Raw genomic sequence first — 57,671 nt, 5'->3', positions numbered from 1 at the left:
ATATCACCAGCCCTTGCAACCGCCCCTCTGCCTCACGTGCACTGGCGAGAAAGGTGAGGTCATCCGGTTTTCGCGCGCTCTCGTTTGCCAGCACTCGTAGCACGCTGGGCGCATCTTGCTCCGGGGCTGACCACTGCCGCGGTGTTGCATGGGCAGGTGTGTTGGCCGCCTCGTCAAAACATGCCAGGCGCGCCACATTGGACATGATTCGGGGGCAATCCCGAACCGGGCTCGCCAACGCCGGCGGCAAGCAAAACATCAACGAAAGGAGAGCACCACAGGAATAGCGGGCAGTCATCGAAATTACATTCCTTTGCAATAACACATACATCCCACGTGACAAGTCGAACTTTCCTACAAGTTTAACTTACCGCAGCCAATATCATTCGAAGCGTCAGCCAAAATGAAACTTCGCAAAGCCTAATACATGGCAAACCCACCCTACAAATAAATATTTTTTAACACCTTGCCGCTCGACTCAGCACGGACTCAAGGCGCATGGTTTAAATACGAAAGTGATCCTGCAAGGTTACCCGCTTATATAAAACACTCACTGCCATAACACCCCACAGGAAAACACAAACAATCAAGGATATGAGTCCATGAGCAGACCCTCCGGCTCCGTTGCTCCGAAAGAGCGCATCAACATCAAATATGTACCGGCCACCCGTGACGAAAAGTCTGAAGTGGAGTTGCCTCACAAGATGCTTGTGCTCGGCGACTTCGGCCTGGATGACGACCGTGCCCTTGAAGACCGTGCTGTCATGCGCATCGATAAACACACATTCAACAACGTGTTGAACGACGCCGGCGTGCGCCTGGAGTTGTCCGTGCCGTCAATGCTCGGCGCAACCCCGGATGCAGAGCTTGCAGTAGCGCTGCAGTTCAGGTCGATCAACGACTTCGGGCCCGACCGCATCGCTCAGCAGGTACCCGAGCTGAACAAGCTACTGCAACTGCGTGAGGCGCTGGTTGCCTTGAAGGGCCCGCTGGGCAACGTGCCAGCCTTTCGCAAGCAACTGCAGCATCTGCTGAATGATGAGCAGGCCCGTAAACAGCTCGCCAAAGAGCTCGACTTGGTGCTGGAAGCGCCAAAAGAACACTGAGACATCGGAGCGTCTACATGCCAAAGCCAAACAGCACCATTCCCCATGCGGGTGCAACTAGCGACACCGTTAATAGCGCTGTCCTGCTCGACCAGATTATGGCAGAGACCAAACTGATCCCCGCCCAGGAGGGTTATCAGATTGCCCGCCAGGGTGTCGCTGCCTTTATCGCTGAAGTCCTCAAGACCCATGATCCGGATCCATTGATCAACAAACATCGCGTCGATCAGATGATTGCAGAGCTGGACCGAGTTCTCAGCAAACAGATGGACGCCATCGTGCACCAGCCAGCGTTCCAGCAACTGGAGACTTCATGGCGCAGCCTCAAACTTTTGGTCGACCGTACGGACTTTCGCGAGAACATCAAGCTGGAGGTCTTGCATGTCAATAAAGCGGATTTGCTGGACGATTTCGAAAACGCCGCAGATATCACCTGCAGCGGTATGTACAAACACGTTTACACCGCAGGTTATGGTCAGTTTGGGGGCGAACCGGTTGCCGCCATGGTCGGCAATTACAGCTTCGGCCCGTCATCCCCGGATATCAAGCTGCTGAGCTACATGGCCTCCGTCGGCGCCATGTCACACGCACCGTTCCTCGCTGCCCCATCACCGGAATTCTTCAACCTTGCCAGCTTTGAAGAGTTGCCCAACCTCAAGGAGATCAAAGATATCTTTGCCGGCCCACGGCATGCCAAGTGGCGCGCTTTCCGAGAAAGCGAAGATGCCCGCCACGTCGCCCTGGCCGGGCCACGCTTCATGCTCCGCTCAGCCTACCACCCTCAGGAAATGGCGATCGAGAGTTTCAACTACGCAGAAGACATCGCCGGGAGGCACGACAATTATCTGTGGGGCAACTCCGCCTTCCTGCTGGCCGGTTGTATCAATGACAGCTTTGCCCGTTACCGCTGGTGCCCGAACATCATCGGCCCTCAATCGGGTGGGGCCGTCGAAGATTTGCCAGTGCACCTTTACGAATCGCTGGGCCAGCTGCAGGCCAAGATTCCTACCGAGGTACTGATTTCCGATCGCAAGGAATTCGAACTGGCCGAAGAAGGCTTCATCGCCCTGACCCTGCGCAAGGACAGCGATAACGCGGCGTTCTTCTCAGCCAACTCGGTACAGAAACCCAGGACCTTCCCCAAAACCCCCGAAGGTTTGCAGGCACAGACCAACTACAAGCTTGGCACCCAGTTGCCCTACCTGTTCATCGTCAACCGACTGGCCCACTACATCAAGGTGCTACAGCGTGAGCAAATCGGCAGCTGGAAGGAGCGACGTGACCTTGAGTGCGAGCTCAACACCTGGATCAAGCAATACGTTGCCGACCAGGACAATCCGTCTGCCGAGGTACGCAGCCGTCGTCCCTTGCGGGCGGCCAAGATAGAAGTTTCGGACGTTGCCGGCGATCCGGGCTGGTACCAGGTCTCGCTCGCCGTGCGCCCGCACTTCAAATACATGGGGGCGAACATCGAGATCTCTTTGGTCGGGCGGCTCGACACACAATGAGTGGGCTTTTCGAACGCTTGGTGGCGGACACGACCGTCAGCCAGAAGCCCTCTCGGCAAGAGCACGCATCGCACAAGTTCGCGGCCATCAAGCGCCACCTCGAAACGCTGCTCAATGCACGTAAAGGGTGCTCGCAAAGCAGCCCTGAACTGGGCCTGGCTGATTTCAACGGGCATGACGCAAGCAACGGCGACCTGCTCGAACAGGTGAGCACTGATATTCGCCGCACTCTCCAGCGCTTTGAACCCCGCATTCAGGTGCGTGCGCTGAAAGCGGTACCCGATTGCCACGCGCTGCACGAACTGCACTTCAGGCTGGACTGCCAGGTGCAGGTGAACCACCACGCGGAGCAGCTGCAACTGGAACTGCTGGTGAACGGGCACAACCGCCATACCCGAGTGAGGTGATACATGTCTCTGAAGGACCGTTTCAGCGAAGAACTGCGTTACCTGCACGAGCTGGGTAACGACTTCGCCAAGGACAATCCGCGGCTTGCCCGCTTTCTTGGCGACCGTGCCAGCGACCCCGACGTCGAACGCCTGATAGAAGCCTTTGCGTTCCTGACGGCGAGGTTGCGGCTCAAGCTGGAAGACGACCTGCCAGAGCTGACCCACCCCATGCTGCAGTTGCTATGGCCCAACTACCTTCGACCGTTGCCCAGCATGACGATCATCCAGTTCGCGCCGCGCAAGCAATCACTCAGCCAGTCACAGCAGATCGCCAAGGGTTCAAGGCTGTTCTCAAAACCGGTGGATGGTGTCGCCTGCGAGTTTCGCACCTGCACGGCGGTAACCATTCACCCGTTCGAAATCGCAGCGGTTGGCGCCACCCAAACCCTCGACCGCTCAGTAGTTCGCATCGGCCTTCAAACCATGGTCGAACGACCGCTGAATGCCTTGGGCTGTTCCAGCCTCGACATTCACCTGAGTGGTGACCAGCGCAGCGCTAGGACGCTGTACCTGTGGCTCTCGCAATACCTCAAACATATCAGCGTAACCATCAATGGCGAGGTTCGCCGGCTGCCGGCCAGCAGCATTGCTTTCCCAGGGTTCAGCCCTGAGGAAGCCCTGTTGCCTTACCCGCAGAACGTCTTTGATGGCTACCGGATCCTGCAGGAATACTTCGTTTTCCCACAGCGGTTTCACTTCTTCACCCTCACGGGCCTGCACAAACTGTGGCCCGCAGCGCGAAGCCAGCAGGTGGGGATCGAGTTCCATTTCACCCGCCAGTTGCCGGACTCACTGCGTGTTGGCAAAGCAGATTTCAAGCTGTTCTGCACGCCGGCAATCAACCTGTTCAAACACAGCGCCGAGCCGATCGACCTTTCCTGTGAAGTTGCCCAGGTGGAGCTGAAGCCTAAAGGTGCAGAACGGTACGCTTATGAAATATTCAGTGTCGATGAGGTCATCAGCAGCCGCACCACGCCAGACGGCAGCACCGGTGAGCAGCTGAGAACCTTCCGTCCCTTCGAATCGTTCGCCCACGAAATTGAACACCTGCAAGGCCGGACGGCGTTGTATTACCGCTACACGCTCCAAGCGTCGTTGTGCGGTGATGGCGTCACACCCCGCATTGCCTTCGTGCGCGCCGATGCCAACGCCTATATCGGAGAACTGGAAACCGCCTCCATCGACCTCACCTGCAGCAACCGCGACCTGCCGCTGGCGTTGAGCATCGATGACATCAATGTGCTCACCGAAGCCACACCTCCCCTGGCGACCTACACCAACATCTGCGCCCCAACTCGCCCGTGCCGCCCGGTACTGGATGGCCAGTTGCAGTGGGCGCTGATTTCCAACATGTCGCTCAACTACTTGTCGCTGCTGTCGGTCGACGCCCTGAAAGCGGTCATTCGTGCCTATGACTTCGTCGCCTTGCACGACATTCAGCAAGCACGCACCACAGCCAAGCAGCTTGATGGCATTCGCGAAATCCACACAGCCCCCTTGGACTGGCTGATCAAGGGGCAGCCCGTTCGCGGGCTGCACACCCAACTGAAGCTGGACCAGTCGGCGTTCCTCTGTGAAGGCGACCTGTACCTGTTCAGCTGCGTCCTCGCTCACTTCTTTGCCTTGTACGCCAGCATCAACTCCTTCCACCAGCTGGAAGTGATCAACACCACCAACAACGAGCACTACACATGGCCAATACAAACCGGCAAACAACCGCTGATCTAGCCGACACGTTGCTCGCCGGAGCCCACCAGTACAACTTCTTTCAGTTGCTGGAACGTTTACATGGGCTGCACGGTGATGACCTTGAACCACGCTGGCCAAGCGAAGCAGCCCGGTTGCGCGTGCGCCTTGCCAGCGACCCACGGCTGACCTTTCCTGTTTCGGACGTGTACAAGGCCGAACGCATGGGTGGTGAAGAAGGCCGCTATCGCGTATGCACCACGTTCATGGGGTTACATGGCACTGACTCGCCCTTGCCCACTTACTATCTTGAACAAGCAGCCTACGAACATGCTCAGGGCATCGGTGTACGTCCGGCTTTCTTCGACTTCTTCAACCACTACCTGCTCAGTTTGTTGCACCGCATATGGCGCAAATACCGCTACTACATCCGCTTCCAGCCGGGAGCCAGCGATGGCTTCTCACAGTACATCTTTGCCCTGCTCGGCCTGAACGACAAACAACTGCGAGGGGACACGGCACTGCCTTGGAGCCGACTGCTCAGCTTCGCCGGTGTCATTGCCAGCCGCAGCCGCGCACCGGGTACCGTCGCCGGCATCATAGCCCACTGCTTCGACCTTGGGCGGGTCCAGATCCGTGAGTTTGAAACGCGTACCGTCCCCACTGCTGAAAAGCAGCTCGTAAGCCTTGGCCATTGCAACGGCGAACTGGGCAGCACGTTCATGCTCGGCAGCCGCACACGTACCCGCAGCAGCAAGTTCACCCTCGTCATCAGCGAACTGGACCAAGCGCAATTGCGCGACTTGCTCCCCAGTGGCATCAACTTTGGTCGCTTGCGCGCGCTGATCGACTTTCTCCTACGCGACGGCCTGGCCTACGACCTGGAACTGCGCCTCAAGCAAGACGAGCTCTCGCCTTTCTGCCTGCACCGGAGCCAAGGCGCCTACCTGGGCTGGACCAGCTTCATGGGCGACCGTGACGGCCAGATAACCCCAGTGGCAAGTTTTCGGGGGCGCTCATGAGTACGTTGACCTTGAATATCAGCAACCTCGACTGCTTGGAGCCCGACGTCGTTGCCCGGCACCAGTTCGATAGCGCGGGCGGCACCATTGGCAGCGCGGCGGTCACCTGGCAGATCAATGACCGTGAGCGGACCATTGCCCCGATCCACTGCGAAATTCGGTGGATAGAGGGCGGCTTCTGCGTGATCGATCACTGCAACCGCACCTATCTCAACAGCAGCATCCTCAGCCTGGGATTCCGGTCGGCAAGGCGGCTTGTCGAGGGTGACCAGCTACACGTCGGTGCCTGTCGGTTACAGGTGCGGCTAGCACGAGCCGATACACGTTCATTGCCCGACCTGTTCGCCCCCGGGCCAAGGCTGATCGACCGGTTGATAGCCGATGTCCCGGCCGAGACTTGCCCGGCCAAACCGCCGGCCACGCAGGTCGCCGTAGATATCTGCTCGATCTTCGGGACGCCCACGGACAAAGACCCGCTGGTGGCACTGGATGCGAAATCGGCTGCTGTATGGACACCAGAGAACTCGCTGCCAGGCCTGATTCCAGGAGATCGCTCATGACGCGGCTACGCGCCACAGTCGCACTTCTGGTCCTGGTGATCGGCCTTTCGGGTTGCACATCCCTGAGCAGAATGAGCCAAGTGGTGATGGATCATTCAGTACCCATCGGCCCACCGGAGGACCACCCGACCGAGGTGGCCTTCAGCATCAATGCCAGCCCTACGCTCAACGTCAACCCGAACAGCCTGAACGTTGCGCCCGAGCATGAAGCTGCCCTGGAACCCAGCCCTTACGCTGTCAGCTTGAGCGCAACCGACCCCGTTGCACTGACCGAAAAGGTCGGGACGTTATTCGAGTACCTTCAACAGCAGTTTCCTGCCCTTTCGCCTGTTGTCATGGACCTGGACGAAGGCAGCGATCCACCTCGTTCGCCCTTGGAAGAAAGCACGCCTGGCAGTTACGACGATCCAATGGTGATGCTGACATTGCCGCACACGACGACCGTGGCCACACCGTCACTGGCTACGCCGATGGCCATCAAGATCCTGCAATTGCGCGACGACTCGCTGCTACGTAACAGCGTGTACCAGTTGCTGGACCAAGACCCCGCCAAAGCCCTGCGCAGCACCTACGTTCGCGATGATGATTACCTGTTGCGCCCAGGCCAGTTCAAGTTCATCCCCTTTGCACCCATTGAGCCAGAGACGCGCTTCATCGCGGTGATCGGCGATTACCGAAGCCACGAAAACGCGACCTGGCGACAAGTGCTGCGCGTTCCATCACGCGGTCGGAAAGTCGTTCTTTCGGTGCTGCTCAACGACGCCCAGTTGTTGCTCAAGGAGGAAGGCTGATGCCTTTCCAATCCTGCGCCTTTCCCTGCTCACGCTGACACGGAGTGCTCATGAGTACGCGTAACCCTGTGCTATGGCCTGAAGGCCTGTACGTAAAACCGCAGCATTTCCAGCATTCGATTCGGGCCAGTGAAGCGGCCCTGCATCAGCGCCTGGCAAGCCTCAATAATGCCTTTTACGGTTTCAGCGAACTCCAGTTGAATGAGGAGTACCTGAGCCTGGGCAAAATCGCCATCACGCGGGCACGGGGTGTCATGCCCGACGGCACCCCGTTCGATATCCCCGCAGACCTCACGCCACCGCCACCGCTGGAAATCGACGATGACGGTTCAAATAACAGTGAGGTCTATCTCTGCCTGCCCTTGCGTACCGACGGCGGCCGAGAGGTCAGCTGGCCTGAGGATGCCGCCAATTTCCGCTACCTTGCCCGAGCGCAGGAAATCAAGGATACCCACAGCGCAGACGGCGACCTGGTAACAATCGACCTGGCTGCCCCCAACCTGCAACTCAAACGCCAAGCAGACGATAGCAGTGCCTATACCCGCCTGGCCCTGACGCGCATTCTGGCACGTCGCCCGGATGGCAGCCTGCAACTGGATGAAGCGTTCTATCCCACCTGCGTGTCGGTGCGAGCCGTGCCGGCACTGCAGCGCTTTCTCGATGAAATCACCCATACCCTGCGGGAACGGGCGCGCAACCTCGCTGCCCGCATTGGCGGTGCCGGCCAGTCCGGCATCGCCGACATTCGCGATTTCAACCTGCTACAAGCCATGAACCGCTGGTGGCCCTGTTTCCAGCACCTGGCCAGACAACCCCAGACACACCCCGAACAGCTCTACCTGTGCATGAGCCAGGCTTGCGGCGAGTTCGTGACGTTCACTGACGAGGGCCGTCTGCCGCACGAGTACCCGGCATATCACCACACGGCGCTGCGCACTTCGTTCAAGCCCCTGGAGGATACATTGCGCCGGGCACTCAGCACGGTGCTGCAACCCCGCGCCGTGTCGTTGCCATTGATAACACGCGACTACGGCGTGATGACGACCGCGCTAGAGGACCGCCGACTGATCGAGGTCGCTGACTTCATCGTCGCCGTCCGTGCCAACCTGCCCCCTCAAGTGCTGCGCCAGATGTTCGTGCAGAAAGTCAAAATCACTTCCCTCGAATCGCTGGAAGAACTGGTGCCGCTGCAACTCCCAGGCATCCCGTTGAACCCACTACCGGTGGCACCACGCGAACTGCCCTTCCATGCAGGCTTCAGCTACTTCGAGCTGGATCGACGCGATCCGGCATGGGCATGCATGAGTACGGCGAACGGCTTCGGTATCCACATCGCAGGGGACTTCCCGAATCTTGAGCTGCAATTCTGGGCAATCAGGAGTGAATGAGATGAACAGCGTAATCCTTGATGCCGTGAAGGGTGAAGGTGCTCGGCTTCATTCGGAGCTCAAGACACCCTTGCCCAGTTCCCCTTCCGCTTCTACAGCATCTGAAGCTTCCAATCACAAGCCCCAGCCCGGGCCAGTTGATCAAGGCTACCCGGCTGATCCGGACTTCAGGCTACGGGGCGGCTACGACAATTTGATGCTGGATGCAGCTGCCCCGCTGTTCGGGCTGGTCATGCGTTTGCGCACGCTGGATGCATTGCCAAACATCAAAGAGGTGCACCGGAAAGTACGCAACCAGATTGAGAACATTCAGGAAGAAATGCGCCAACATGGCTACGACTCCGCCCATGCGATGGCGTACTCATATGCCCTGTGCCTGTACATCGATGAAGCGGTGATGGACAGGCCTTGGGGCAAGAACAGTTGCTGGAGCCAGGAGCCGCTGCTGAGTATCTTCCACGACGAAACCTGGGGCGGGGAAAAGCTCTTCACGGTGTTGTCCCGCCTGACACAGGAGCCTGCACGCTACCAGGACGTACTGGAATTCATGTACTTCGCGCTGTGCCTGGGCCTGAAGGGTAAATACGCCATTGCGCCGAAAGGCGAAGAAACACTGAAAGCACTTACCCACCAACTTCACGGGATCATCCGGGAACTGCGCGGGCCTGCCCCGGAGTACGTCTGCGACCCCTACGCCAACGTCGCCCCGCGAAACTTCCGGATGACCCGGATATGGCCATGGTGGAGCCCGTTAGTGATATCTGGCGTGGCCATGGCCATGGCTTACGGTATCTACAGCTATCGCCTGCACCTGATCACCACCCAGGTCCTGGGGTCGCTGAGCAGCATGTTGCAGCCGTAAGAAAATAGCACACCGAGTAGTCACGAATTAGCGAGGTGTTCATCTCGCTACAAGCCCATCGTACCCGATGGCCATGCCTCGATAAAAAGGCATGCACAACCACTGAAACCAGGAGCTTATCATGGCGTCGCCCGCTTATTTGAAAATCACAGGAACAGCAGGAGGCAACATCAGCGAGGGAGCAAGCACGGTGGAATCGATAGGTAATATTTACCAATCCGATTTCGAAAATGAAATCATGCTGCAAAAGATTGAGCACGAAATCAATACGCCTATCGACCCTCAAAATGGCCAACCTTCGGGAAAACGTGTACACGGGCCATACAAAGTCACGTTCACCACCAACAAGTCCAAACCCATCCTGCTGGAATCCATCTGCAAGGCAGAGCTTTTACCGGAAGTTACAATCAAACAGTTCCGCGCCACCAATGAAAACCCTAACCAACACTATTACACCACGACACTGACCGATGCGACCATTATCAAACTGAGGACCCATCAACCCCACGCACAAGAAGACACGCTAACCCCCCGACACCAGGAGGTGGAGCTCTGGTTCTCCTACCGAAAGATCACTGAAACCCATGTAAAGAGCAGTACGGAAGGGTCCGACGACTGGCAGAAGGCTTGAAACGCCAATTCCCCAAGGCATCGCGTGTTCCGGGCAGCTTGCTGTCCGGGCACTTGAAGAACCTCAGACGGCGGACAAGGAATTATCATGCCTAGCCAATCCGGTCTGTACTACAGCTTTCGACCGCTCGTTACCCCATTGGAATTTGAGGTGGCCTCGTTCCAATTGAAAGAGGGCATCAGCAGCAACTTTCAACTGGAACTCGAGCTGGTCAGCCACGAATACGATGTGGACTTCGGGGCACTACTCGACCAGCCTGCGTTATTTACCATCTCCCGTGGGCAGCAGGCGCTGCGTCATGTTCACGGCTTGATCAGCACCTTCAGGCAAGGCGACAGCGGCCCTCGTCGCACACGCTACAGCGCCGTCATCGAGCCACGACTGGCACGGGCCAACCTGCGTTCGAACTGGCGTATCTTCCAGCACAAGACCGTCCCGGAGATTGTCGAGTTGTTATTGATGCGTCAGGGCATCAGCCAATACCAGATTGGCAAAGGGCTCGACCATCACGTGCGTGAGTTCTGCGTCCAGGCGGGAGAAACCGATTTTGATTTCTTTGCCCGGCTGCTGGCAGAAGAAGGTTTTGTCTACCGCTTTGAACACTCAGAGAAGCAACACACCCTCATCATTAGCGACCGGTTACTGGCATTCGGAAACATCCCGCCTCAGCCATCGTTCGCCCACTACACGGATGAGGACCCTGCCAGGGCCTGCAGCGTGTTATATCGGGCCTGTAGCGGTGGCGACCAGGCAACCCCTTGCTTGCGACGCCTTCACTACAGCGAACAGGTGCGTACTGCATGCCAGGTGCAACGCGACTACACCTTCATCAACCCGGCGTACCGCCAGGAACACAGGGCAACAGGTCATTACCTGGAACATCAGGCTGGCGACTACGAACGCTTCGATTACCCCGGCCGCTACAAGCGCGATGCCGTCGGCAAGGCGTTCACCGAAAACCGCATCACAGCCCTGCGCCACGATGTCCACGTTGCCCAAGTAGAAGGGGACGATGTACGCCTGCAGCCCGGCCTCGGTTTTACCCTTACAGGCCACCCGCGCGCAGCTTTCAACGTACATTGGCGCGTCACTGCAGTCACCCATGAAGGCAGCCAGCACACCTGCCTGCAAGAAGATGCGGCCGGCGTCGAGCAAGGCACCCGCTACGGCCAAGTCGCAGAGCTTGTTCCCGGTAGAACGGAATGGCGCCCTGCACCGCTGGGTAGACCTCGCGTCGACGGGCCCCACATGGCAACAGTCGTCGGCCCGCGGGGTGAAGAGATCTATTGCGATGAATGGGGCCGGGTCAAGGTCAGCTTCCCTTGGGATCGCGAAAGCCAGGGCAACGAATTCAGCTCCTGCTGGGTGCGAGTATCGCAAGGCTGGGCCGGCGGCAGTTGGGGTGCGATGGCCATTCCCCGTATCGGCCAGGACGTGATCATCCACTACGTCAACGGCGACCCTGATCAGCCGATGATCACCGGGCGCACCTACTGCGGGGACCAGCTACCGCCTTACGACCTGCCGCAGCACAAGACGCGCATGACGATCAAAAGCCAGACCCACAAAGGTGATGGCTTCAATGAGCTGCGTTTTGAAGATGAACTGGGTCAGGAAGAGGTCTTCATCCACGCGCAGAAAGACCAGAACATCGTGGTCAGGCACGATGAGACTACCCAGATCGGCAATGACCGCAAGGAACAGGTCAACAACGACGTGTCGACTCTGATTGGCCATGACCGTACCGAGACGGTGGCCAATGATGAGCGTGTCAGCATAGGGCATGACGCTGCCCTGGAGATTGGTCGAAACCAGTCGATCAAGATCGCCAAGGACCGTATTGAAACCATCGGCAATCACCGCCACGACCAGATCACAGCAAACCACCACACCTCTATTGGCGGCAACCTCGAGCAGCAGGTCGAAGGCGACGCAGAACTCGAGGCCCGCGGCGCGATCCGCAGGCGTTCACGCCGCTACGAGTTGCACACAGCAGAGGCGGTAATCATCCAGGGCCCTGGCGGTTCTATCCAGATCGATGAGACAGGCATCACCCTCGATGGCCCGACAATCCGCATCAACGGCCAGTTGCTCCAAACGCCTGCCGGGGCAAGCAGCCTCTTTTCCCTCAGTGGCGCGCCGGTCAATGGCAGGCCCCTGGATCGTCAGTGCGGGCGCCGCGCGGATGGGTCCTGCCCCCTGCCCGACTGCCGCTGCTTCAGAGGGGCAAGTCGATGACAATAGTCCCCTCGCACACCTTGCCTGGCCCGCATTTCGGCCAAAACGCGCGCTTTCTGCTGCTGCTGACCCGCACACTCGAGTACTGGGCCTATAGGCCAGTATCGCAAATACTCGAAAAGGGCGAACTGGTCCCGGCCTATGCCCCTTCGGTGGTTGAGCTTATCCATGCAGTCAGCCGTAACACCCCGCATGCGTGGCTGTGGCGGCGCAGTGCCCTGGACGAACGACACGACTTCGGGCCGTTGTTGGTAGACGTGTCAGGCGCCCCCGAACTGCTTGCCCATGCAATCTCTACCTGGATACCCGTTGGCGCGGCCATCGCGCTGGATGCCGATATCGGCCTTGCCAGGTTGGCAGACCATTTCACCAGCCTTGTACAGGTCGCGCTTCCAGGTCAGGGGCTGGCCACGTTTCAGTTCCAACCGGACCACCTTTCAGCGTGGCTGGATGCGCTGGATGAAGACCATCGCGCTACCTGGCTCGGGCCCGTGACTTCGCTCGCCTGGCGAGTCAACTGGGGGCCGGTCTGCGAGTGGAAGACGCTTGAGCGCAGCCCGGCCCCTGCCCGGCCCTTCTCGCACGCCCCGTTGTGCCTGAGCACGCGTGAACTTGAGCGCCTGCAAGCAGGCATGCACGAACATTTCGTGCGCACGCTGGCCCACGAGGTATCGGCCCTGCCACAGCACCACAGCCAGCCATTGGCCGATATCAGACACTGGATTGAAACCCTGCTGCCGCAACTGAAAGCCCTGAATTTTCGCGACGAGGAAGTGGCCGGCCAGTTCATCAGGCTGATTGCCAGGCACATGTGGCTAATGCGCAACGATGAGGCGGGGGAGATCTACGCCAACCTTGAAGCGTCACCTCAAGATCGCCTTCGCAAACTGCACGCGTTGATCGAAAGGCAGGAGCCCGCCCATGAATGACAACTCCGTCAGCAGCGCCACCTCCGGCCCAGCCTGCAGCGCACGCATCCCTATACTGCCGGTGCGCTACGCCATCGTACCGCGCAGTGGCGACATGCCCGCCTTCCGCTATGCCGATGCCGGTTTCAACCTGGAACAAGGCTTCGGCCCGCTGCAACACTCCGCCTACACCTTGCGCGCGCTACGCCCAGGCTATGTCTACGTGTTCATGAGAGGCGCCTTGGGCGAAAGGCTGGTCATTCACGAGTACGCGGGCGCGGGCCTTTACAAGGAACTGCTTTACAGCGGGCTGGAAGACTACCACCTGCGTGAACGCTACCTGACCAGCCGCTCCATGGGCTGGGTGTGGGCCGATACCTGCCCCGATACGGCCAGGGAAGTGTGGGTCGGCTACAGCTCGCACCTGTGGACCAACGCCATGACCGCCCGTATCACCGGCTCGCCAACCCTGCGCAAACGGCACATGCGCCAGCTGGACATGGCCGAGCTGATCGCCGGCAACCAGGCCCCGTCAACCCAGCCCCATGTGTTGCCGGTCAGTGCCCTGCAAAGCTGGGTCGAAGACTACAAGCCCAGCGGGCAACGCATGCCCCTGACCTGGAGCAGTGACCCGATCAGCGAAACTTTGCCCATCGGCAACCTCGTCGCTATCGGCCGGCACTACCCCTACCCTCAGCCGAAGGTACCGGTAGTGGTGGCGCTCGCTGATGCCGAAGGCATGGCCTTGGACCTGAGCCTGACGGTATCTGCCTACCAGCATCAACTGCGCGACCTGATGCCCGCCGAGCCGCTGGAGCACATGGCACCTGCTCAAGCGCCAGAACAGGAAGGGGTGCCGGCCTGCTACAAGCTGGATGTCGAGCAACTGAGCAGGCAAAGCCGCGATTTCCACCACCGCAACCTGGTGGCCACGCTGCTGAACAAGACCCTTGAAAGCCTGTACCCCGCCGATGCGCCCTCTGCGGACCTGGCCGAGTTCCGGCTTGGCACGCAACGCCGGGGCCCTGCCCTGTCGCCCTCCGAGTCACGGTTTCAGGCCCTCACCCACGAAGACTACTCCCCCAACGGCGCGCGCCTGGCGCAGCGCCTCGACCTCGCCAAGTACCGGCACTTTCTCAGCGAACGCGATGAACTGGAGCGCCGCCTCGGCGCCCTGCGCAACCAGGCCTTGCAGGCCAGCAACGACCATGACGCCTGGCTCGGGACGGCTGAACCCCAGCATGTCGATAACCCCTACAGCCTGGCCGCTGCCCTGGCCTGTTACGACCGCGACGAAATGGCTTCCGCCCGTGGGCTGGAAATTTCGTTGGCGCTGCTGATCCAGCCGATGGGCCAGCCTGCACCCGGTACCGAAGAACAGGATCGGCGACTCGAACGCCTGGAACGGTGGCTGGATCAGCACGACAGCCCGCTGTACACCGCCCTGGCACCCTTCAACCCGTTCAAGGACAAGGCGGATGCGATCGGCAGCCTGTTCGGTGCCAGCGACAACGTGATCGAAGGGCTGGCCGGCCGTTTCCCGGCCATGGCCGGCATTACCGACCTCACCGCCCAGTCGGTCAATACCGTGGTGCTCAAACGCCTGCGTGGGCAAACCCGCTGGGATGCCAGCCGCGGCCTGCGGCAGCAGGTGCTGCTGGCGGCGCGTGAGGCCAATGCCGAGAAAGCGCTTGGGCTGCTGGCGGCGCGCTACCGCATCACCGGGCAGGCCATCGCGGAAAACCCGTTCAGCCAGGAGGTGGAAAAGTACCTGAAAAGCGGCATGGCGCAGGTTGAAGAAATGAAAGCGCTGCGTATCTCGGGTAGCCGGAAGGTGTCGATCGAACTGACCACCACCGTGCGCGTGAAACCCAACTTCCTTGGGTTGCTGACCTCCGGCGTTGGCGGTGGTTTGAACGCGGGGATGCTGTGGTTCAACGTGATCTCGCTCAGGACAGCGTACAACAGCCTGCAGCAGAGCGATGCACCGGAATACACCATGGGGTTTGCTTCCTCGATTTTTGGGGTGATCGGTGCGGCATCGGCGACGCTGGTCAGCGCACGCGCAACGCAGAAGGCCGTGATGTTGAGGTTGAGTTCCACAGCGCCAGGCATGGCTTTTGGCAACGGGGTTATCAAGTTTTTGAGCAGTAATCTTTATGCGCGGTTAGCAGGATATCCGGCAATAGCGTTTAGCCTTCTTTCTGACTTCACCAAGGCGTGGCGCCAAAACGACAACGGAAATCAAACTGCCGCCATATACACGCTGACTGGAGGAATAACCATGGCTGTTGGTTCTGCTGTCGTTCTTGAGGCTGGTCTTGCAGCTGCCGGCGCAACATCCGTTGTGCCTTTTGCCGGTTGGGCTGCGGCCGCGCTTGTACTTGTAGGAGTGGCAATCATCGGAGGAGGTCTCTATCTTCAAGCAAAGGCTCATGAGCGTCTTCACAGCCCAATTGAGCTCTGGGCAGCACGCAGCATCTTCGGCAATCACATCAACGATGGAGAGGCCCGTTCTGAAATCGCATTAGTCCATGATGAAAAACTGCCTGGATACGCCACACTGCAGGCAGAGATCAAAGCTTGGCACAATGAGCACTACGGGCCAAAACCACTTACAGCTGAGCAGGCAAACTCACTCGGCGCAGGCGAAATCGCGTCTAAACCCATCGCAGAATTCACAGTGCTACTGCCAGGTTTTGTATTAGGGCTAAGTAGCTGGTCAGGTAGCTTGCACACATGTTGTGACACCCAAAAAATGGATGTGCTCCACGTATCCTCCAATGCAAAACTTGTAGCTGCGGGTTTGATTCTGCAAATTAAGAACAGGTTACCCAGTCAACGTAGTGTCTCTCTGCATTTAGCCTACAGTGCCAATCAAGGGCTGGCCGAGGACAGTGAAATCCAAACTGTATTCCACCTTGAGGACTGATCATGTCAACCACTTGGCTATTCAACACATCATCCTTTTCCGGCCATAACCCTGCCATTGGCGGGCAGTTCTTAAGAGCATCAAAAAATACGCTATGCCTACGAAATCCTTGGGTGTCATATTCCGTACTCATGGGAAAATTATACGGCGCAATGATCATCGCACTGATGATAGGCTTTTATCCAGTTCTACTATCTGAAAGAGCTTGGAATCCATCTACCTTCAACCCTGCTTTAATCACTGCTACTGTTGTCGGACCTCTGACTTTCCTTCCATTTCTGGCTTATCGAATATACCTCATTAAAGGCCTATCAAGCTTCTGCCTCAACCGGTCAAACCGTAAAATCTACTATAAACGTCTGAGCAAGACATTGGTCTTTGATTGGGACAATACTGGCGGCGGCATTTTCAAACGCACAGAATCCGGCGGCTCATCATTCAGCACCAGCTACGCCCTCGCCTTCGCCCCTCGCCGGGCTGACGGGAGCCTCCACCAAAAAGATTGCCTTTGGGTAGACAGCAACGAACCCACCGAACCCGGCGTCAAGCACGTCGCCGAAGTCTGGGAATACCTGCGCCACTTCATGGACCATGGCCCGGACAAACTGCCACCGCCCGGCGAACCCAACTGGTGGCACCGGCCGCTTCACGCCATCTGCCTGACCCCGGCAGAAGCCTGGCGCCACTACGCCCCCTGGCGAACGGGCGAACCTGGTGAAATGCAGGGCAAGAAGAACTGGCAACTGCCGTTCTGGGCCGTGCTGTTCCCCTACAACCTTACGCTTGCCATTTGCTGGTACGGCGTCTGCCGGCTGTTCAACGTGCGTCCGGCTTCTCCGCCGCCTGAAGCCTTTGAAGTAGTACCTGAGCCAGCCCGCAGAAGAAAGCGCAAATGAACCAGTCGGGCTGGTGCGGGCAACCGCATCAGCCGCGGCGCCGTGATCGAAAAAAGGGCTGGCAGCAGATTCCCCTTGGAAACCTGATGTAATCAATAGTGTAGGCGTTTACTTACACGAACCGCTTAAAACCAAACACTCCCACCAGAGACCGATTCATCACGTTCAATCTAAAAAATCTCTCAAATTATTTCTCTACTTGCATTGCCGATCTGCGGGCGCTAACACTTATCCCGTCAAGGAATGGAGAAAAGCCCATGTCCCGCCTAGCTGAATTCCGTGCCCTCGAGTGGTTGCTTGCCACAAAAAAGTCCGAGCTCCAGTTCATAAAAGTCAACCGGCAGCTCATGCGCGAACTCGAATTCGAAAGCAAACTTAACGAGCTGCTTGCCGAATACAAGTTCAGCCTGGGGCATGTATTGAGCATTTTCGAACATGAAAACCAAAGCACGCTCAACGCTATCGATCAACAACCCCTACCTCTTCCTGCGCCACCACGCTATAGAACACGACAAAGCAAATATTATAAGAACCCGCACACTGGCGAAGTCGTAGCAGCCAAAAATACCCTGAACAACACCGTGCGTTCGTGGGTTGAGCAATACGGCCGCAGCGAGGTCGAGAGTTGGGCAACCGCGTGGTCGGTTTGCGGGCATCAACCGGACCTGTAGCGCTGCCATGCTCCTGCGGGGACAACGACAGGCGGAGGGGTCAGATGCCGTCTACGCTAATCAACATCAACGTGGATACCTGCCGCGCCCACTGACAAACGCAACCGTTCGATAACCGAACAGTAGCCCGTCTCTTGAATTGACGCTGCCGCCTTCACTGCGCACCATGCACCGGCCTTGCGTGCCCCCCTGCCTGGGAACCGGTCACGTACTCGTAGCACCGCAGCTGAATACAATTTCAAGAAACGAGCAGTTTATGAACGACTCCAAGATCACCCCCGCCGCTACCCGGATGCCTCAGGGTTCGATCGGCGACAAGCTCCGCGGCGCCTTCGGCGTCGGCAAGACCCGTTGGGGCATGCTGGCCCTGGTGTTCTTCGCCACTACCCTGAACTACATCGACCGCGCCGCCCTTGGCATCATGCAACCTGTGCTGGCCAAGGAAATGAGCTGGACGGCGATGGACTACGCCAACATCAACTTCTGGTTCCAGGTCGGTTACGCCATCGGCTTTCTGCTGCAGGGCCGCCTGATCGACAAGGTGGGAGTAAAACGCGCCTTCTTCTTTGCCGTGCTGCTATGGAGCCTGGCCACTGGGGCCCATGGCCTGGCCACCTCGGCGGCAGGCTTCATGGTCTGCCGCTTCATCCTAGGCCTGACCGAGGCCGCCAACTACCCGGCTTGCGTGAAGACTGTGCGCCTGTGGTTCCCGGCCGGTGAGCGGGCAATTGCCACCGGGCTGTTCAATGCCGGCACCAACGTCGGCGCCATGGTTACCCCGGCGCTGTTGCCGTTGATTCTGGCGGTGTGGGGTTGGCAAGCCGCGTTCATCGCCATGGGCAGCCTGGGCCTGGTGTGGGTGGTGATGTGGCTGTTGAAGTACTACAACCCTGAGGACCACCCCAGCGTGCGCCAGAGCGAGGTGCAGTACATTCAGCAGGATGACGAGCCCGAGCCGACCCGCGTACCGTTCAGCCGGATCCTGCGGCTGCGCGGCACCTGGGCGTTTGCGCTGGCCTATGCGATCACCGCGCCGGTGTTCTGGTTCTACCTGTACTGGCTGCCGCCGTTCCTCAACCAGCAATACAGCCTGGGCATCAACGTGACCCAGATGGGTATCCCGCTGATCATCATCTGGCTGACGGCGGACTTTGGCAGCATCGGTGGCGGCATCCTGTCGTCGTGGCTGATCGGCCGTGGCGTGCGCGCCACGACGGCGCGGCTGGTGTCGATGCTGATCTTCGCCTGCACCATGGTCAGCGTGGTCTTTGCTGCCAACGCCAGCGGGCTGTGGGTCGCGGTCGCGGCCATCTCGCTGGCGGTGGGCGCGCACCAGGCATGGACGGCAAACATCTGGAGCCTGGTGATGGACTACACGCCCAAGCACCTGGTAAGCACGGTGTTCGGCTTCGGCAGCATGTGCGCAGCAATCGGCGGGATGTTCATGACGCAGATCGTCGGCAGTGTGCTGACCGCGACCAACAACAACTATGCCGTGTTGTTCACCATGATTCCCGCCATGTACTTCCTGGCGCTTGTGTGGATGTACTTCATGGCGCCGCGCAAGGTCGAGAGCGCCTGAGGGCGCTGACCCGTTACCTCTACGGGGCCCTTGCGGGCCCTTTTTTTTCGGCTGAAGGTTATCAATGTGCGGGTAACGTGAGGCATGGCACGGGCCATGCGCCACGCTCTTGGAGTCAGACTGCGGCCAGTACTGCCTTGGCCCTTTCCAGCGCCATGCGCGCGCGCTGTTCGCCACTGATCCCTTGCTCCAGCAATTGCCGCGTCGGGATTTCCAGGCTTAGCGGAACGGTTGCCGGCAACGCGCGCAGCAGGCCGACCAGATCGGCGTCGCCTTCACCGGGGAACCGTCGTTCGTTGCGCGCCTGGCGCAGGATTTCGTCCATCTCGGCCGGCACCGGGCCGGCAACGTCACACAGCTGGGCATAGCGCATGCGCTGCGGTGCCAACTGCGCCAGGTCGCTCAGCGATGAGCGCGAGCGGTTGAAGTGGAATGCATCGACCAGCACGCAGCCATTGGCGTGATCGGCGTTGGCCACCACGCGCATGGCCTGGCGCAGATCGCGCACGTCGGTCCACGGCATGAACTCCAGGTGCGGGTAGATGCCATGCAACGCCGCCAGCTCGCACAGGGCAGCAAAGCGATCGGTCAGGCGAGCTTCATCCGGGTCGTTGCCAGCCACCAGCAACTCTGTCCCACCCAGTTCGGCGCCCACCGCCAGGATCGGCTCGAAATCCGCAACACAGGTTTCCGGCTTGAGGCGCAGGATCTCCAGGTCAAGCACCTTGATACCGGTATCGCGCAAGCGCGCCTGGGTCTGTCGGCGCAGGTCGGCATCGGCCACCAGCGGGAAATGCTGCTCCTGCTCGGTGGCCGGCACCAGGCGGAGGCCAACATGGCTATAGCCGGCGCGGGCGGCTGCCTCGACCATGTCCGGTGGGGACAGTTCGAGCACCGTCAGGGCGGCAAGAGAGAAAATACGGTCAGTCATTTATCGTCACCAAAAATTGAGGGCGTACTAGGCAATGTGCTCCGGCGCACAGGCACGGCCGCTTTCGGCGGCTTGGCGAATAGCGTCGATCAGCGCCAGGGTGCGACCACCGTCGGCGGCATCGATCAGCGGCGCCTGTTCACCCCGGGCAACCCGCACGAAGTGCTGCAACTGCAAAGTCAGTGCATCGCCAGCGGGGATGGCTTCCTGGTTCTGCAGCAGCGGCGTATGCCAGCCCGAACCAGCGTCGGCGTAGTGCCAGCGCTTGAGCTGGGGAATGCTCAGCGCGCCCTGGGTGCCCGCCAGCAGGTAGCACGGCTGGTCGGCCTGGCGTGGGTAGACCGGGCTTTCGCCAGAGTCCAGCTCCCAGCTCCACGGGGCCGCCACGGCGTCGGAGCCGGTCAAGCTGCCCAAGGCCCCATTGGCGAACTGCAACAGCACTGCAGCGCTGTCTTCGTTGGCGAAACCGCGCACGTCGTTGCGGGTGAACGCCTGCACCTGCACCACTTCGCCACACAGGTGCCGCAGCAGGTCGAGGTCGTGGATCAGGTTGGTCAGCAAGAAGCCGGCGCCCGGCTCGCGACGCCATGGCGTTTCAAAGTAGCTGTCGGGCTTTTGCAACTGCCACAGTGCAGTGACGTTGATCAGCCGGCCCAGCTTGCCTGCACTGATTACCTCATGCGCTTTGGCGATCAGGGGGTTGTGCCGGCGATGATGACCAACCAGTACAGGCACATTGCGCTTGCGCGAAGCCTCTACCAGGGCCCGAACTTCATCCAGATGCACGCCCACCGGCTTTTCTACCAGTACCGGCACACCGGCTTCGACGCAATCCAGCGCGGTGGCCACATGCTGGTTGTTCGGATTGGCGATGATCGCCGCTTCTGGGCGCACGCGTTCCAGCATCTGCCGGTGGTCAGCAAAATACGGCACGCCGCATTCGGCTGCGAATGCCTCGGCCTGTGGGCCAGGGTCGGCCACCGCGCACAGCTGAGCCTGAGGCACATTGCCCATGTGCTGGTAGTGCTGGCGACCCATGATGCCGGCGCCGATCAAGGCAATACGAAGGGGTGCGTTCAACAGCCTGTCCTCTTGTCATTGTTGTGAAATGGATTCTGAAACCACGTTCCACAATCCACTCTCGACAATTTAGAACCAGGTTCAGGTTTTCAGAAGAAGCGGGACAAGAGACTGTGCGGTAATCGACCGGAATATCCGCTTATGCGAATAGCTCGCTGGCCGGGCTGGCGGCCGATAACTCCTCTGCAGCTGCGAGCAACAGCGGCGCCAGCTCTGCAAGGCGGCTTTGCGCCATGCGGGCGCTTGGCCCGGCGATGCTCAGTACACCAATGACCTCGGCGCTTTGCGGGCGCCGTACCACCGCAGCCAGGGCCGAGGTGCCGATGGCCGACGTTTCTTCCACCCAGGCATAACCACGTTCTCGGGCTCGGTGCAGGTAGGCGATCAGCTCATCGGTGGAACGTGGCGCGTTCGGGCCGAACCGGGTGGGGTCGGCAATGCCTTGGCGCAACACCATCTGCAGCGCCTGTTCATCGTCCAGGCTGGCCAGCCAGGCATGCCCCGACGCGGTGTAGAACAGCGGGGCATCGCGGCCCATGTCCGGGTCGTAGCGCAGCCCGGAGCGGGCGCCCTGCGACTTGGCGATCCAGATTTGCCGGGCGCCATCGATCACGCCAAGGCGCACCAGCTCGCCGCTGTCCTGGGCCAGGCGGTCGAGAATCGGCTGAATGATATCGGCGCCGCTGCTGGCCAGGTAACGAAACCCCAGCGCTACCAGCTTGGCCGACAACTGGTAGCGGCTGGTGTCGCGGTTTTGCCGCACATAACCCAGCCGCACCAGCTCGGCGAGCATGCGGTGTGCCGCACTTTTAGGGATGTCCAGGCGCTCGGCCAGGGTTTGCAGCGGCAGCCCCTGAGGCTCACCGGTAAGGGTTTCAACAAGACTGAAGGCGCGTTCGATCTGACTACCAGCCATGACACAGGTCCCTGCTATTTTTTGCGGATTCTAGAAGATGATTCCACATTGCCGATAGCCGCCGCATTCAGCAGACATTCCAAATGGCCGATTATCGCCCAATTCTTGACCGGCTCGCCGTCCTCACCCTTGCAGATCGCGGGAGCGGCGATGAGAATGTGGAACACCGTTCTAATAAACAACAGGATTGCGCAATGCCTTCTGCTCCCTTCGAAACCGAGTGCGACGTACTGATCATAGGTTCTGGTGCTGCCGGGCTGGCTGCCGCGGTAACGGCTGCCTGGCATGGGCAGAAGGTCATCGTGGTGGAGAAGGAGCCGGTATTCGGCGGCGCCACGGCCTGGTCCGGTGGCTGGGCCTGGGTGCCGCGCAACCCGCTGGCTCGTCGGGCCGGCATCGAGGAGGACATCGAGCAGCCGCGTACCTATCTGCGCAATGAATTGGGGGCCAATTATGACGCTGAGCGCGTCGATGCCTTTCTTGAGGCCTGCCCGCACATGGTGGCGTTTTTCGAGCAGCACACGGCGCTGCAGTTCGCCGACGGCAATGGCATCCCGGACATGCACGGCGACACCCCGGGCGCGGCCCAGGGCGGGCATCAGGTGATTGCAGCCCCGTATGATGCCCGCGAGGTGGGTGCGCTGCTGCCGCGCCTGCGCAAGACCCTGCGCGAAACCTCGTTCATGGGTATGCCAATCATGGCCGGCACCGACCTTGCCGCGTTCCTCAATATGACCCGCTCGCCCAAAGCCTTGCTGCACGTATGCAAACGTTTTGGCCGCCACCTGTATCACCTGGCCCGCCATGGCCGGGCAATGCACCTGGTGAACGGCGTGGCACTGGTGGCGCGGCTGGCCAAGTCGGCACAGGATCTGGGCGTACACCTGCAAGAGTCGGCGCCGGCCAAGCGCTTGCTGGTCGAGGATGGCCGGGTGCGTGGCGCGTTGGTGGCGACCCCACAGGGCGAGCAACGAATCCGGGCCAAGGCTGTGGTGCTGGCGGCGGGAGGCTTCCCCAACGACACTGCGCGGCGTCGGCAGTTATTCCCGCGTGACGCCACCGGCCACGACAACCTGGCCCTGCCGCCCACGGGCTGTTCAGGGGATGGCCTGCGCCTGGGCGAGTCGGCCGGTGGCGTTGTCGCTACCGACCTGCAGTCGCCTGTGGCCTGGGCACCGGTTTCGCAGGTGCCGCACCGCGATGGCAGTGTCGGCCACTTCCCGCACATCATCGAGCGTGGCAAGCCGGGCATTATCGGCGTGCTGGCCAACGGCAAGCGCTTCGTCAATGAAGCCCATGGCTACTACGACTATGTATCGGCCATGGTCGCGGCAGTGCCGCAGGATGAGGAAGTGTGTTCGTGGTTGGTGTGTGACCATCGCTTCCTGCGCCGCTATGGCCTGGGCCATGCCCGCCCTGCCCCGCTGCCGGTGTGGCCACATGTGCGCAGCGGCTACCTGAAACGCGGCGCCACGCTCGATGAATTGGCCACTGCTTGCGGCATCGACCCGGCCGGGTTGCGCGCCACCGTCAGCGATTTCAACAGCCATGCGCGTAATGGCCAGGACCCAGCGTTTGGCCGTGGTTCCACACCGTTCAACCGTAAGCAAGGCGATCCGCAGCACAAAGGGCCAAACCCCTGCGTGGCGCCAATCGAGCATGGGCCGTTCTATGCGGTGAAGGTCAAGCCGGGTTGCTTTGGGACCTTCGCCGGATTGCGCACCGACGCCAGCGCCAGGGTGCTGGATGAGTCCGGGCGGCCGATTGCGGGGCTGTATGCGGCAGGTACCGACATGGCCAGTGTGTTTGGTGGTTGGTATCCGTCTGGCGGTATCAACTTGGGGCCGGCATTGACCTTTGGCTATGTGGCCGGTCGGCATATTGCCGGGGTGCGGGAGTATGAGTGAGGCGGGCCCTTGCTCACAGTTGCTGCTCTGATCGCCCTGGACAGACGAGTCATGTGGGGCCTCGCGCCGCGATAGGGTGCGAAGCGCCCCCGGGATCTGAGCTTCACCCTCTACAAGCGCGTGGGCAAAGGGTCATGCTCAGGCCGGGCAGCGCATCTGCTCAAGCCAGTAGGCCACATCCACCTCATCGATCTGCTCGGCGCGCAGGAAGCGCTCAGCATACTGGCGGTAGACACCGCTGTTGAGGAACAACTGCAGCAGTTGCCCGTCGAGGTGCCCGTCACGGGCCATGAACACCAGGATCTTCACTGACTCGGACAAGGTCTTCGCGGGCTTGTAAGGCCGATCAGCGGCCGTTAGCGCCTCGAATACATCGGCAATCGCCATCACCCGCTCAGCGACACCCAGGTCGCGCTCGCCGAGCCGGCGCGGGTAGCCGCTGCCATCCATTTTTTCGTGGTGGTTGCCGGCGATATCCGGTACCCGCTTGAGCTGGCGCGGGAATGGCAGCGAACTGAGCATGATGATGGTCTGCACAATGTGTTCGTTGATCTTGAAGCGCTCCTCGTCGTTCAACGTGCCACGGCGGATCGCCAGGTTGTACAACTCGCCATGGTTGCTGGCATTGGCCGGCAAGCGCATGTCGAAGCCCCAGGTATTACGCGGGTCGTCCTTGGCCACGGGCGGCTTGCGCGCGCCCCAGGGCACCCGATGTTCCGGCCGGTCGGCCAGCAGCGGCTCGTCCACGGGTAGCGTGGCTGGCGGCACCCCGGCAAAGCGTTCGGCTTCATCGCGGGAAATGCCCAGACGGTTATCGAAGTGGCGTTGCCAACGGCGCTGGCCGATCAGCTGCAGGCGCTCGATATCCGCGTCCTGCATGAACTCACCGCCAATGTTGGCTTGGGCGACAAAGGCAAAATCGTCCTGCAGCCGGGCCTGGCTGCGCGCGCGTGCGGCTTGCAGTGCCTGCGGCTCGGCGCCGCTTGCAAGGCCCTGCCAGTAGGCCAGTTCGGCATCACGCCACAGCACTTCGAAGCGCATGCGCACTTCGTGAATGCGGTTGTACAGGGTTTCCAGCTTGGTCGCCTTGTCGACCACGTACTCGGGGCTGGTGACCTTGCCACAATCGTGCAGCCAGGCCGCCACGCGGAATTCGTAGCGCTCGGCTTCGCTCATGCTGAAGCTGGCAAAGGGACCTCTGTCGGCGGCCACCGCCTGGTCCAGCAGCATTTGCGCCAGCTGTGGCACCCGCTCGCAGTGGCCACCGGTATAGGGGCTCTTGGCGTCAATGGCGTCGGCCAGCAGCTTGATCATGGCATCCAGCAGGTTCTGCTGGGCTTCGGCCAGTTGCCGCGTTTCGATGGCCACTGCTGCCACCCCGGACAACTCTTCGACAAACCGGCGGAACGGCAACCCCACCTGCTCGCACGCCTGTTCATCGTTCAGTTGCAACACCAGAATGCCCAGCAATGCCTGGCCACGGTCGTTGAGCACCAGGGCCAGGCTGCGCTCATGCAAGCCGAGGGCATCAGCCACCCTGACGGCCAACTGCTGGTCGCCATCGTCCACGGCCAGTTCGTCGGGGTACTGCTCTCCCCGGCAAGAGGCGGCCAGGCGCAATACGGTGTGGTCGTCATCATAAAGGTACACCGCCCCGCCGCTACCCCCGGCCGCTTCCACCAAGTGGGTCAGTACGCCGTCGAGCATGTGCTCTAGGTTGCGCTCGCGGCTGAGCGTGAGGGTAATCGCCTGGAAGCTGACAATGGTGCCTGACATCTGGCTGAGTACCCGGCTCAACTCACGCACCTCGGTCACTCGCGAACGCACCCCCACCTCACGGCTGAAATCGAAGCTGGCAAGGCCTTGCACCTGCGCGGCCAGCAAGCGCAACGGGCGGCCGATGCGCCGCCCGAGCATGCCGCCGAGTACCAGCAGCACGGCCATCAGCGCGGCGGTCCAGAGCAGTTGTTCGAACAGCACCTTGCGTGCACCCGCCAGCAGCTCATGGGCCGGTATTGCAATCAGCAGCTGCAAGTCCTGCCCGGCCAGGGTTGTCAGCGGTACCCGTATGCCAAACCAAGTCTCGCCGTGCACCTGATAAGGCTGCGGCCGGGTGCCTTGCGGCAGGTCCGCAAACAGCTGCTGCAGGCTGGCGATGCCCAGCTCGCCAACCCGCGACAGCCGCACCGCCGGCCCTTCATGCACGATCACCCGTTGCAGGTTGGGGTAGGCCACCACATTGCCCCGGTCGTCGATCACGACAATCTCGGTGCCGGGGGTCATGCGCAGGTCCTGGGCCTCATTGGCCAGGTCGTTGACCGAAACATCCATGCCAATCACCGCCCCGCTGTCGACACTGCGCTGGGCCATGGTCATGCCGATTTCACCGGTGGTGAAAAACACGTACGGGCGGGTCAGTACCGTGTCGGGTTGTGCCGTGGCCTCGGTAAACCAGGGGCGCATGCGCGGATCGTAGCGGTAATCTGGCCTGGCCTGGGTTTGCAGCAGGTTCAGTGCCCGGTCGTAGAACCGCCATTCCCCCTGCACTGCCCCGCCTTCACGGCTGACGGTCTGCACCAGGAACGCCGTGCCCGGTGGTGCAGCGAAACGCTGCAGCAGCTGCGGGTCGCGCACGTGACGCACCAGCATGAACTCGCCATTGGGGTACCCCATGTAGGCGGCGCTGAGCATGCGATTGGCGTCGAGCGCCGCGACCAGTTGCGGCAGCTGTTGCAGGCGCTGTGCAAGGGTGCGGGCGGATGGGTTGTAGGCCAACAGGCGGATGCTGCTTTGCACCGGCTCGATCAGGCGACGGGCGCGTTCGTCAATGGTCTTGCCGACTTGCTGGGCAGCATCGCCCGCGGCGGCCACGAGGGTCTGGCGAAGGCCGCTATAGCCTTGCCAGGCCAGGGCGGCGCCCAGTACCAGCATGCCCAGCATGATGGCCAGGGCCACCAGCCATTGCAGCGAAACGCCCCGTGCGGCGCTGCCAGAGGCACGACCATTCGACACGTAGCCCATCCCAGGTACTCCATGTGCGGCACATTGCCTTGGCTGATATCCGCAGCAGTGTAGAGGGCGCGTGGGCTTTTTGCCGGGGTGGACGGCTAAATTAGTGCAGGTGGGCGTCAGGTACGTGCCGACCGGTTTGCCCGGCGGTTAGCTGCGCAACTGATACCAGGTGGTCTTGAGCTGCGAGTACTTGTCGAACGAATGCAGCGAAAGGTCGCGGCCAAACCCCGACTGCTTGCCACCACCGAACGGCACCGTCACATCCAGCGCATCGACCGTGTTCACCGACACGGTGCCGGCCTTCAGTGCCCGCGCCACACGGTGCACTTGGTTGAAATCATCGCTCCACAGCGAGGCTGCCAGGCCATAAATGCTGTCATTGGCCAAGCGCACCGCCTGCTCTTCACTGTCGAAAGCACTGACCGCCAGCACCGGCCCGAACACTTCCTCCTGCGCCAGGCTGAAGTGCTGTTCGACACCGGCAAAAATGGTCGGCTCGATGTAGTTGTCCGAACCGTCGATGGTCAGGCGTCGGCCGCCACACACCCGCTGCGCGCCTTGTTGCCCTGCACGGGCGATGGCGGCCTCGATGCGGCTGGTCTGCTGGGCATCGACAATCGCCCCGGCACGGCTTGCCGGATCCAGCGGATTGCCGGGCAACCATTGGCGGGCCTTGGCCTGCAGGCGCTCGATGAACTCATCATGGATGGAGCGCTGCACGTACAGCCGCGAGTTGGCCGAACACACCTCGCCCTGGTTGAAGAAAATGCCGAAGGCGGCCTTTTCCGCTGCCAGGTCCAGGTCCTGGCAGTTTTCGAACACCAGGTTGGGGCTTTTGCCTCCGCACTCCAGCCACACCTGCTTGAGGTTGGACTGCGCCGAATACTGCATGAAGTACTTACCCACCTGGGTGGAGCCGGTGAACACCAGGCAATCCACATCCGGGTGCAGGCCCAGGGCCTGCCCGGCCTGCTCGCCCAGGCCCGGCACCACGTTCAGCACACCTTCCGGCATGCCTGCTTCCAGCGCCAGGCGAGCCAGGCGCAGGGCCGAGAACGGTGATTGTTCCGCAGGCTTGAGCACCACGCTGTTACCGGCAGCCAGCGCGGGGGCCAGCTTCCAGGCGGCCATGTCGAGGGGGAAATTCCACGGCACCACGGCGGCCACAACGCCCAACGCTTCGCGGGTAATGGTGGCCAACGCATTGGCTGCGGTGGGCGCGACCTGGTCGTAAAGCTTGTCCAGCGCCTCGCCGTACCAGGTGAAAACATGCGCCGAGCCCGGTACATCGATGTTGTAGGCGTCCATGACCGGCTTGCCCATGTTCAGCGAGTCGAGCAAGGCCAGCTCTTCGCGATGGGCCATGATCAGTTCGGCCAGGCGCAGCAGCACCTTCTTGCGCTCGCCCGGGGCCATGCGCGGCCACGGGCCTTGCTCGAAGGCTCGACGGGCGCTGGTGACGGCCAGGTCGACTTCGGCATGGCCGCAGGCGGCAACCTGTGCCATTACCTTGTTGGTGGCGGGGTTGATGGCTGCGAAGGTAGCACCATCCTGTGCGTTGACGGGCTTGCCGTCGATCAGTGCATTGGCCGGGAGGTAGAGGTCCGAGGCGCGTTGCTGCCAGCATTCGAGGGTGTACATGTGTACTCCAGACGACCGTCGTGGCGGTCCTTCTTGCGCAAGTAACAGGTACCGCACCGTCCGCAGGCACGCCGCACTCGCTCCGTGGGAGCGGGCATGCCCGCGAATCAGGCGATACAGTGGATGGCACCGGCTTCGCCGGTGTTCGCGGGCGTGCACGCTCCCACAGGGAAGTGCGTTGCCCGGGTCAGCGGTTCAGAGCTTGCCGACCAGGCGCGCCGTGCGGTCGACGGCAATGCGGGTCTTCTCCACCAGCTCATCCAGCTCACTGTGGTTGGCGATCAACGCCGGGGCCATGATCATCCGCCCCAGGGTCGAGCGGATGATCACCCCTTCCTCGAAACCGAAGGTGCGGCACTGCCAGGCCAGGTCGTTCTCATTGGCAAAGCGCTTGCGCGTCGGCTTGTGCTCGGCGAACTGCAATGCCGCCACCAGCCCGGCGCCCTGCACCTGGCCGATCAACGGGTGGTCGGCAAACACCTCGCGCAGGATGCGCTGCAGGTAAGGCCCAGTGTCGTCCTTCACCTGGCGAACGATGCCTTCATCCCGCAGCGCCTTCAGGTTGGCAATGGCCACCGCCGCGGCCACCGGGTGGCCGGAATAGGTCAGGCCGTGGGCGAACACCCCACCACGCTCCACCAGCGCCTCGGCAATGCGCTTGCTCAGCACCAGGCCGCCCATGGGCACATAGCCGCTGGTCAGGCCCTTGGCAATCGACAGGGTGTCGGGCTCGAAACCGAAGTATTCATGGGCAAACCACTCGCCAGTGCGGCCAAAACCACCAATCACCTCATCGGCGCACAGCAGCACGTCGTATTGGCGGCAGATGCGCTGGATTTCCGGCCAGTAGCTTTCCGGCGGGAAAATCATCCCCCCTGCCCCCTGGAACGGTTCGGCGATGAAGCCGGCCACGTTCTCGGCACCCAGTTCAAGGATCTTTTCCTCCAGCTGCAAGGCGCAGCGGCGGCCAAACTCGGCCGGGCTCAACTCGCCCCCTTCGGCATACCAGTACGGCTCGTCGATGTGTGCCACATCCGGGATCAACCCGCCCATCTCGTGCATGAATTTCATGCCGCCCAGCGCCGTGGCCGCCAGGGTCGAGCCGTGGTAGCCGTTCCAGCGGCCGATCATGATCTTCTTGCTCGGCTGGCCGGCCACCTGCCAGTAGCGGCGCACGGTGCGGATCAACACCTCGTTGGCCTCGGAGCCGGAGTTGGTATAGATCGCGTGGCTGTAGTGCCCGGGCAGCAGGCTGAACAGCAGCTCGGACAGCTCGATCACCGCCGGGTGGGTGGTGTGGAAGAACATGTTGTAGTAGGCCAGCTGGTCCATCTGCGTGGCAGCAGCGGCAGTCAGGTCGCGGCGGCCGTAACCGAGCTGGGTGCACCACAGGCCAGACATGCCGTCCAGGTAGCGCTTGCCCTCGCTGTCCCACAGGTGCAGGCGTTCACCACCGACGATCACCCGCGGCCCTTCGGCGTTCAGCGCCTTCTGGTCAAGAAAGGCATGGATATGGTGCGCGGCATCGGCTGCCTGGTAGTCACGGGTCTGGCGTTGCGGGGCGAAAGGCGCGTTCATTGTTGGTTTTCCTTTGCGGTGGGGGTGCAGGGCAGGCGCTCAGCGCAACTTGCCCATGTAGCTTTCCAGTGGGTCCTTGCCCAGCACGCCCTGGGCATTGGCCAGCGCGTCGATGAACAGGGAAAACAGCTCGGACTGGGTGCCGATGTCGAGCTTGGCGTAGACGTTCTTGCGGTGCGACTTGATGGTGTCTTCCGACACGCCCAGGCGCTCGGCCAGCGACTTGGTCGAGTGGCCACGCAAGATCAACTGGGCGATGCGGCATTCACGCTCGGTCAGCAGCGAACTGCCGAAATTGTTGAGCGCGGCGTGGATACGTTGCTCCAGGATGTTCTCGAAGCGCCCGGCGCGGCTGTCCAGCCCGGCAAAATGCTTGCTCAGAACCGCAAGCACCCAGGGCGTGATGCACCCGAACAACGCGCGGCTGTGCGGGTCGAGTTTGTCGGTGAAGGCCAGCGATACCGCCAGGCTCTGGCCGGGCGCCAGTTGCAGGATGTAGTTGAGCTCGTCCTCCAGGTGCGAGTGGCGATAGAACGATTGGTAGTACTCGCTGACCTCGAAATGGTCGGGCGCCACGTCGAACAGGCCGTAGCTACCGGACTCGACCTGCTCCACGCAGGCACCGTAAAAGGGGTCGAGCAGGTAAAAGCCCGACAGGTAGCGGCTGACATTGCCCTCGGGCTGCCAGGGCGCCTTGTCGTCCTGTTCGAACAGTGCGCAGGGCATGCCGTCGTGCGGGTACAGGTACACCGTGGTGGCCTGGATCGGCCGGATCACGCCCAGCGCCGCAAACAGGTTGGCGGCAAAGCCCGGCCGGCCGATCGCCTCGGTGACCTTGGCCAGGTGCTCGAACCACTGTTCTGAAAGCAATTGATTAGTCACTGTAGGCCTGCCGTATGAGGTAAGGCACCGCCGCCAGTGCGGTGCGTTGTTGAGCAGATACTCCCATGGCATTGCCGGCACCGAAATCACCCTTTGGGGTGAGCGGCCACGTCGCTGCTTCAGCTCACCCCAAAGGGTGATTCCGGGTGCCGCCGGGGTGTGGGAGCATCAACCTGCCCCAGCGCTGCGAGCCTTCCGCTCGACCTCCTTGCATGACGCCCCCCGGTAGCGAGCCCTGCTCGCCTGCCGCAGTGCCCTGCATCCCTTTTCAGGAGTTAGCAATGCATACAACAACAAGTACAGCTCATCCCGCCGCCCCGCATGCACCCTCGCAACCCGCCGCCAGCGGCGGGCGCTTTCGCAAGTCCATGGGGATGACCGCTCTGGTGCTGTTCGGCCTGGCCTACATGGTGCCCCTGGCCGTCTTCACCACCTATGGGCTGGTCACCCAGATGACCAAGGGGCACCTGCCCACCGCCTACCTGCTGACCCTTGCCGCCATGTTGCTCACCGCCTACAGCTACGGCCGCATGGTCCAGGCCCACCCCTACTCCGGTTCGGTCTACACCTACACGCGCAAGGCCTTTGGCAGCCACATCGGCTTCATCACAGGCTGGACCCTGCTGCTCGATTACATTTTCCTGCCATTGCTCAGCTACCTCCTGATCGGCATCTACATGTCGGAGTACTTCCCGACCATTCATGCGTGGGTGTGGGTGGCAGGTTCCATAGCCCTGGTTACCTTCCTCAACCTGATCGGCATTGAATCGATCACCCGGGTCAACTGGGTCCTGGTGGTGGCGCAGCTGGTGTTCATTGTCGTGTTCGTCAGCTTGTCCGTGCTCAAGCTCAACGGCCAGGCGCAACCGGTATCGCTGCTGGCGCCGTTCCACCACGAAGGCTTCAGCGTGCCGCTGATCATGACGGGCGCGGCCGTGTTGTGCCTGTCGTTCCTGGGCTTTGATGCGGTGTCGACCATGGCCGAGGAAACCAGCAACCCGACCTATCGCATACCGGTGGCGATCCTTGCCGTATCACTGATCGGCGGCTTGCTGTTCCTGGTGGTGTCGTACTGCGCGCAGATGGTGTTCCCCGACTGGGGCAGCTTCGCCAACCCGGACTCGGCCTCGGTAGACGTGATGCGCTGGGTGGGCGGCGAGCTGCTGGTCACGGCTTTTACCGCTACCTACGTGGCCGGCTGCTTTGCCTCGGCCATGGTGTCGCAGGCCAGTGTGTCGAGGGTGCTGTTCGCCATGGGGCGTGACGGTGCGTTGCCGCGTGCATTCGGCCAGCTGGTGACGAAGAAACGCGTGCCGGCCACGGCCATCCTGGTGGTGAGCCTGCTGTCGTTGATCGCCCTGGTTATCACCCTCGACACGGTGGCCAACATGATCAGCTTCGGCGCGCTGTTCGCGTTTTCGGCGGTGAACCTGGCGGTGGTCAAGCACTACCTGGTAGACCAGCGACTGCGTGGTGGCCGTAATGTCCTGCTCTATGGCGCCATTCCCGGGTTGGGCTTCTTAAGCACGCTGTGGCTGTGGAGCAGCCTGACCAGCCTGTCGTTCACCATCGGCCTGTGCTGGATGGGCCTGGGCCTGCTGGTGCTGCTGGGGCTGACCCGGGCGTTCCGGGTCAAGCTGCCGGCGTTGCAGATGGCCGACTGAGCACGGTCTTTGCAGAAGGGGCCTTGTGTTGCGCAAGCCCCCCTCTGCGATGGCAGATCACTGTCAACCGCCTGGACCTGCCTGTTCACGGAGTGTCACTGGCGCATTGCAAGATGTATACAACTTCAAGGTTTCCTGATTACATTAGCGCTCGCCTACGACGTCGGTAACCGCCGATGCGTATTGCGACGGGCTTAAGCCATGTCATTTGCTACTACCAAGAAAACCCTCCTCGTCAAAAACGCCGAACTTCTGGTCACCATGGACGGCGAGCGCCGTGAGATCAAGAACGGTGGCCTGTACATCGAAGACAACCTGATCAAGCAGGTCGGCCCTAGCGATACCCTGCCGCAGCACGCCGACGTGGTGCTGGACATGGCCGGCAAGGTGGTCATCCCCGGCCTGGTCAACACCCACCACCACATGTACCAGAGCCTGACCCGCGTGGTGCCGGCAGCCCAGGATGGCGAGCTGTTCAACTGGCTGACCAACCTGTACCCGATCTGGGCACGCCTGACCCCGGAAATGATCGCGGTGTCGACGCAGACCGCCATGGCCGAGCTGATCTTGTCCGGCTGCACCACCTCCAGCGACCACCTGTACATCTACCCCAACGGCTGCAAGCTCGACGACAGCATCCATGCTGCCGCCGAAATCGGCATGCGCTTCCACGCCGCGCGCGGCAGCATGAGCGTGGGCCAGAGCCAGGGTGGCCTGCCGCCTGATTCGGTGGTGGAAAAGGAAGCCGACATCCTCAAGGAATCCCAGCGCCTGATCGAGGACTACCACGACGCCAGCCACGGATCGATGCGGCGCATCGTGGTGGCACCTTGCTCGCCGTTCTCTGTCAGCCGCGACCTGATGCGCGAAGCCGCCGTGCTGGCACGCCAGTACGGCGTGTCGCTGCACACCCACCTGGCCGAAAACGTCAACGACATCGCCTACAGCCGCGAGAAATTCGGCATGACCCCTGCTGAGTACGCCGAAGACCTCGGCTGGGTCGGCCACGATGTCTGGCATGCCCACTGCGTGCAACTCGACCAGCACGGCATCGAGCTGTTCGCCCGCACCGGTACCGGTGTCGCCCACTGCCCGTGTTCGAACATGCGCCTGGCCTCCGGCATCGCCCCGGTGCGCAAGATGCGCGACCACGGCGTACCGGTTGGCCTGGGGGTCGACGGTTCGGCGTCCAACGACGGCGCCAGCATGATCGGCGAAGTGCGCCAGGCCCTGCTGCTGCAACGCGTGGGTTTCGGCCCCGACGCCATGACCGCCCGCGAAGCGCTGGAAATTGCCACCCTGGGGGGCGCCAAGGTGCTCAACCGCAATGACATCGGTGCCCTGGCCCCAGGCATGGTCGCCGACTTCGTCGCCTTCGACCTGGGCCACGTGGCCTATGCCGGCGGCCTTCACGACCCGTTGGCGGCCCTGGTGTTCTGCACCCCGACCCAGGTGCACACCAGCGTGATCAATGGCCGTGTGGTGGTCAAGGACGGGCAGTTGGCAACCGTCGATCTGCCACGGGTGCTGGAACGCCACAACCAACTGGCCCACCAACTGGTCAGCGGCGCCTGATTCAGGCGGGCCGCTTGGCGGCCCGCCTCCCCCCTTTTTGTTGCAGGATTGGCTGCCAACGCCCTCATGGGCGGCTTCAACGGTGTTCGGCCCTGGGCGCCCCATGGTCGACATGCGTGGTGCTTGCTGCTTGCCAGGGATGGCAAGCATGATGAGCGCATTGCCCTTATGCCACGGATATGCCAATGACCGCTGCACCCTCACTTATTGCGGACTCAGGCCGCTGCAAACGCTTGAAAGCGGCCAGCAGCCGGGACCATGACAGCGTCGATCAACTGGTGATGGCCGCCCGGCCCTTCGAGAGCCGCGAACGCTATGGCCGCTTCCTGCAGGTGCAGCACCGGTTTCATGGCAGCCTGTTGGCGCTGTACCAGGATGAACGCCTCAACCTGCAACTGCCGGGCTTGCTGGCACTGTCGCGCTTTGCGGCGGTCGAGGCCGATTTGCGCGACCTGGGCCTGCCGCTGCCGTCGCCTGTGCAACCGGTTTGCGCCAGCCCGGCCCAGGCCCTGGGCTGGCTGTACTGCAGTGAAGGTTCGAACCTGGGCGCGGCGTTTCTGTTCAAGCACACCCAACGCCTGGGGCTGGATGGCGACCTAGGCGCGCGTCACCTGGCGCCGCACCCGGATGGCCGAGCGCTGCACTGGCGCGAGTTCGTTGCCAGGCTGGATGGCTTGCTGCTGGATGAACGGGAAGAAGCCCAAGTGGTGGCAGGGGCAATTGCTGCGTTCGACAGTTATCGGGGGCACTTGCGCGAGGTGTTCACGGACGGTTGACTGGGCGCATGGCACCTGCAGCCTCGGTGTTAGCAACCGCAGCCAGTCCACAGAAATCGTCAGCCCGAAACCTGCGCAGCATGTGTATGTGCAAGCACGCAAGTTCTACAAGTTGTTGCTGCAGCGAACTTTTTCTCGATTGCAGGTCTATGAGTGAGGCGCAGATAGGCGGCGGCAGGCGAGAAAAGCTCCGCCCCGTCCCTGCTGGCCAGATAGCTCAATTGTGATCAGAGGTTGGCTTCGCTCATGAAAAAACATGTCGCTAGGTTGATGCTGCTCGGCCTGTTCTCGTTCGCGGCTGTGGGCACGGCATCGGCAACACAAATGAAAGCACCAGACGCCGTTGCACCGGCCGTTCAGTCACCGCTGCAGCCGGCCAGCAACCCCTGGTCGAGGGTGGCCAGTGTGGCCGACACACAGCCGGCCACGCTGCTGGCGCACGATGACGATCGCTGGCACGACCACAGGAGCGACTGGCGCCGCGAGCAATGGCGGCGTGAGCAGGCCCGTCGAGATTGGGAGCGGCGCCGCGACTGGGAACGCCGCCGGGATTGGGAGCGCCGCCACGAGCGGGCAATGCACCAGCGTCACTACGACGAGCACCGTCACTACCGCCGCTGAAGCTGACCCGCCCCTGCTGAAGCGGCCTTGCGTTGCAATCGCGACACAAGGCCGCTTCAGGGTTTGCCTCAGTCGGCCCGTTGGCTGGTGTCCCCTGCCGCCTCGGCCTCCATCTTCAAACGCTCAGCCTTGCATATGTATTTCGGCTTGCGCGGCGCCAACTTGGCGCTGGCCTTCTTCTGGTGCGCCTGCAACAGCTGCTTGATCTTCTTACGACGGTTCATGGTCCACGGGCCTTTCAGTACGGTTCGCTACCGCCATCATACCCGTGCGCCTTGCGCATTGCGCAGCCGTTGCGCCAGACGCCCTTTCGGCCTCGAGGCCCCGGCACAACCAGCAGATCAGCGGTGATGGCTATCTGGCGCGTGGTCTTGACGTTATTTTCACAGCCCACCGATTAGCGTCACGCCCCTATCGGCCGCAGGCATATCCGCAGGCCGCCAAGGTACGACGAGGCATACGTGTCACACACTCTATCCCCCACAGCGCACAAGCGCGTGGACTGGGCCGGCCTGGGCTGGCTGTTGCTGTTCTTCTGGTACTTCTCCGGGGTTACCCAGGCATTGCTGTTGTTCAGCGGTACCACCGGCTTTTCCGGCTTCCGTAACGCACTCTTCCTCAGCAGCCTGTGGCTTGCCCCCGTCTTGCTGCTGCCGCGCTTCACCCGCGTCACTGCGGCTATCCTGGGCGTGGTGCTGTGGGCTGCATCGCTGGTAGGCCTGAGCTACTTCGGCATCTATCGCCAAGAGTTCTCGCAAAGCGTCATTTTCGTGATGTTCGAGTCCAATACCGCCGAGGCCGGTGAGTACTTCAGCCAGTATTTCAGTGTCTGGCTGGGCCTGGCGCTGCTGCTGTACACGCTGCTGGCGGTGGTGCTGTGGCGGCGCGTACGCCCGGTCTACCTGCCGCTGCGCAGCCGCCTGCCAGTGGTGGTGCTGTTGCTGGCAGCCAACCTGGTGCTGCCGTTCTACAAACAGATGGTCACCCAGGACCGCAATTTCGCCGATGCCCTGGAAAAAGTGCAGCAGCGCCTGGAACCGGCCGTGCCCTGGCAATTGCTGGTCGGCTACCGGCAGTACCGCCAGCAACTGGATAACATGCAGGAGTTGCTGGCCCAGAACGCCGCGCTGCCGCCCTTGCAAAACCTGCGTGACAGCAGCGGCACGGCCCCTCGCACCCTGGTACTGGTGCTGGGTGAATCCACCACCCGCGAGCACATGCACCTGTACGGCTACAACCGCGACACCACGCCCAACCTGGACGCGCTGGCCGCCCACGACAAGGGCCTGACCGTGTTCCGCGACGTGGTATCGCCACGGCCGTACACCATCGAAGTGATGCAGCAGATTCTCACCTTCGGCGACGAGCAGAACCCCGACCGCTTCCTCACCGCCCCGTCGCTGATCAACCTGATGAAACAGGCAGGTTACAAGACTTTCTGGATCACCAACCAGCAGACGATGACCAAGCGCAACACCATGCTGACCACCTTCTCACAGCAGACGGACGCGCCGGTCTACCTGAACAACCAGCGCAACCAGAATGCCAGCCAGTATGACGACGTGGTGCTGGCACCGTTCGAAAAGGCCTTGCAAGACCCTGCGCCGAACAAGTTCATCATCGTGCACCTGCTGGGCACACACATGGACTATCGCTTCCGCTACCCGGACAACTACACCCATTTCAAGGACAGACAGGGCGTGCCAGGCGCACTGACAGATGACCAGGCAAAAACCTACAACTTCTACGACAACGCGGTACGTTACAACGACTACGTGGTTTCGAGCCTGATCAAGCGTTACTCGGCCGGCACCCCCAATGGCTTCCTGATGTACCTGTCCGACCATGGTGAAGACGTGTACACCTCTGGCAACCACGACCGCCTGGGACGCAATGAAGGGGCGCCGACCCGGCCGATGTACACCATCCCTTTCCTGCTGTGGACCTCACCAAGCTGGCAGGCCGCGCACCCGCGGGACTTGCAGGCAATGGCCAGCCGCCCGTACAGCAGCTCGCACCTGATCCACACGCTGTCCGACCTGGCTGGGTTGACCTATGACCGGTTCGAGCCAGCCAAGAGCCTGGTGAGCCCGCAGTTCGTGGTGGCACCGCGCTGGATTGGTGACCCGTATCGCAAGGATGGCTTGCGTGAATTCGATCATCTGCCGATGGACAAGGCTGAACGCGTTCAGCAGACGGCCAGCAGTGCCGAGTAAAACGGCAAGCGCCTGAACTGACTGCTCCAGGCTTGAGGTGACTGGGGGGCGCGTTGCGCCTCCATGGGGGCAGCCTTCCACCCCATAAATTAAATTTAAATTGATTTTAAACTAAACCTGCGCCACGCTCTGCCCATCCTCCTCGCCTGCAGAGCACCCCGCCATGTCCACAGCCCCCCGCGAACCGCGCAAGGACGGCGCCGTCACCCGCACACGCATCCTCGAAGCCGCCGGCGAACTGTTTGCCGCGCTCGGCTACGCCGAAACCAGCAACAAGGCAGTCGCTGCCAAAGCCGAGGTCGACTTGGCCTCGATCAACTACCACTTCGGTAGCCGCAACGGCCTGTACCTGGCCGTGCTCGACGAAGCCCGCCAACGGTTCCTGGACCTCAGCGACCTGCAACGCATCACCCAAGGCCCACAAGCGGCCGAGGACAAACTGCGGGTATTGGTGGAACTGGTGGTGCACAAAGCCACTTCGGCCCGGGACAACTGGCACCTGCGGGTGCTGGCCGCGGAAATCCTCGCCCCCAGCCCCCATGGGCAGGCGCATTTGCAGGCTGCCGCACCGCTGCGCCTGTCGCTGCTCAAAGCGTTGTTCAGCGAGGTAAGCCACATTCCCGCAGACGACCCTGCCCTGACCCGCTGCATTCTGTGCGTCACCGCGCCCTGGGCCATGTTGCTGATCGGCCCCCGCGGTGGCTCTGGGGCGCTGAACGAGATTCTGCAAATGCCGGTCGAGGCAGTTGCCGCCCAGTTGTACCGCTTTGCCCTGGCAGGCTTGCAGGACGCCGGCCAACAGCATGCCCAGGCCCACGCCACAGCCCGTTGAGGTCCGCCCAATGCAACCGACTTCCACAGTGACTTCTCCGGCCGCCACAGACGCGCAAACGTCCATCCCGCTGCTGCTGGCAGCGCTGATGCTGGTGATGTTCCTGGCCGCCCTCGACCAGACCATCGTCTCGACCGCGCTGCCGACCATCGTCAGCGACCTGGGCGGCTTGCGCTGGCTGTCGTGGGTGGTTACCGCTTACCTGCTGGCCTCGACGGTGGTGGTGCCGCTGTATGGCAAATTCGGCGACCAGTTCGGCCGCAAGCGCGTGCTGCAGGTCGCCGTCGTGCTGTTTCTGCTGGGCTCGGCGCTGTGTGGCGCGGCGCAGACCATGGGTGAGCTGATCGCCTTTCGGATCCTGCAAGGCCTGGGGGGTGGCGGCCTGATGGTGGTGGCGATGGCCGCTATCGGTGATGTCATCCCGCCCGCCGAACGCGGCCGCTACCAAGGCCTGTTCGGCGGCGTGTTCGGCCTGGCCACGGTGGTTGGGCCATTGATCGGCGGCTTCCTCGTCGAGCACCTGTCCTGGCACTGGATTTTTTACATCAACCTGCCGCTGGGCTTGCTGGCGCTGCTGGTGATCGGCAGCGTGTTCCGCCCGCATGTGGCACTGGTGCAGCACAAGGTGGACTACATCGGCGCGTTCTTCCTTACCGTGGCACTGGGCGCGGTGGTGCTCATCACCAGCCTGGGCGGTAGCCTGCTGGCGTGGCAATCGTTGGACATGCTGTGCCTGTCGCTGTTCGCCCTGATCGGCCTGGTCGGTTTCGTTCTCGAGCAACGCCGCGCCGCCGAGCCGATCATGCCGCTGCACCTGTTCCGCCACCGCACCTTCGTGCTTGCCGGCCTGATTGGCTTTATCGTCGGGGTGTCGTTGTTCGGTGCAGTCACCTTCCTGCCGCTGTACATGCAGGTGGTAAAGAATGCCACCCCGACCAGTGCCGGGTTGCAGATGCTGCCGCTGATGGGCGGCTTGCTGGTGGTGTCGGCGATCACCGGGCGACTGATCAGCCGCTGGGGCCGCTACCGGATGTTCCCGATCCTCGGCACGCTGCTGCAGGTGGTTGCCCTGGGCCTGCTCAGCCGGCTTGACCTGGACACCCCCATGGCGCTGATGAACCTGTACATGGGCCTGCTGGGGGCCGGCCTGGGCATGGTCATGCAGGTGCTGATTCTGGCAGTGCAGAACAGCGTCGAACCGCGGCACATGGGCGTGGCCACCTCCGGGGCAACCTTGTTCCGCTCGATTGGCGGCGCCATCGGTGTGTCGCTGTTCGGCGCGCTGTTCTCCCATGCCCTGCTGGGCGGCCTGGCCAGTGATTTCGCCGCGGGTGCCGGTGGCCCGGCGAGCCTGTCGCCTCCCGCCGTGCACGCCCTGCCTGCGGCCCTGCAGCACAGTTACCTGCAGGCGTTTTCCCGCGCCATGCATGAGGTGTTCCTGCTGGCCGGCGGCATTACCAGCGTCGCGTTCGCGCTCTCCTGGCTGCTGCGCGAAGTGCCGCTACGCCAGGCCGCACAGCGGTGATCGAGGCCAATGCGGCGGCAGCAAGAACGAAAACGCTTTACATCCATTTCGCATGATTGCAACCGCATGATCATGCTCATTGGATGTAAAGCGTCTGGGTCGCAGGAAAGCGATGTGTCTTGCGGTGGTCCGTTCCTACTTGCCCCGTGCCTTGTTATAGATGGTCTTGGCCCGATCGGCCGAAGCCTGGCATTTGCTCATGTCCCCTGAGGCCTGAGCTTCTTTGGCCTGCATTAACAGCTCATGGTAATCGTGCGCCATGCCGCCGTGCAGTGCCTGGCCATCGGTTTTCTTGATGTCCTCAAGCTCCTTGATCTTGGCCGCACAGTTGCCCGCAGGGTCGGCATGTGCGGCAAGACTGAGGACGGAAGCGATTACCAGCAAAGGGATGCATTTCGTGGATTTCATGAAGCGTTCTCCTGAAAAACCCCAAGGTTCGTCGAGGTACATGGGGCTCGACGAAAAACAGCATAGTTGCCCGGTGCCAGCCCCGCAGCGCTTCAGCCCGGCGGTAGCCCGGCCTTGTCGAACAGTCATTCAATACCCGCCACTCTCACTGGCGCAGCCGCTCCAATGCCTGCAACACATGCGCCGTCGCCCGCTCCACCTGCCCCTCCCGGCAAGCAATGCCCAACTGCCGCCACAGGCCCGGCCGCAAGGGCCGGCGGGCCACACGGCGATCCAGTTCCGCGGCCTCTCCTTCCTGCGGCAACAGCGTCGCCCCATACCCGGCACCCACCAGGCTCTTGATCGCATCGTTGTAGTTCAGCTCGATACGCGCCTCTGGGTATAGCCCCGCGGCCGCAAACCACTCGCTCGTTACCCTCGACAGCTGGGTGCTGCTGTCATTGAGAATCAACGCCCGCTGCGCCAGCCAGCCCGGAGTGACCCTGGCCGGTGGCTGCCAGTCAGCCGGTACGTAGGCCAGGATCGGATCGCGCCGCCAGGGGGTGACCACCACTCCCTTACCGGCCACTTGCGGCAAGGCTACCAGGCCAACATCCAGCGTGCCCTCGCGCAAGCCCGCCAGTGATGCCTGGGAGGTCAGCACCTGCACCTGCACATCGATCCGCGGGTGCTCGACCCGCAAACCCGCCAATGCCTGGGGCAGCAAATGGGCGATGGCACCGGTAGACGCGCCCAGGCGTACCCGCCCGGTCAGGCCCTCGACCTGGCGGCGTACTTCGTCCAGCGCCAAGTCGGCGTCGGCCAGCAGGCGGCGGGCACGCGTCAGCAGCGTTTCACCGATGGCCGTGGGCCGTACCTGGCCACGGGTGCGGGTGAGCAACGGGGCGCCAATGCGCGCTTCCAGCTCGGCTACGTGCAAGCTGATGGTGGGTGGCGCGAGGTTGAGCTGGCGGGCGGCCTCGGCAAACGAGCCGAGGTCGCTGATGACCACCAACGTGCGGAGGCGGTCGAGGCTGATTTCGCGCATGGCATCAAGTTTTCCTGGCAGTGGCACTTTTGCAGAAAAGCGCCTTAGCCCGCGGCCGCAGCCTTGGGCTGCGCGGAGGTCACGGAAGCTCTATCGTTCATTAAAGATGAACATCAGCATCATGATATTCAAATTTCCTTTATGAAAGCCACCAGCGAGCATAGGTCATCCCCTCTGACCGGACCGCGACCATGCACACCCCTGTTGTCTTCATCGATGGTGACCAAGGCACCACCGGCCTGCAGATTCACGCCCGCCTGCAAGGCCGCAACGATTTGCGCCTGCTGACCCTGCCCGAGGCCGAACGCAAGGACCCACAGCGCCGTCGCGAAGCGATCAACAGCGCCGACATTGCGCTGCTGTGCCTACCCGACGCCGCCGCCCGCGAGGCGGTGGCGGCCATCCTCAACCCACAGGTAAGGGTGATCGACGCCAGCTCCGCGCACCGCACTGCGCCAGGCTGGGTCTATGGCCTGCCTGAGCTGGATGACCAACAGGCCGAGCGTATTGCCCATAGCAAACGCGTAAGCAACCCGGGCTGCTACCCCACCGGCGCCATCGCCCTCTTGCGTCCGCTGGTCAAGGCAGGCCTGCTGCCGGCCGACTACCCGCTGAATATCCACGCCATTTCCGGCTATTCCGGCGGCGGCCGCGCAGCCGTCGAGCGGCATGAGCAACCCGGCGCCGACCCAGCCCCGACCCTGCAGCTGTACGGGCTGGACCTGGCGCACAAGCACGTGCCGGAGATCCAGCTGCACGCTGGGCTGTCGGCGCGGCCGATGTTCATGCCGGGTTATGGCGCCTACCGCCAAGGGATCGTACTGAGCATCCCGCTGCAGTTGCGCCTGCTGCCCGGGCAGGTCAGTGCCGAACAGCTGCAAGGCTGCCTGGAGCAGCACTACCAAGGCGCCCGTCACGTCCGGGTGATGCCGCTGCACCAGCACGGGGCCGCGGCAAACCTGGACCCCGAGGCGCTGAATGACAGCAACGACCTGCGCCTGGCCCTGTACGCCAACCCAGAACATGGCCAGGTATTGCTCACCGCCGTGTTCGACAATCTGGGCAAGGGCGCCTCTGGCGCGGCGGTGCAAAACCTCGACCTGATGCTGGGCGCGCTACAGGCACAAGGCTGATTGGGCAAAACCGGTTAGACTGTACCCCCGCGTCGACACGGCGCGGGCTGTATTCCCACCCGCCGGAGCCTGCCCCCGATGTTCATCCTGAGCCGCCTCGACAGCGTGCCGCCCGAGTCTTTTCAAAACCAGATCCGCGAGCTGGTGATCCACAATGTCGGCGAACTGAGCAGTGTCGCCATCACCGTCGACAACCCGCTGTACCCGCTGTACCAGTACGGCGTGGGCATGGAGGTGCACCAGTACCTGCAAGCGCTGGACGGCACCCGCGGCCTGGCCGTTGCGCTGACCCTGGCGCTGGACGCCGAAGCGCCAGACCAGTTGCTGGGCTTTGCGCTGTCGCTGCCGGCCGAGGACGACGAGCAGGCCTGTGCCCTGGCATTTCTCGCTGTGCGCCCCAGCCATCGGCGCCAAGGCATTGCCCGTGCCCTGCTGGGCGACCTGCAGGCGCGACATACCTGTGTCGAGCTGAACGCCTTTGCCAGCCAGGTGCCGTGGTTCGAGGCCATGGGCATGCAGGTGGTGGCCGCCAGTGGCCCGCAGGTGCTGATGAGCAGCACCGGGCAGCCCAGCGGTGCACTGATCGGTCGGCTGGACATAGCACCGATCTACCAGACGGCGGAAGTGCTGCAGATTCATACCTACCTGCTGAATCAGCAGGGTGAGGATGCGATGCTCGAAGCAGAGCAGATGCGAGATGAGCGGCTGGATGAGCTGACCGCCCAAGCGCTGGAGTGTGTACGCCAGCGCAAGACCGTGCATTGACCCAAGGGGCTGTTGGCGACTAACCCCACTCACAGGTACAACGCAGGCCTTGAGCACTGTGCCGTACCCTGTGGGAGCAACTGTCTTGCTCAATTTCCAAAAGCTGGCGCGAGCCCTGTGGGAGTGGGCTTGTCCCGCGAACACGGGCGAAGCCCGTGCCATGCACTGTGTTGGATGCTTCGCGGGGCAAGCCCGCTCCCACCGCAGGCTTGAGGCTGATGCAGTACCTGGGGAAACAACTGGTTCGCTCAGTTTCTAGAATCTAGCGCAATCCCCGTGGGAGTGGGCTCGTCCCGCGAACACGGGCGAAGCCCGTGCCATGCACTGTGTTGGATGCTTCGCGGGATAAGCCCGCTCCCACAGGCACCCCCGCTGGCTTGAGGCTGATGCAGTACCTGGGGAAACAACTGGCTTGCTCAATTTCTTGAATCTAGCGCAATCGCTGTGGGAGCGGGCTTGTCCCGCGAACACGGGCGCAGCCCGTGCCATGCACCGTGTTTGGCCGGGCAATCGCCGAGGCATGTTCTGCTGGCGCTGCGCATGCGCCAGGCCTGCCAGTTGCTGCAGGCCGGGCACACCGTGGAGCACGTGGGCGCGCAGGTGGGGTATCAGTCGGTGCCGGCATTTACCCGGGCGTTCGCCAAGGTGGTGGGGGTGCAGCCTGGGGCCTATCGGCGGCAGCATGAAGGGCGCTGACCGGCGTACGTCCCCACCCGCGCAAAGGCCAGTACGGGCAACCCCTTCACACCTGCTCTAGCGGAATATCCCCAGCCCCCTTGGCCTCCCGCCGCTCCCCCATCCAGGCATCGACCTGCTGGCCGAATTCAGCCGGGGCCTTGCGCCCGAAACGCATGGCCAGGTCCAGCACAGTCTGCTGTGCCAATGACTCTTCCATGCGCTTCTGCGCCCCCAACATCACTGCGTGGATCGCACAGGTACCCTCCGTCGCCCAACTCGGCGGCGAGCCGTCGAACAACGTGCAACGCTCGCGCACCTCGCGGCAATCGAAGATCTTCTTCGGTCCATCAATGGCATTGACGATATCGAGCACGCTGATCTGCGCCGCCGGCCGCGCCAGGCGAAAACCGCCGCGCACGCCTTCAGTGGCCGCCACCAGCCCGGCACGGGCCAGCTTGGTGAAGACCTTGGCCAGGTATTCCTGCGGCACGCCTTGCAACTCTGCCAGGTCGCGCACGCTGGAATCACGGGTTTCACCGCGCTCGTCGACTAAAAACAACAGGCAATGGATGCCGTATTCCACGCCAGCACTGTAAAGCGACATTCAAATCTCCGACCGATTTTGTCGCATATGTTACGCCGATGCCCCGGCACTGACAAAACAAGCGTCGAAAGGTAGCGCCACTGCAAAGGGAAAGCCCTTGCCGAAGATAACTCCGATCGATATAGTCGTAGTTAATCGAAGGCCATACAGCTGGCCCTCGAGGCCCTCTTCGAACCTTGCGGAGCACCTTCATGAAATCCAACATCCTGATCATCGGTGCCGGCTTTGCCGGTGTCTGGAGCGCCCTGAGCGCTGCACGCCTGCTCGACCAGGCGCAACGTGGCGACCTCAGCATCAGCGTGCTGGCGCCTCAGCCAGAACTGCGTATTCGTCCGCGTTTTTACGAGGCCGACGTGCATGGCATGAAGGCGCCGCTGGGTGATCTGTTCGCGGCCGTGGGCGTTCACTTCATCCCGGGCAACGCCGACAGCATCGACACCGAAGGTCGCAGCGTCAGCTATATCGATTCCCACGGACAGCCGCAGCGTATCGACTACGACCGCCTGATCCTGGCCGCAGGCAGCCAGGTTGCCCGCCCGGCAGTACCAGGCCTGGCTGAGCATGCGTTCGATGTCGACCAGATGGAATCGGCCATGCGCCTGGAGCAGCACCTGGTCAATCTGGCCGCCCTGCCGGCTTCGCCAGCTCGCAATACCGTGGTGGTATGCGGCGGCGGCTTCACCGGCATCGAAACCGCAACCGAAATGCCTGCTCGCCTGCGCTCGATCCTCGGGGCCAAGGCGGCATTGCGGGTAGTGGTGGTCGACCGTGGTGCGCAAGTGGGCGCGGCATTGGGTGCAGGGATCACACCGTCGATTGTTGCCGCGTGTGAACAGGCCGGTGTCGAATGGCTGGCCGGCGCTTCGGTGGTGGCTGTCGATGCGGCGGGAGTCACCCTGGACAACGGCGAGCACATCGCCAGCAACACGGTAATCTGGACCGTTGGCGTCAAGGCCAGCCCGTTGACGGCGCAAGTTGCCGGGGAGCGCGATCACTTCGGCCGGCTGAAAGTGGATAGTCATTTGAAGGTGCTGGGCCAGGACCACGTTTATGCCACCGGCGACACCGCCTGGGCTGCGGTAGATGACTTGGGCAACCATGCCCTGATGACGTGTCAGCACGCCATCCCCATGGGCCGCCACGCCGGCAACAACGCCGCCGCCGACCTGCTCGGCCTGCATCCGGTGGTGTATCGCCAGCCCAAGTACGTCACCTGCCTTGACCTGGGCGACTGGGGCGCCGCCTTCAGCGAAGGCTGGGAGCGTGAACTGAAGCTGCACGGCCAGGCAGGCAAAGACCTCAAACGCCAGATCAACTCGGTGTGGATTTACCCGCCAGCGGCTGACCGCACCGTGGCGCTGGCTGCGGCGGACCCAATGATCGCCATCGTTTAACGGCATTTTCCTGACAAAACCGTCAACAATTGGCGGTTTTGCCAGTTCTGGCCGTTACGTTGAATGGCTGTTCAATAATGATGGCCATATGGCATCATTCAAACAAAAAAGTCACGAGGGTGAGACACACAACCCACTTCGCAGCGCATCAAGAGCCTGGCGCCATACCGGTGACCCGGCCATCCGCCCAAGCTCCTGAGGCCTGCACGCCACCGTCAAGGAGCATTCCATGCAGTTACGGAATTTGAAGATCGGCATTCGCGCTGCAAGCGTGTTCGCCCTGTTGGGCATCCTGGTCCTGTTCATGGGCTTGATCGCACTTTATGAAACCCGGCAGATGGACAACGCCACGGATGAAATCCGGGTGACCTGGATGCCGGCCGTAATAGCCCTCGGTGACATCAGCACCAACCTCGGGCGCGCCCGCGCCGTCACCTTGCGTGCCGCCCTGGACGACAACCCCAGTGACCGCGTGCGCAACCTGCAGATGCTCGACGGTATAAATACCGAGCTGAATAATGCTCTGAAGAATTATGCCGACACGATCATCGCCGCCGATGACCGCGCCCTGTTCAATGCCTTCAGCGCTGCTCATCAGCACTACTTCGAATTACAGACCCGCGTGCTGCAAGACATCCAAGCCGGGCGTATGGACGACGCCAAGCAGCAGATCAGTGGCGCGCTGACTCAGCGCGCCGACAGCATGATGCAGGCCATGGCAGCGTTGATCGCCTATAACGGCACAGGCGCCGAACAAGCCTCGCAGCGCAGCAGCGACGTCGCTGACGAAGCGTTCACCGCGCTAGTGGCCGCACTGGTGGTAATCATGCTGGCCCTTGCCGCCATCGCCACCGTACTCACCCGCAGTATCGTTGTGCCGCTGGCCGATGCGCTGGCTGTGGCCGAGCGCGTGGCGACCGGCGACCTGACCCGGGAAATACGGGTAACCGGTCGCGATGAGCCGGCCATGGTATTGCGCGCCCTGAGCCGGATGCAGGGCAGCCTGCGCGATACCATTCGCCAGATCGCCGCGTCTTCCGACCAACTGGCCTCGGCCTCCGAAGAACTGCACACCGTCACTGAAGACACCAGCCGCGGCCTGCATCAGCAGAGTGCAGAAATCGACCAGGCCGCCACGGCGGTGAACCAGATGACTGCGGCAGTCGAGGAAGTGGCGAACAACGCGGTCAGCACTGCTGATGCTTCCAAAGGCGCTGACTAGACCACCCGAGATGGCCGCGACCAGGTCAACCAGGCGCTGGCATCCATTCAGCATCTGGTAGCGGATGTGACCGGCACATCGGCCGAGATCGAACAACTGGCCAGCAACGCCAACGAGATCAGCCGGGTGCTGGACGTGATTGGTGCGATTGCCGGGCAGACCAACCTGTTGGCACTGAACGCCGCCATCGAGGCGGCAAGGGCCGGTGAGGCAGGACGTGGGTTTGCCGTGGTGGCTGACGAGGTACGTGCCCTCGCCCACCGTACTCAGCAATCGACGGCAGAGATCGAGCAGATGATTGCCGGTATCCAGAACGGCACCGAGCGGGCGGTGACGGCAATGCACAGCAGCCAGGGTCGCGCCACGGGTACGCTGGCAGTGGCGCAAAGCGCAGGGGAGGCGTTGGAGGTGATTGCCGAGGCCATTGCTTCGATCAACCAGCGCAACCTGGTGATCGCCAGTGCCTCGGAGGAGCAGGCGCAAGTCGCACGCGAGGTAGACCGGAACCTGGTGAATATTCGTGACTTGGCGATGCAAACGTCGGCGGGCGCGAACCAGACCAGTGCGGCGGCGCAGGATCTGTCGCGGTTGGCGGTGGACCTGAACGGGATGGTCGCGCAGTTCAAGGTTTGATCCAAAACAGCCGGGGCCGCATTGCGGCCCCGGTTACAGCAACAGCGGTCTATCAATCGTTGACGCTTACCACCCGCCCCGCCTTCTCGACAGCCTTGCCGCGGGTCGCCAGGCAGTAGTACAGCGGCACGGTCACCAGCAAGCCGAACAGCCATGACAGGTCGGCCCCTTCGACAATGTTCGAGTACGGCCCCACATACAGGGAAGTATTGGCAAACGGCAGCTGCACCAGGATGCCGCAGGCATAGGCAATGATCGCGTGGTGGTTGAAGCGGCCATAGATACCGCCGTCGGCACTGAAGATCGACGCAATGTCGTACTGGCCCTTCTTGATCAGGTAGAAGTCGATCAGGTTGATCGAAGCCCACGGTACCAGCACCAGCAGCAGCGCCAGGATCAGGCCGATGAAGTGGCCGATGAAGTCTGCCGAGGCGTTCAGTGCCACCATCCCGCAGCCCAGCAGAATCACTGACGCCAGGATCACCCGCACCTTGATGCTCGGCGTCCACTCGGCCATGAAGGTCTGGATCGCGGTCACGATCGACAGCACGGCGCCGTAAAGGTTGAGGGCGTTGTGGCTGATGATGTTGAGCAGGAACAGCACCATCAGGATCGGGCCCAGCCAGCCGGTGGCCTGCTTCACCGCATCCATTGCGTCGGTGCCTTCCGGTACGCACAGCACCGCCACCGTACCAAAGCTGAAGCACAGGATGGTGCCCAGGGTGGCGCCGAAGTAAGTGGCCCAGAACGGCTTGGCAATGCCCACTTCACGGGGCAGGTAGCGCGAGTAGTCAGAGGTGTACGGCGAGAAGCTGATCTGCCAGATCACACCCAGCGACACGGTGGCAATGAAGCCCGACAGGTTGAACGCGCCACGGCTGAAGAAGTCAGCCGGCAGATCCTGGACGAACATCATGATGAAACCGGCAAGCAACGCCGAGCCCATCACCCAGGTACCGATGCGGTTGAGGATATGGATGAAGCGATAGCCGATCACGCCAATGGCAGTCGCACTCAGGGCACCGATCACGATCGCGCCGGGCATCGGCACGCTTGGCGCGATGCCGTGAATGGTCTTGCCCGCCAGGACGATATTGGAAATGAAGAAGCCGACATAGATCAGCGCGGTGAAGAACACGATCAGCAAGGCACCGTAGCGGCCAAACTGGCCACGGCTCTGCACCATTTGCGGAATGCCCAGCTGCGGCCCCTGTGCAGAGGCCAGGGCGATGACCACGCCCCCGACCAGATGGCCCAGTACGATGGCGATCAGGCCCCACAACAGGTTCAGGTGGAACACCTGGACCACCATGGCACCGGTCACGATAGGCAGTGGCGCGATGTTGGTACTGAACCAGAGGGTGAACAGGTCGCGCGCCTTCCCATGGCGCTCGGCAGGTGGAACGTAATCGACCGTGTGATTCTCGACAAACTGGTGTTGCGACGACGGTTGGGACATGGTTTTCAGCTCGAAAGGTCGTTTTTATCTTTGTAAGGAAACCGCATCAAGGCGGCCTCTCAGCTGCGGACCATATTATGGTATTCCAAGCTTTTGACAACACTGATCCGCATGAAAAAACGGCCACTGATCCGCTTGCGAAACCCCTGCGACAAACCGCCTCACCGCTCAAGGCCACGATTTACGTGGCCTTGGGCCGTTCATCGCGAAAAATCAGGGTTAAAAATTCTGCTTGCAAAATAGGTATTACGGTATACCATCAGACACATCAACGATAAAAACCGCGGACCACCGCAGCCCTTTAGAGGTACACGAGATGATCGACGCAACCGTCTACAAGAACGTCCTGGGCTCCTTCCCGTCCGGCGTTACCGTCATCACCACCCTGGACGACGACGGCTCGGTCGTCGGCCTTACTGCCAGCGCTTTCTCCTCCTTGTCGATGGACCCGCCGCTGGTGCTGTTCTGCCCCAACTACACCTCCGACTCCTACCCGGTACTGATCAAGCAGAAGCGCTTCGCCATTCACCTGCTGTCCGGTGAACAGCAGGCCGAAGCCTACGCGTTCGCCAAAAAGGGCAAGGACAAGGCCAGCGGCATCGAGTGGACCCTGAGCGAACTGGGCAACCCGATCCTGGCCGGTGCCACCGCCGTCATCGAATGCGAACTGTGGCGTGAATATGAAGGTGGCGACCACGCCATCATGGTCGGCAAGGTACACAACCTGATCGTCCCTGCCGAAGCGCCACGGCCGATGGTGTACTGCCGCGGCAAGATGGCCAGCCTGCCGGCCTTTGCCTGAAGCCTGCACTAGGACGCAGCCCGCCCCCACACTGAAGCCCGCTTGACTGACGGGCAACAACAAGCGTTGAGGAAAAACCCATGAAATTTTCGTTGTTCGTGCACATGGAACGTTGGGATGAACAGGTCAGCCACCGCCAGCTGTTCGAAGACCTGACCGAACTGACCCTGATGGCCGAAGACGGCGGTTTCAGCACCGTATGGATCGGCGAACACCACGCCATGGAATACACCATTTCGCCAAGCCCGATGCCGCTACTGGCCTACCTGGCCGCACGCACCGAGAAGATCCGCCTGGGCGCCGGCACCATCATCGCGCCGTTCTGGAACCCGATCCGCGTCGCTGGCGAATGCGCCCTGCTCGATGTGATCAGCAACGGCCGCATGGAAGTGGGCCTGGCCCGCGGCGCCTACCAGTTCGAATTCGACCGCATGGCAGGTGGCATGCCGGCCACCGACGGCGGCAAGGCGCTGCGCGAGATGGTGCCGGTGGTGCGCAAGCTGTGGGAGGGCGACTACGCCCACGACGGCGAAGTCTACAAGTTCCCGACCTCCACCAGCGTACCGAAACCGTTCAACGCCACGCCGCCTATGTGGATCGCCGCCCGTGATCCGGACTCGCACAACTTTGCCGTTGCCAATGGCTGCAATGTCATGGTCACCCCGCTGATGAAGGGTGACGAAGAAGTGCTGGACCTCAAGAACAAGTTCCAGGCCGCCCTGGACAACAACCCGGACGTGCCGCGCCCGCAATTGATGGTGCTGCGCCACACCCATGTGCACAGCCCGGCCGAACCGGAAGGCTGGAAGGTTGGCGCCCAGGCGATCTCGCGCTTCTACCGCACCTTCGATGCGTGGTTCGGCAACAAGACCACCCCGGTGAATGGCTTCCTGGAGCCGAGCCCGGAGTCCAAGTTCGCCGAAGTGCCGGCGTTCCAGCTGGAGAACATCCGCAAGAACACCATGATCGGCACGCCGGAAGAGATCATTGCGCGCATCAAGTACTACCAGGAGCTTGGCGTCGACGAGTTCAGCTTCTGGTGCGACAACAGCCTGCCCCACGCCGAGAAGAAGAAGTCGCTCGAGCTGTTCATCAAGGAAGTGGTGCCGGCGTTCGCCTGAATTCCCATTGCCTGAATCATTGCGGGACGCAGCCCGCTCCCGTGGGCCCTTGTGGCTCGCGTGAGCGGGCTTTTTTTGAGGGGTACGCCTTTCGTCCCCCCGCAAGAGAAATTTCCAGCCACCTCTTGCACAACAAATATTATGGTATACCATCAGACAACAAGAGCTGATAACCCTCACCAGGAGCCATCCATGAGTTTCGAAATCCGCAAGATCGTCACCTACTCCGAAGAGACCCGCATCGAAGGCGGCAAGGCCACCGACAAGCCGGTGACCATGGTCGGCCTGGCCGTCGTGATCAAGAACCCATGGGCCGGTCGCGGTTTCGTTGAAGATCTAAAGCCGGAAATCCGCGCCAACTGCTCGGAGCTGGGTGCACTGATGGTCGAGCGCCTGACTGCCGCCATTGGCGGTGCCGACAAGATCGAAGCCTACGGCAAGGCCGCGGTGGTCGGCGCCGACGGCGAAATCGAGCACGCCTCTGCGGTGATCCACACCCTGCGCTTCGGCAACCACTACCGTGAAGCGGTACAGGCCAAGAGCTACCTGAGCTTCACCAACAAGCGCGGCGGCCCAGGCACCTCGATCCAGATTCCGATGATGCAGAAGGACGACGAAGGCCTGCGTTCGCACTACATCACCCTGGAAATGCAGATCGAAGACGCTCCGCGCGCCGATGAAATCGTCGTGGTCCTGGGTGCTGCCGACGGTGGCCGTCTGCACCCGCGTATCGGCAACCGCTACATCGACCTGGAAGAACTGGCTGCCGAAAAAGCCAACGCTCAATAACAACAACCAAGACGGGCCGGGGCGTGGCGTGCTTACCCGCCGCGCCCGACCTTCAAGGAGCGCCCTCCATGATTCAGCCTGTCGCTGAACGCACACCTGCCGGCACCAGCTACCTGTCCGTCGGCCAGGGCCAACCCGTGGTATTGATCCACGGCGTGGGCCTGAACAAGGAAATGTGGGGCGGTCAGTTCGTTGGCCTGGCCAACGACTACCGCGTCATTGCCTACGATATGCTCGGCCACGGCCAAAGCCGTGTACCCGCCGCAGACACGCCGCTGGAGGGCTACGCCGACCAGCTCGCCGAACTGCTCGACCACCTGCAAATTGCCCAAGCCACCGTGATCGGTTTTTCCATGGGCGGCCTGGTCGCCCGCGCCTTTGCGCTCAACTACCCACAGCGCCTGGCCGCCTTGGTCGTGCTCAACAGCGTGTTCAACCGCAGCCCCGAGCAGAGTGCCGGCGTCATCGCCCGCGCCGCCCAGGCTGCAGAGCTAGGCCCTGACGCCAACGTCGATGCGGCGCTCGACCGCTGGTTCAGCCGTGAATACAAGGCTGCCAACCCGGCGCAGGTCGCTGCCATCCGCCAGGTGCTGGCGAGCAACGACCCGCAGGGCTACCACACCACTTATTCGCTGTTCGCCACTCAGGACATGTACCGCGCAGGCGACCTGGGCAGTATCCAGGTGCCGACGCTGATCGCCACCGGCGAACTCGACTCGGGCTCCACCCCGGCCATGACCCGCCAGCTCGCCGCCAGCATTCCTGGCGCACACAGTGTGGTCCTCGCCGAGCAACGGCATATGATGCCGGTGGAAGCACCGCGTGAAGTCAACAAGATGCTGCTGGACTTCCTCACCCAAGCCCGCACCCTCACCGAATCCGCCAAGGGGATTGTTGCATGACCCTCGTTCGTTTCCAGATGTGCATCGACGGCCAATGGCGCGATGCCCAGAGCGGCAAGACCTTCGACAGCCTCAACCCGGCCACTGCCCAGGCCTGGGCGCAACTGCCCGATGCCGACGAAGCCGATGTCGAGCTGGCCGTACAGGCCGCCCAGCGTGCCTTCGACAGCAAGGAATGGCGCAGCATCACTGCCACTGCACGCGGCAAGTTGCTGCGTCGCCTGGGTGACCTGATTGCCGAGAACAAGGAACACCTGGCCCAGCTGGAAAGCCGTGACAACGGCAAGCTGATCCGCGAAACCCGCGGCCAGGTCGGCTACCTGCCCGAGTTCTTCCACTACACCGCAGGCTTGGCCGACAAGCTCGAAGGCGGCACCCTGCCGCTGGACAAGCCCGACCTGTTCGCCTACACCGTGCACGAGCCGATCGGCGTGGTCGCCGGCATCATCCCGTGGAACAGCCCGCTGTACCTCACGGCGATCAAACTGGCCCCGGCCCTGGCAGCCGGCAACACCATCGTACTGAAACCGTCCGAGCACGCCTCGGCGACCATCCTCGAACTGGCCCGGCTGGCCCTCGAAGCCGGTTTCCCGGCTGGCGTGGTCAACGTGGTCACCGGTTACGGCCCAAGCACCGGCGCGGCGCTGACTCGCCACCCGCTGGTGCGCAAGATCGCCTTCACCGGCGGCGCGGCCACCGCCCGCCACGTGGTGCGCAGCAGTGCCGAAAACTTCGCCAAGCTGTCGCTGGAGCTGGGCGGCAAGTCGCCGAACATCATCTTTGCCGACGCCGATCTGGACAGCGCCATCAACGGCGCCGTGGCCGGCATCTATGCCGCCTCCGGGCAAAGCTGCGTGGCTGGTTCGCGCCTGCTGGTGCAGGACGAGATTTTCGACCAGTTCGTCGAGCGCCTGATCGCCCGCGCCAAGCGCATCCGCATCGGCAACCCGCAGGACGACGCCAGCGAAATGGGCCCGATGGCCACGGCACAACAACTGGCCGTGGTCGAAGGCCTGGTCGCTGCGGCCAAGGCCGAGGGCGCGAAGCTGCACATGGGTGGCAAGCGTGCCGAGGTCGAAGGCGATGGCTGGTTCTACGAGCCGACCCTGTTCGAATGCGACAGCAATTCGATGACCATCATGCAGGAAGAAGTGTTCGGCCCGGTCGCTGCGGTCATCCGTTTCAAGACCGAGGAAGAAGCCCTGGAAATTGCCAACGACTCGCAGTTCGGCCTGGCTGCCGGCATCTGGACCCGCGACCTGGGCCGCGCCCACCGCCTGGCCCGTGACGTGCGTTCGGGGATCATCTGGGTCAACACCTACCGCGCCGTGTCGGCCATGGCACCGATCGGTGGCTTCAAGAACAGCGGCTACGGCCGTGAGAGCGGCATCGATTCGGTGCTGGCCTATACCGAGCTGAAGACCGTGTGGATCAACTTGTCCACCGCGCCGATGCCCGACCCGTTTGTGATGCGTTGAGAGGTAGCACGAGATGATCGAACCCGGCATCTACAAAGACGTGATGGGCTCCTTCCCGTCCGGCGTCACGGTTGTCACCACCCTGGACGCCGACGGCGGCATCGTCGGCATCACCGCCAGCGCGTTCAGCGCGCTGTCGATCGATCCGGCACTGGTGCTGTTCTGTCCCAACTACGCCTCGGACACCTACCCGATCCTGCGCGACAGCAAGCAGTTTGCGATCCACCTGCTGTCTGCCGACCAGACCGCCGAGGCCTATGCCTTCGCCGGCAAGGGCAAGGACAAGGCCAAGGGTGTCGAGTGGCAGCTGAGCGAACTGGGCAACCCGCTGCTGACCAAGGCCACCGCGATCATCGAGTGCGAACTGTGGCGCGAGTACGACGGCGGTGACCACGCGATCATCGTTGGCGCGGTGAAGAACCTGGTGCTGCCGGCGGAGCCGGTGACCCCGATGGTCTACCACAAAGGCAAGCTGGGCGCCTTGCCGCCCCTCGGCTGATATAGCTTGAATTCGGTGTTGGCCTCTTCGCGGGCTGGCCGCGAAGAAGCCAGCACCGATGACCCTGTTTTCAGGGGTCGCGCTAATCGTCTCACCCTCGGTTGCGGCCCCTGTTTTATTCCGGAGTACTGCGCATGAGCAATGAAAAGTACGAGAAAGGCCTGCAGATCCGTACCCAGGTGCTGGGCGAGGACTACGTCAACCGCTCGATCCAGAACGCCGACGCGTTCACCCAGCCGCTGCAAGAGCTGGTCACCGAATACTGCTGGGGCCATGTCTGGGGCCGCGAAGGCCTCTCGCTGAAGGAGCGCAGCATGATAAACTTGGCCATGATTTCCGCGCTCAACCGGCCCCACGAGCTCAAACTGCACATTCGCGGCGCACTGCGCAATGGCCTGAGCCGTGAACAGATTCGCGAGATCCTGCTCCAGGTCGGCATTTATTGCGGCGTGCCCGCGGCGGTGGACAGTTTCCGCCTGGCCCGCGAAGCGTTCGCTGAAGCCGATGCGGAGTCAACCCGTTAACACCGGGCTGTTCGAACCCACGCAAGGAGCACCCAAGGTTCGTGGTGCTGTTGCGGTTGCGGCCGGGCAGCCTCTTTAAGAGCGCACTTGATGAAACGCCAGCCACTCGACGACAGTTTCAAGGTCAACCGCAACCCCGTTACCCTGCGCGAAATCGTGCTCGACAAGCTGCGCACCGCGATCATGAACTTCCATTTGCTGCCCGGCGACCGCCTGGTCGAGCGCGACCTTTGCGACCGCCTCGGCGTCAGCCGCACCTCGGTGCGTGAGGCCCTGCGCCACCTGGAGTCCGAAGGCCTGGTGGAATTCGCCGACGCCAAGGGGCCGCGGGTGGCCATCATCACCCTGGAAGACGCCCGCGACATCTACGAGCTGCGCTGCGTGCTCGAAGGCCTGATCGTGCAGCTGTTCACCCTCAACGCCAAGGCCAAGGACATCCGTGCCCTTGAGCGCGCGCTGGAGGTGAACCGCGAGGCCCTGGAAGAGGGCGAGCTGCAACAGGTGCTGGATTCGGTGCAAGGCTTCTACGATGTGCTGCTGGAAGGTTCAGGCAACCAGGTGGCAGCGCAACAGTTGCGCCAGTTGCAGGCACGCATCAGTTACTTGCGGGCCACTTCGGTGTCACAAGAAAACCGCCGCGGCGCCAGCAACCGCGAAATGGAAAAAATCGTCGAAGCTATCAAGGGTGGCGACCCGCTGGTCGCGCACCAGGCTTCGGTCGATCATGTCCGCGCTGCCGCCAAGGTGGCCCTGGACTACCTGCGCCAGAAGCAGGATGACAACGCCAAGGTGCGCGACATCGTCGAGCCCCTGGCCCTGAAGGAACCCCGTATAGGCCGCTGACCATGCCCAACGCCCCGCGCTACTGCCCGCACTGCACCACGGAACTGGCCCGGGGCGTTCCCACAGGCGATACCCACGAACGCCTGCACTGCACCGGCTGCGGTTACATCCACTACATCAACCCGAAGATCATCGCGGGCTGCATCATTGAGCGCGAGGGCAAGTACTTGCTGTGCCAGCGTGCCATCCCGCCGCGCCCCGGCACCTGGACATTGCCGGCCGGCTTCATGGAGGCCGGCGAAACCACCGAGCAGGCAGCGCTGCGCGAGGTCTGGGAAGAAAGCGGCGTGCGCGCCGACATCGTTTCGCCCTACTCGATCTTCAGCGTGCCGAAAATCAGCGAGGTGTACATCATCTTCCGCGCCATCGCCACTGAAGAGACCGGCCAGTATGGCCCGGAAACCCTGGCGTACAAGTTCTTCGAACCGGATGAAATTCCTTGGGACGAGATCTATTATCCGGCGATCCGGCAGATTCTCGAGCGTTACATCCTGGAACGGCAGGCCGGGGTTTACGGCATTTACATGGGTAATGACGATACCGGCAAAGTGCACTTCATGCGCTAGCCTGCGCCGGCCGTGAAGGCGCGGCTTGCGCCGCGCAAGGGCCGGTACCGGCAACACGAAAACACTCGCCAAGCGGCTATTCTCGGTGCACCCTAATGGCCTTGAGCAAACGGACCGGCAGCGTATATGGCGAAATGGCTAGACGGCGGCGGCTTGATGGCAGAGCGCATCCGCCATCACGACTGGACAAACACTTCCCTGGGGCCCCTCCCCACCTGGCCCGACGCCCTGAAAACTACCCTGGCCCTGTGCCTGGCCTCGCGCTTTCCGCAGGCAGTGCTCTGGGGCCCGGAACTGCTTACCCTGCACAATGACGCCTTCTCCCAGATCCTCGGGCAGAAGCCACTGGCGCTTGGCAAGCCTTTCAGCGAAGTGTGGCAGGAAGCCTGGGCCGACATCAGCAGCATGGCCCGACGGGCTCTGGCTGGCGAAGCGGTT

At 62.1% G+C, this 57,671-nt stretch carries 52 protein-coding genes and 1 pseudogene (2 of these 53 cut by a window edge); 40 read left to right on the top strand and 13 right to left on the bottom strand.

Translation table 11 applies throughout. The annotated features are described in order from the left end of the window. Positions 1–205 carry the 5' portion of a type VI secretion system-associated protein VasI gene (gene vasI, locus OO258_RS18215; RefSeq protein ID WP_416309218.1) on the bottom strand. It extends 350 nt beyond the left edge of the window, so 205 of the gene's 555 nt are visible here — the first part of the coding sequence; it begins with the start codon at positions 203–205; its stop codon lies off the left edge, out of view. A gap of 397 nt (positions 206–602) precedes the next feature. On the opposite strand from vasI, the gene tssB reads away from it, so the two are divergent. The 16 genes from tssB (at position 603) to OO258_RS18135 (ending at position 19,230) form a co-directional block, all read left to right on the top strand. Further along, positions 603–1,106 (top strand): type VI secretion system contractile sheath small subunit, encoded by a 504-nt coding sequence (gene tssB / locus OO258_RS18210; protein WP_266031951.1) that lies wholly within the window; start codon positions 603–605, stop codon positions 1,104–1,106. Positions 1,107–1,123: 17 nt separating this feature from the next. Then, on the top strand, positions 1,124–2,614 hold the full coding sequence (tssC, locus tag OO258_RS18205) for a type VI secretion system contractile sheath large subunit (protein WP_266031950.1): 1,491 nt from the start codon (positions 1,124–1,126) through the stop codon (positions 2,612–2,614). Further along, a complete protein-coding gene (gene tssE / locus OO258_RS18200; protein WP_266031949.1) occupies positions 2,611–3,021 on the top strand; it encodes a type VI secretion system baseplate subunit TssE in 411 nt (136 codons plus the stop codon). Before tssC ends, tssE begins: the two co-directional genes overlap by 4 nt. Positions 3,022–3,024: 3 nt before the next feature. After that, positions 3,025–4,791, top strand: a complete 1,767-nt coding sequence (gene tssF / locus OO258_RS18195; protein ID WP_266031948.1) for a type VI secretion system baseplate subunit TssF — start codon at positions 3,025–3,027, stop codon at positions 4,789–4,791. Continuing rightward, entirely contained in the window at positions 4,755–5,771 is a 1,017-nt protein-coding gene (gene tssG / locus OO258_RS18190; RefSeq protein ID WP_266031947.1) for a type VI secretion system baseplate subunit TssG, read from the top strand. The genes tssF and tssG overlap by 37 nt, the downstream gene beginning before the upstream one ends. Beyond that, positions 5,768–6,331 carry an FHA domain-containing protein gene (locus tag OO258_RS18185; RefSeq protein WP_266031946.1) on the top strand — a complete coding sequence of 188 codons (564 nt, stop codon included), beginning with the start codon at positions 5,768–5,770 and terminating at the stop codon, positions 6,329–6,331. Before tssG ends, OO258_RS18185 begins: the two co-directional genes overlap by 4 nt. Then, on the top strand, positions 6,328–7,122 hold the full coding sequence (gene tssJ / locus OO258_RS18180; RefSeq protein WP_266031945.1) for a type VI secretion system lipoprotein TssJ: 795 nt from the start codon (positions 6,328–6,330) through the stop codon (positions 7,120–7,122). The genes OO258_RS18185 and tssJ overlap by 4 nt, the downstream gene beginning before the upstream one ends. A gap of 50 nt (positions 7,123–7,172) precedes the next feature. Next, positions 7,173–8,510 carry a type VI secretion system baseplate subunit TssK gene (tssK, locus tag OO258_RS18175; RefSeq protein ID WP_266031944.1) on the top strand — a complete coding sequence of 446 codons (1,338 nt, stop codon included), beginning with the start codon at positions 7,173–7,175 and terminating at the stop codon, positions 8,508–8,510. A 1-nt stretch (position 8,511) separates the two neighbouring features. Then, complete coding sequence (gene icmH, locus OO258_RS18170) at positions 8,512–9,372, top strand: type IVB secretion system protein IcmH/DotU (RefSeq protein ID WP_266031943.1); 861 nt, start codon at positions 8,512–8,514, stop codon at positions 9,370–9,372. 121 nt (positions 9,373–9,493) lie between these two features. Continuing rightward, on the top strand, positions 9,494–10,003 hold the full coding sequence (gene tssD / locus OO258_RS18165; RefSeq protein ID WP_266031942.1) for a type VI secretion system tube protein TssD: 510 nt from the start codon (positions 9,494–9,496) through the stop codon (positions 10,001–10,003). Between the two features lie 87 nt (positions 10,004–10,090). Then, on the top strand, positions 10,091–12,241 hold the full coding sequence (locus OO258_RS18160; protein ID WP_266031941.1) for a type VI secretion system Vgr family protein: 2,151 nt from the start codon (positions 10,091–10,093) through the stop codon (positions 12,239–12,241). Beyond that, positions 12,238–13,170, top strand: coding sequence for a DUF4123 domain-containing protein (locus OO258_RS18155; RefSeq protein WP_266031940.1), 933 nt, complete (start codon positions 12,238–12,240; stop codon positions 13,168–13,170). The genes OO258_RS18160 and OO258_RS18155 overlap by 4 nt, the downstream gene beginning before the upstream one ends. Further along, a complete protein-coding gene (locus tag OO258_RS18150; protein ID WP_266031939.1) occupies positions 13,163–16,081 on the top strand; it encodes a T6SS effector BTH_I2691 family protein in 2,919 nt (972 codons plus the stop codon). The genes OO258_RS18155 and OO258_RS18150 overlap by 8 nt, the downstream gene beginning before the upstream one ends. Positions 16,082–16,083: 2 nt before the next feature. Beyond that, the gene (locus OO258_RS18145; RefSeq protein ID WP_266031938.1) at positions 16,084–16,977 is read left to right on the top strand and encodes a hypothetical protein; all 894 of its coding nucleotides are present in this window, start codon (positions 16,084–16,086) and stop codon (positions 16,975–16,977) included. A gap of 257 nt (positions 16,978–17,234) precedes the next feature. After that, positions 17,235–17,648, top strand: coding sequence for a histone-like nucleoid-structuring protein, MvaT/MvaU family (locus OO258_RS18140; protein WP_266031937.1), 414 nt, complete (start codon positions 17,235–17,237; stop codon positions 17,646–17,648). A 292-nt stretch (positions 17,649–17,940) separates the two neighbouring features. Then, the gene (locus tag OO258_RS18135; RefSeq protein ID WP_416309220.1) at positions 17,941–19,230 is read left to right on the top strand and encodes an MFS transporter; all 1,290 of its coding nucleotides are present in this window, start codon (positions 17,941–17,943) and stop codon (positions 19,228–19,230) included. A 115-nt stretch (positions 19,231–19,345) separates the two neighbouring features. Here OO258_RS18135 and OO258_RS18130 read toward each other — a convergent pair whose 3' ends face one another. The 3 genes from OO258_RS18130 to OO258_RS18120 all read right to left on the bottom strand — a co-directional run bounded on the left by OO258_RS18130 (position 19,346) and on the right by OO258_RS18120 (position 22,157). After that, positions 19,346–20,161 (bottom strand): sugar phosphate isomerase/epimerase family protein, encoded by an 816-nt coding sequence (locus OO258_RS18130; RefSeq protein WP_266031935.1) that lies wholly within the window; start codon positions 20,159–20,161, stop codon positions 19,346–19,348. Positions 20,162–20,188: 27 nt separating this feature from the next. Then, on the bottom strand, positions 20,189–21,241 hold the full coding sequence (locus OO258_RS18125; protein ID WP_266031934.1) for a Gfo/Idh/MocA family protein: 1,053 nt from the start codon (positions 21,239–21,241) through the stop codon (positions 20,189–20,191). 139 nt (positions 21,242–21,380) lie between these two features. After that, a complete protein-coding gene (locus OO258_RS18120) occupies positions 21,381–22,157 on the bottom strand; it encodes an IclR family transcriptional regulator (RefSeq protein ID WP_266031933.1) in 777 nt (258 codons plus the stop codon). 194 nt (positions 22,158–22,351) lie between these two features. Here OO258_RS18120 and OO258_RS18115 point away from each other — a divergent pair, with 194 nt between their 5' ends. Then, a complete protein-coding gene (locus tag OO258_RS18115; RefSeq protein WP_266031932.1) occupies positions 22,352–24,064 on the top strand; it encodes an FAD-dependent oxidoreductase in 1,713 nt (570 codons plus the stop codon). 138 nt (positions 24,065–24,202) lie between these two features. On the opposite strand, the gene OO258_RS18110 is transcribed toward OO258_RS18115, so the two are convergent. The 4 genes from OO258_RS18110 to OO258_RS18095 all read right to left on the bottom strand — a co-directional run bounded on the left by OO258_RS18110 (position 24,203) and on the right by OO258_RS18095 (position 31,177). After that, complete coding sequence (locus OO258_RS18110) at positions 24,203–27,085, bottom strand: HD domain-containing phosphohydrolase (RefSeq protein WP_266031931.1); 2,883 nt, start codon at positions 27,083–27,085, stop codon at positions 24,203–24,205. A 138-nt stretch (positions 27,086–27,223) separates the two neighbouring features. Beyond that, complete coding sequence (locus OO258_RS18105) at positions 27,224–28,717, bottom strand: aldehyde dehydrogenase (RefSeq protein ID WP_266031930.1); 1,494 nt, start codon at positions 28,715–28,717, stop codon at positions 27,224–27,226. Between the two features lie 195 nt (positions 28,718–28,912). Beyond that, positions 28,913–30,295 carry an aspartate aminotransferase family protein gene (locus OO258_RS18100; RefSeq protein ID WP_110743135.1) on the bottom strand — a complete coding sequence of 461 codons (1,383 nt, stop codon included), beginning with the start codon at positions 30,293–30,295 and terminating at the stop codon, positions 28,913–28,915. 39 nt (positions 30,296–30,334) lie between these two features. Beyond that, positions 30,335–31,177, bottom strand: coding sequence for a helix-turn-helix transcriptional regulator (locus tag OO258_RS18095; RefSeq protein ID WP_266031929.1), 843 nt, complete (start codon positions 31,175–31,177; stop codon positions 30,335–30,337). A 281-nt stretch (positions 31,178–31,458) separates the two neighbouring features. Here OO258_RS18095 and OO258_RS18090 point away from each other — a divergent pair, with 281 nt between their 5' ends. From OO258_RS18090 to OO258_RS18075, 4 genes are all read left to right on the top strand, one after another. Then, complete coding sequence (locus OO258_RS18090; protein WP_266031928.1) at positions 31,459–32,841, top strand: APC family permease; 1,383 nt, start codon at positions 31,459–31,461, stop codon at positions 32,839–32,841. 201 nt (positions 32,842–33,042) lie between these two features. Continuing rightward, positions 33,043–34,416 carry an 8-oxoguanine deaminase gene (locus tag OO258_RS18085; RefSeq protein WP_266031927.1) on the top strand — a complete coding sequence of 458 codons (1,374 nt, stop codon included), beginning with the start codon at positions 33,043–33,045 and terminating at the stop codon, positions 34,414–34,416. 185 nt (positions 34,417–34,601) lie between these two features. Then, a complete protein-coding gene (locus tag OO258_RS18080) occupies positions 34,602–35,192 on the top strand; it encodes a biliverdin-producing heme oxygenase (RefSeq protein ID WP_266031926.1) in 591 nt (196 codons plus the stop codon). 270 nt (positions 35,193–35,462) lie between these two features. After that, positions 35,463–35,813: a hypothetical protein gene (locus OO258_RS18075; RefSeq protein ID WP_110743140.1), complete on the top strand. Its 351-nt coding sequence runs from the start codon at positions 35,463–35,465 to the stop codon at positions 35,811–35,813. Positions 35,814–35,881: 68 nt separating this feature from the next. On the opposite strand, the gene OO258_RS18070 is transcribed toward OO258_RS18075, so the two are convergent. Further along, positions 35,882–36,037, bottom strand: a complete 156-nt coding sequence (locus OO258_RS18070) for a DUF2986 domain-containing protein (protein ID WP_266031925.1) — start codon at positions 36,035–36,037, stop codon at positions 35,882–35,884. Between the two features lie 237 nt (positions 36,038–36,274). On the opposite strand from OO258_RS18070, the gene OO258_RS18065 reads away from it, so the two are divergent. From OO258_RS18065 to OO258_RS18055, 3 genes are all read left to right on the top strand, one after another. Further along, positions 36,275–38,029, top strand: coding sequence for a phosphoethanolamine transferase CptA (locus OO258_RS18065; protein WP_266031924.1), 1,755 nt, complete (start codon positions 36,275–36,277; stop codon positions 38,027–38,029). Positions 38,030–38,192: 163 nt separating this feature from the next. After that, positions 38,193–38,861, top strand: a complete 669-nt coding sequence (locus tag OO258_RS18060) for a TetR/AcrR family transcriptional regulator (protein ID WP_266031923.1) — start codon at positions 38,193–38,195, stop codon at positions 38,859–38,861. A gap of 10 nt (positions 38,862–38,871) precedes the next feature. After that, the gene (locus OO258_RS18055) at positions 38,872–40,386 is read left to right on the top strand and encodes an MDR family MFS transporter (protein WP_266031922.1); all 1,515 of its coding nucleotides are present in this window, start codon (positions 38,872–38,874) and stop codon (positions 40,384–40,386) included. Between the two features lie 135 nt (positions 40,387–40,521). On the opposite strand, the gene OO258_RS18050 is transcribed toward OO258_RS18055, so the two are convergent. Both OO258_RS18050 and OO258_RS18045 read right to left on the bottom strand, forming a co-directional pair. Beyond that, positions 40,522–40,794 carry a hypothetical protein gene (locus tag OO258_RS18050; RefSeq protein ID WP_110743145.1) on the bottom strand — a complete coding sequence of 91 codons (273 nt, stop codon included), beginning with the start codon at positions 40,792–40,794 and terminating at the stop codon, positions 40,522–40,524. Between the two features lie 145 nt (positions 40,795–40,939). After that, positions 40,940–41,821, bottom strand: coding sequence for a LysR family transcriptional regulator (locus tag OO258_RS18045; RefSeq protein ID WP_266031921.1), 882 nt, complete (start codon positions 41,819–41,821; stop codon positions 40,940–40,942). A 191-nt stretch (positions 41,822–42,012) separates the two neighbouring features. Here OO258_RS18045 and argC point away from each other — a divergent pair, with 191 nt between their 5' ends. From argC to OO258_RS18030, 3 genes and pseudogenes are all read left to right on the top strand, one after another. Then, positions 42,013–42,954, top strand: coding sequence for an N-acetyl-gamma-glutamyl-phosphate reductase (gene argC, locus OO258_RS18040; RefSeq protein ID WP_266031920.1), 942 nt, complete (start codon positions 42,013–42,015; stop codon positions 42,952–42,954). Between the two features lie 78 nt (positions 42,955–43,032). Then, the gene (locus tag OO258_RS18035; protein ID WP_266031919.1) at positions 43,033–43,719 is read left to right on the top strand and encodes a GNAT family N-acetyltransferase; all 687 of its coding nucleotides are present in this window, start codon (positions 43,033–43,035) and stop codon (positions 43,717–43,719) included. Positions 43,720–44,217: 498 nt separating this feature from the next. Then, positions 44,218–44,415 (top strand): annotated as a pseudogene (locus OO258_RS18030) (helix-turn-helix domain-containing protein); the annotation flags it as partial. A gap of 46 nt (positions 44,416–44,461) precedes the next feature. Here the strand turns inward: OO258_RS18030 and OO258_RS18025 are convergent. Beyond that, complete coding sequence (locus OO258_RS18025; RefSeq protein WP_266031918.1) at positions 44,462–45,001, bottom strand: RrF2 family transcriptional regulator; 540 nt, start codon at positions 44,999–45,001, stop codon at positions 44,462–44,464. A gap of 191 nt (positions 45,002–45,192) precedes the next feature. Between OO258_RS18025 and OO258_RS18020 the strand changes: the two genes are divergently transcribed. From OO258_RS18020 to OO258_RS27725, 3 genes are all read left to right on the top strand, one after another. Beyond that, the gene (locus OO258_RS18020; RefSeq protein WP_266031917.1) at positions 45,193–46,395 is read left to right on the top strand and encodes an NAD(P)/FAD-dependent oxidoreductase; all 1,203 of its coding nucleotides are present in this window, start codon (positions 45,193–45,195) and stop codon (positions 46,393–46,395) included. Positions 46,396–46,624: 229 nt separating this feature from the next. After that, positions 46,625–47,617 (top strand): methyl-accepting chemotaxis protein, encoded by a 993-nt coding sequence (locus tag OO258_RS27730; RefSeq protein ID WP_416309217.1) that lies wholly within the window; start codon positions 46,625–46,627, stop codon positions 47,615–47,617. Positions 47,618–47,683: 66 nt separating this feature from the next. Further along, positions 47,684–48,250, top strand: coding sequence for a methyl-accepting chemotaxis protein (locus tag OO258_RS27725; protein ID WP_416309216.1), 567 nt, complete (start codon positions 47,684–47,686; stop codon positions 48,248–48,250). 52 nt (positions 48,251–48,302) lie between these two features. Here the strand turns inward: OO258_RS27725 and OO258_RS18010 are convergent, their stop codons facing one another. Then, positions 48,303–49,709, bottom strand: coding sequence for a purine-cytosine permease family protein (locus OO258_RS18010; RefSeq protein WP_266031916.1), 1,407 nt, complete (start codon positions 49,707–49,709; stop codon positions 48,303–48,305). 316 nt (positions 49,710–50,025) lie between these two features. Here OO258_RS18010 and OO258_RS18005 point away from each other — a divergent pair, with 316 nt between their 5' ends. The 10 genes from OO258_RS18005 to OO258_RS17960 all read left to right on the top strand — a co-directional run. Next, positions 50,026–50,511: a flavin reductase family protein gene (locus OO258_RS18005; RefSeq protein WP_110743159.1), complete on the top strand. Its 486-nt coding sequence runs from the start codon at positions 50,026–50,028 to the stop codon at positions 50,509–50,511. An 80-nt stretch (positions 50,512–50,591) separates the two neighbouring features. Beyond that, on the top strand, positions 50,592–51,632 hold the full coding sequence (locus OO258_RS18000) for an LLM class flavin-dependent oxidoreductase (protein ID WP_110743160.1): 1,041 nt from the start codon (positions 50,592–50,594) through the stop codon (positions 51,630–51,632). 192 nt (positions 51,633–51,824) lie between these two features. Then, complete coding sequence (locus OO258_RS17995; protein WP_003256068.1) at positions 51,825–52,421, top strand: amino acid synthesis family protein; 597 nt, start codon at positions 51,825–51,827, stop codon at positions 52,419–52,421. Positions 52,422–52,489: 68 nt separating this feature from the next. Continuing rightward, entirely contained in the window at positions 52,490–53,323 is an 834-nt protein-coding gene (locus OO258_RS17990; RefSeq protein WP_110743161.1) for an alpha/beta fold hydrolase, read from the top strand. Then, entirely contained in the window at positions 53,320–54,801 is a 1,482-nt protein-coding gene (locus OO258_RS17985) for an aldehyde dehydrogenase (protein ID WP_110743162.1), read from the top strand. Before OO258_RS17990 ends, OO258_RS17985 begins: the two co-directional genes overlap by 4 nt. Before the next feature lie 13 nt (positions 54,802–54,814). Further along, positions 54,815–55,300, top strand: coding sequence for a flavin reductase family protein (locus tag OO258_RS17980; protein ID WP_110743163.1), 486 nt, complete (start codon positions 54,815–54,817; stop codon positions 55,298–55,300). Between the two features lie 134 nt (positions 55,301–55,434). Next, complete coding sequence (locus OO258_RS17975) at positions 55,435–55,824, top strand: carboxymuconolactone decarboxylase family protein (protein ID WP_023535056.1); 390 nt, start codon at positions 55,435–55,437, stop codon at positions 55,822–55,824. Positions 55,825–55,914: 90 nt separating this feature from the next. Then, a complete protein-coding gene (locus OO258_RS17970) occupies positions 55,915–56,667 on the top strand; it encodes a GntR family transcriptional regulator (protein WP_010954490.1) in 753 nt (250 codons plus the stop codon). Positions 56,668–56,669: 2 nt separating this feature from the next. Beyond that, positions 56,670–57,233: an NUDIX hydrolase gene (locus tag OO258_RS17965; protein WP_266031915.1), complete on the top strand. Its 564-nt coding sequence runs from the start codon at positions 56,670–56,672 to the stop codon at positions 57,231–57,233. Positions 57,234–57,359: 126 nt separating this feature from the next. Then, positions 57,360–57,671, top strand: the start of a protein-coding gene (locus tag OO258_RS17960; RefSeq protein ID WP_266031914.1) for an ATP-binding protein. Its footprint extends 1,872 nt past the window's final position; the window shows 312 of its 2,184 coding nt (coding positions 1–312); its start codon is at positions 57,360–57,362; the stop codon falls past the right edge of the window.

This window comes from Pseudomonas sp. DCB_BI (assembly GCF_026240995.1).
In the GTDB taxonomy this organism is placed as follows: Bacteria; Pseudomonadota; Gammaproteobacteria; order Pseudomonadales; family Pseudomonadaceae; genus Aquipseudomonas.
This window is presented reverse-complemented; position numbering and strand designations above follow the sequence as displayed.

Bases quoted from the DNA above. Each gene is read 5' to 3' on its own strand.
- tssB (WP_266031951.1), top strand. From the start codon at position 603: ATGAGCAGACCCTCCGGCTCCGTTGCTCCGAAAGAGCGCATCAACATC.
- tssC (WP_266031950.1), top strand. From the start codon at position 1,124: ATGCCAAAGCCAAACAGCACCATTCCCCATGCGGGTGCAACTAGCGAC.
- tssE (WP_266031949.1), top strand. From the start codon at position 2,611: ATGAGTGGGCTTTTCGAACGCTTGGTGGCGGACACGACCGTCAGCCAG.
- tssF (WP_266031948.1), top strand. From the start codon at position 3,025: ATGTCTCTGAAGGACCGTTTCAGCGAAGAACTGCGTTACCTGCACGAG.
- tssG (WP_266031947.1), top strand. From the start codon at position 4,755: ATGGCCAATACAAACCGGCAAACAACCGCTGATCTAGCCGACACGTTG.
- OO258_RS18185 (WP_266031946.1), top strand. From the start codon at position 5,768: ATGAGTACGTTGACCTTGAATATCAGCAACCTCGACTGCTTGGAGCCC.
- tssJ (WP_266031945.1), top strand. From the start codon at position 6,328: ATGACGCGGCTACGCGCCACAGTCGCACTTCTGGTCCTGGTGATCGGC.
- tssK (WP_266031944.1), top strand. From the start codon at position 7,173: ATGAGTACGCGTAACCCTGTGCTATGGCCTGAAGGCCTGTACGTAAAA.
- icmH (WP_266031943.1), top strand. From the start codon at position 8,512: ATGAACAGCGTAATCCTTGATGCCGTGAAGGGTGAAGGTGCTCGGCTT.
- tssD (WP_266031942.1), top strand. From the start codon at position 9,494: ATGGCGTCGCCCGCTTATTTGAAAATCACAGGAACAGCAGGAGGCAAC.
- OO258_RS18160 (WP_266031941.1), top strand. From the start codon at position 10,091: ATGCCTAGCCAATCCGGTCTGTACTACAGCTTTCGACCGCTCGTTACC.
- OO258_RS18155 (WP_266031940.1), top strand. From the start codon at position 12,238: ATGACAATAGTCCCCTCGCACACCTTGCCTGGCCCGCATTTCGGCCAA.
- OO258_RS18150 (WP_266031939.1), top strand. From the start codon at position 13,163: ATGAATGACAACTCCGTCAGCAGCGCCACCTCCGGCCCAGCCTGCAGC.
- OO258_RS18145 (WP_266031938.1), top strand. From the start codon at position 16,084: ATGTCAACCACTTGGCTATTCAACACATCATCCTTTTCCGGCCATAAC.
- OO258_RS18140 (WP_266031937.1), top strand. From the start codon at position 17,235: ATGTCCCGCCTAGCTGAATTCCGTGCCCTCGAGTGGTTGCTTGCCACA.
- OO258_RS18135 (WP_416309220.1), top strand. From the start codon at position 17,941: ATGCCTCAGGGTTCGATCGGCGACAAGCTCCGCGGCGCCTTCGGCGTC.
- OO258_RS18130 (WP_266031935.1), bottom strand. From the start codon at position 20,161: ATGACTGACCGTATTTTCTCTCTTGCCGCCCTGACGGTGCTCGAACTG.
- OO258_RS18120 (WP_266031933.1), bottom strand. From the start codon at position 22,157: ATGGCTGGTAGTCAGATCGAACGCGCCTTCAGTCTTGTTGAAACCCTT.
- OO258_RS18115 (WP_266031932.1), top strand. From the start codon at position 22,352: ATGCCTTCTGCTCCCTTCGAAACCGAGTGCGACGTACTGATCATAGGT.
- OO258_RS18110 (WP_266031931.1), bottom strand. From the start codon at position 27,085: ATGGGCTACGTGTCGAATGGTCGTGCCTCTGGCAGCGCCGCACGGGGC.
- OO258_RS18105 (WP_266031930.1), bottom strand. From the start codon at position 28,717: ATGTACACCCTCGAATGCTGGCAGCAACGCGCCTCGGACCTCTACCTC.
- OO258_RS18100 (WP_110743135.1), bottom strand. From the start codon at position 30,295: ATGAACGCGCCTTTCGCCCCGCAACGCCAGACCCGTGACTACCAGGCA.
- OO258_RS18090 (WP_266031928.1), top strand. From the start codon at position 31,459: ATGCATACAACAACAAGTACAGCTCATCCCGCCGCCCCGCATGCACCC.
- OO258_RS18085 (WP_266031927.1), top strand. From the start codon at position 33,043: ATGTCATTTGCTACTACCAAGAAAACCCTCCTCGTCAAAAACGCCGAA.
- OO258_RS18080 (WP_266031926.1), top strand. From the start codon at position 34,602: ATGACCGCTGCACCCTCACTTATTGCGGACTCAGGCCGCTGCAAACGC.
- OO258_RS18075 (WP_110743140.1), top strand. From the start codon at position 35,463: ATGCTGCTCGGCCTGTTCTCGTTCGCGGCTGTGGGCACGGCATCGGCA.
- OO258_RS18070 (WP_266031925.1), bottom strand. From the start codon at position 36,037: ATGAACCGTCGTAAGAAGATCAAGCAGCTGTTGCAGGCGCACCAGAAG.
- OO258_RS18060 (WP_266031923.1), top strand. From the start codon at position 38,193: ATGTCCACAGCCCCCCGCGAACCGCGCAAGGACGGCGCCGTCACCCGC.
- OO258_RS18055 (WP_266031922.1), top strand. From the start codon at position 38,872: ATGCAACCGACTTCCACAGTGACTTCTCCGGCCGCCACAGACGCGCAA.
- OO258_RS18050 (WP_110743145.1), bottom strand. From the start codon at position 40,794: ATGAAATCCACGAAATGCATCCCTTTGCTGGTAATCGCTTCCGTCCTC.
- OO258_RS18045 (WP_266031921.1), bottom strand. From the start codon at position 41,821: ATGCGCGAAATCAGCCTCGACCGCCTCCGCACGTTGGTGGTCATCAGC.
- argC (WP_266031920.1), top strand. From the start codon at position 42,013: ATGCACACCCCTGTTGTCTTCATCGATGGTGACCAAGGCACCACCGGC.
- OO258_RS18035 (WP_266031919.1), top strand. From the start codon at position 43,033: ATGTTCATCCTGAGCCGCCTCGACAGCGTGCCGCCCGAGTCTTTTCAA.
- OO258_RS18025 (WP_266031918.1), bottom strand. From the start codon at position 45,001: ATGTCGCTTTACAGTGCTGGCGTGGAATACGGCATCCATTGCCTGTTG.
- OO258_RS18020 (WP_266031917.1), top strand. From the start codon at position 45,193: ATGAAATCCAACATCCTGATCATCGGTGCCGGCTTTGCCGGTGTCTGG.
- OO258_RS27730 (WP_416309217.1), top strand. From the start codon at position 46,625: ATGCAGTTACGGAATTTGAAGATCGGCATTCGCGCTGCAAGCGTGTTC.
- OO258_RS18010 (WP_266031916.1), bottom strand. From the start codon at position 49,709: ATGTCCCAACCGTCGTCGCAACACCAGTTTGTCGAGAATCACACGGTC.
- OO258_RS18005 (WP_110743159.1), top strand. From the start codon at position 50,026: ATGATCGACGCAACCGTCTACAAGAACGTCCTGGGCTCCTTCCCGTCC.
- OO258_RS18000 (WP_110743160.1), top strand. From the start codon at position 50,592: ATGAAATTTTCGTTGTTCGTGCACATGGAACGTTGGGATGAACAGGTC.
- OO258_RS17995 (WP_003256068.1), top strand. From the start codon at position 51,825: ATGAGTTTCGAAATCCGCAAGATCGTCACCTACTCCGAAGAGACCCGC.
- OO258_RS17990 (WP_110743161.1), top strand. From the start codon at position 52,490: ATGATTCAGCCTGTCGCTGAACGCACACCTGCCGGCACCAGCTACCTG.
- OO258_RS17985 (WP_110743162.1), top strand. From the start codon at position 53,320: ATGACCCTCGTTCGTTTCCAGATGTGCATCGACGGCCAATGGCGCGAT.
- OO258_RS17980 (WP_110743163.1), top strand. From the start codon at position 54,815: ATGATCGAACCCGGCATCTACAAAGACGTGATGGGCTCCTTCCCGTCC.
- OO258_RS17975 (WP_023535056.1), top strand. From the start codon at position 55,435: ATGAGCAATGAAAAGTACGAGAAAGGCCTGCAGATCCGTACCCAGGTG.
- OO258_RS17970 (WP_010954490.1), top strand. From the start codon at position 55,915: ATGAAACGCCAGCCACTCGACGACAGTTTCAAGGTCAACCGCAACCCC.
- OO258_RS17965 (WP_266031915.1), top strand. From the start codon at position 56,670: ATGCCCAACGCCCCGCGCTACTGCCCGCACTGCACCACGGAACTGGCC.